At 34.2% G+C, this 57,671-nt stretch carries 52 protein-coding genes and 3 tRNA genes (2 of these 55 only partly in view); 26 read left to right on the plus strand and 29 right to left on the minus strand.

Features of this window, described 5'->3' with window-relative positions:
* From KF896_02470 to KF896_02505, 8 genes are all read left to right on the plus strand, one after another.
* Positions 1–587, plus strand: partial view of a DUF3108 domain-containing protein gene (locus KF896_02470; GenBank protein MBX3042558.1) — the 3' portion only. Its footprint begins 184 nt before the window's first position; only the last 587 of its 771 coding nucleotides appear in the window; the start codon falls outside the window, past its left edge; the stop codon is at positions 585–587.
* Positions 584–1,375 carry a glycosyltransferase gene (locus KF896_02475; GenBank protein ID MBX3042559.1) on the plus strand — a complete coding sequence of 264 codons (792 nt, stop codon included), beginning with the start codon at positions 584–586 and terminating at the stop codon, positions 1,373–1,375. Before KF896_02470 ends, KF896_02475 begins: the two co-directional genes overlap by 4 nt.
* A gap of 4 nt (positions 1,376–1,379) precedes the next feature.
* The gene (locus KF896_02480) at positions 1,380–2,429 is read left to right on the plus strand and encodes a glycosyltransferase (protein MBX3042560.1); all 1,050 of its coding nucleotides are present in this window, start codon (positions 1,380–1,382) and stop codon (positions 2,427–2,429) included.
* A 3-nt stretch (positions 2,430–2,432) separates the two neighbouring features.
* The gene (gene yihA / locus KF896_02485; GenBank protein MBX3042561.1) at positions 2,433–3,020 is read left to right on the plus strand and encodes a ribosome biogenesis GTP-binding protein YihA/YsxC; all 588 of its coding nucleotides are present in this window, start codon (positions 2,433–2,435) and stop codon (positions 3,018–3,020) included.
* A gap of 11 nt (positions 3,021–3,031) precedes the next feature.
* Positions 3,032–3,625, plus strand: a complete 594-nt coding sequence (locus tag KF896_02490; GenBank protein MBX3042562.1) for an SIS domain-containing protein — start codon at positions 3,032–3,034, stop codon at positions 3,623–3,625.
* 72 nt (positions 3,626–3,697) lie between these two features.
* Positions 3,698–3,770: transfer RNA gene (locus KF896_02495), tRNA-Thr, on the plus strand.
* A gap of 84 nt (positions 3,771–3,854) precedes the next feature.
* Positions 3,855–5,534, plus strand: coding sequence for a DEAD/DEAH box helicase (locus KF896_02500; protein ID MBX3042563.1), 1,680 nt, complete (start codon positions 3,855–3,857; stop codon positions 5,532–5,534).
* A gap of 84 nt (positions 5,535–5,618) precedes the next feature.
* A complete protein-coding gene (locus KF896_02505; GenBank protein MBX3042564.1) occupies positions 5,619–6,755 on the plus strand; it encodes a hypothetical protein in 1,137 nt (378 codons plus the stop codon).
* A gap of 65 nt (positions 6,756–6,820) precedes the next feature.
* Here KF896_02505 and gcvH read toward each other — a convergent pair whose 3' ends face one another.
* From gcvH to accB, 3 genes are all read right to left on the minus strand, one after another.
* Entirely contained in the window at positions 6,821–7,201 is a 381-nt protein-coding gene (gene gcvH / locus KF896_02510) for a glycine cleavage system protein GcvH (GenBank protein ID MBX3042565.1), read from the minus strand.
* A 62-nt stretch (positions 7,202–7,263) separates the two neighbouring features.
* Positions 7,264–8,607: an acetyl-CoA carboxylase biotin carboxylase subunit gene (gene accC / locus KF896_02515; GenBank protein ID MBX3042566.1), complete on the minus strand. Its 1,344-nt coding sequence runs from the start codon at positions 8,605–8,607 to the stop codon at positions 7,264–7,266.
* 8 nt (positions 8,608–8,615) lie between these two features.
* Positions 8,616–9,095 (minus strand): acetyl-CoA carboxylase biotin carboxyl carrier protein, encoded by a 480-nt coding sequence (accB, locus tag KF896_02520; GenBank protein MBX3042567.1) that lies wholly within the window; start codon positions 9,093–9,095, stop codon positions 8,616–8,618.
* Between the two features lie 356 nt (positions 9,096–9,451).
* On the opposite strand from accB, the gene KF896_02525 reads away from it, so the two are divergent.
* Positions 9,452–9,524, plus strand: a tRNA-His gene (locus KF896_02525).
* Positions 9,525–9,556: 32 nt separating this feature from the next.
* On the opposite strand, the gene KF896_02530 is transcribed toward KF896_02525, so the two are convergent.
* A complete protein-coding gene (locus KF896_02530) occupies positions 9,557–10,372 on the minus strand; it encodes a purine-nucleoside phosphorylase (GenBank protein ID MBX3042568.1) in 816 nt (271 codons plus the stop codon).
* 192 nt (positions 10,373–10,564) lie between these two features.
* Between KF896_02530 and KF896_02535 the strand changes: the two genes are divergently transcribed.
* On the plus strand, positions 10,565–13,783 hold the full coding sequence (locus KF896_02535) for a T9SS type A sorting domain-containing protein (protein MBX3042569.1): 3,219 nt from the start codon (positions 10,565–10,567) through the stop codon (positions 13,781–13,783).
* 44 nt (positions 13,784–13,827) lie between these two features.
* Entirely contained in the window at positions 13,828–14,709 is an 882-nt protein-coding gene (locus KF896_02540; protein MBX3042570.1) for a 3-hydroxybutyryl-CoA dehydrogenase, read from the plus strand.
* A 124-nt stretch (positions 14,710–14,833) separates the two neighbouring features.
* On the opposite strand, the gene KF896_02545 is transcribed toward KF896_02540, so the two are convergent.
* The 4 genes from KF896_02545 to KF896_02560 are packed head-to-tail and all read right to left on the minus strand — an operon-like array spanning position 14,834 to position 17,513.
* Positions 14,834–15,577: a hypothetical protein gene (locus KF896_02545; protein ID MBX3042571.1), complete on the minus strand. Its 744-nt coding sequence runs from the start codon at positions 15,575–15,577 to the stop codon at positions 14,834–14,836.
* 27 nt (positions 15,578–15,604) lie between these two features.
* The gene (locus KF896_02550; protein ID MBX3042572.1) at positions 15,605–16,345 is read right to left on the minus strand and encodes a hypothetical protein; all 741 of its coding nucleotides are present in this window, start codon (positions 16,343–16,345) and stop codon (positions 15,605–15,607) included.
* A gap of 49 nt (positions 16,346–16,394) precedes the next feature.
* Positions 16,395–17,228 (minus strand): FAD-dependent thymidylate synthase, encoded by an 834-nt coding sequence (locus KF896_02555; GenBank protein ID MBX3042573.1) that lies wholly within the window; start codon positions 17,226–17,228, stop codon positions 16,395–16,397.
* Positions 17,229–17,231: 3 nt separating this feature from the next.
* Positions 17,232–17,513, minus strand: coding sequence for a hypothetical protein (locus tag KF896_02560; GenBank protein ID MBX3042574.1), 282 nt, complete (start codon positions 17,511–17,513; stop codon positions 17,232–17,234).
* An 89-nt stretch (positions 17,514–17,602) separates the two neighbouring features.
* Between KF896_02560 and KF896_02565 the strand changes: the two genes are divergently transcribed.
* On the plus strand, positions 17,603–17,947 hold the full coding sequence (locus KF896_02565; protein MBX3042575.1) for a divalent-cation tolerance protein CutA: 345 nt from the start codon (positions 17,603–17,605) through the stop codon (positions 17,945–17,947).
* Positions 17,948–17,961: 14 nt separating this feature from the next.
* The gene (radC, locus tag KF896_02570; protein MBX3042576.1) at positions 17,962–18,636 is read left to right on the plus strand and encodes a DNA repair protein RadC; all 675 of its coding nucleotides are present in this window, start codon (positions 17,962–17,964) and stop codon (positions 18,634–18,636) included.
* Between the two features lie 98 nt (positions 18,637–18,734).
* On the opposite strand, the gene KF896_02575 is transcribed toward radC, so the two are convergent.
* Positions 18,735–20,753, minus strand: a complete 2,019-nt coding sequence (locus KF896_02575; protein MBX3042577.1) for a T9SS type A sorting domain-containing protein — start codon at positions 20,751–20,753, stop codon at positions 18,735–18,737.
* A gap of 222 nt (positions 20,754–20,975) precedes the next feature.
* On the opposite strand from KF896_02575, the gene KF896_02580 reads away from it, so the two are divergent.
* Both KF896_02580 and KF896_02585 read left to right on the plus strand, forming a co-directional pair.
* On the plus strand, positions 20,976–21,815 hold the full coding sequence (locus KF896_02580) for a glycosyltransferase (protein MBX3042578.1): 840 nt from the start codon (positions 20,976–20,978) through the stop codon (positions 21,813–21,815).
* 66 nt (positions 21,816–21,881) lie between these two features.
* Positions 21,882–21,952, plus strand: a tRNA-Cys gene (locus KF896_02585).
* Between the two features lie 56 nt (positions 21,953–22,008).
* Here KF896_02585 and KF896_02590 read toward each other — a convergent pair.
* On the minus strand, positions 22,009–25,572 hold the full coding sequence (locus tag KF896_02590) for a hypothetical protein (protein MBX3042579.1): 3,564 nt from the start codon (positions 25,570–25,572) through the stop codon (positions 22,009–22,011).
* Positions 25,573–25,792: 220 nt separating this feature from the next.
* Between KF896_02590 and KF896_02595 the strand changes: the two genes are divergently transcribed.
* Together KF896_02595 and KF896_02600 are read left to right on the plus strand one after the other, a co-directional pair.
* Positions 25,793–26,692, plus strand: coding sequence for a DMT family transporter (locus KF896_02595; protein ID MBX3042580.1), 900 nt, complete (start codon positions 25,793–25,795; stop codon positions 26,690–26,692).
* 62 nt (positions 26,693–26,754) lie between these two features.
* Positions 26,755–27,918, plus strand: coding sequence for a 5-(carboxyamino)imidazole ribonucleotide synthase (locus tag KF896_02600; protein ID MBX3042581.1), 1,164 nt, complete (start codon positions 26,755–26,757; stop codon positions 27,916–27,918).
* Positions 27,919–27,979: 61 nt separating this feature from the next.
* On the opposite strand, the gene sucB is transcribed toward KF896_02600, so the two are convergent.
* The 4 genes from sucB to KF896_02620 form a co-directional block, all read right to left on the minus strand.
* Positions 27,980–29,701: a 2-oxoglutarate dehydrogenase, E2 component, dihydrolipoamide succinyltransferase gene (gene sucB, locus KF896_02605; GenBank protein ID MBX3042582.1), complete on the minus strand. Its 1,722-nt coding sequence runs from the start codon at positions 29,699–29,701 to the stop codon at positions 27,980–27,982.
* Between the two features lie 124 nt (positions 29,702–29,825).
* Entirely contained in the window at positions 29,826–30,680 is an 855-nt protein-coding gene (locus KF896_02610; GenBank protein MBX3042583.1) for a hydroxymethylglutaryl-CoA lyase, read from the minus strand.
* Positions 30,681–30,701: 21 nt separating this feature from the next.
* A complete protein-coding gene (locus tag KF896_02615; protein ID MBX3042584.1) occupies positions 30,702–31,853 on the minus strand; it encodes an acyl-CoA dehydrogenase family protein in 1,152 nt (383 codons plus the stop codon).
* Between the two features lie 96 nt (positions 31,854–31,949).
* A complete protein-coding gene (locus KF896_02620) occupies positions 31,950–32,846 on the minus strand; it encodes a DMT family transporter (protein MBX3042585.1) in 897 nt (298 codons plus the stop codon).
* 40 nt (positions 32,847–32,886) lie between these two features.
* Here KF896_02620 and KF896_02625 point away from each other — a divergent pair, with 40 nt between their 5' ends.
* The 6 genes from KF896_02625 (at position 32,887) to alr (ending at position 40,296) form a co-directional block, all read left to right on the plus strand.
* Entirely contained in the window at positions 32,887–34,077 is a 1,191-nt protein-coding gene (locus tag KF896_02625) for an exodeoxyribonuclease VII large subunit (GenBank protein ID MBX3042586.1), read from the plus strand.
* A gap of 4 nt (positions 34,078–34,081) precedes the next feature.
* Positions 34,082–34,288, plus strand: coding sequence for an exodeoxyribonuclease VII small subunit (gene xseB, locus KF896_02630; GenBank protein ID MBX3042587.1), 207 nt, complete (start codon positions 34,082–34,084; stop codon positions 34,286–34,288).
* 93 nt (positions 34,289–34,381) lie between these two features.
* On the plus strand, positions 34,382–36,313 hold the full coding sequence (locus KF896_02635; GenBank protein ID MBX3042588.1) for a VWA domain-containing protein: 1,932 nt from the start codon (positions 34,382–34,384) through the stop codon (positions 36,311–36,313).
* A 133-nt stretch (positions 36,314–36,446) separates the two neighbouring features.
* The gene (locus KF896_02640; protein MBX3042589.1) at positions 36,447–37,436 is read left to right on the plus strand and encodes a hypothetical protein; all 990 of its coding nucleotides are present in this window, start codon (positions 36,447–36,449) and stop codon (positions 37,434–37,436) included.
* A 576-nt stretch (positions 37,437–38,012) separates the two neighbouring features.
* Positions 38,013–39,155, plus strand: coding sequence for an amidohydrolase (locus KF896_02645; protein ID MBX3042590.1), 1,143 nt, complete (start codon positions 38,013–38,015; stop codon positions 39,153–39,155).
* Positions 39,148–40,296, plus strand: coding sequence for an alanine racemase (gene alr, locus KF896_02650; GenBank protein MBX3042591.1), 1,149 nt, complete (start codon positions 39,148–39,150; stop codon positions 40,294–40,296). Before KF896_02645 ends, alr begins: the two co-directional genes overlap by 8 nt.
* Positions 40,297–40,534: 238 nt before the next feature.
* On the opposite strand, the gene KF896_02655 is transcribed toward alr, so the two are convergent.
* The 3 genes from KF896_02655 to KF896_02665 all read right to left on the minus strand — a co-directional run bounded on the left by KF896_02655 (position 40,535) and on the right by KF896_02665 (position 42,865).
* Entirely contained in the window at positions 40,535–40,702 is a 168-nt protein-coding gene (locus KF896_02655; GenBank protein MBX3042592.1) for a hypothetical protein, read from the minus strand.
* 201 nt (positions 40,703–40,903) lie between these two features.
* Entirely contained in the window at positions 40,904–41,392 is a 489-nt protein-coding gene (locus tag KF896_02660) for an NUDIX domain-containing protein (protein MBX3042593.1), read from the minus strand.
* Positions 41,393–41,395: 3 nt separating this feature from the next.
* A complete protein-coding gene (locus KF896_02665; protein ID MBX3042594.1) occupies positions 41,396–42,865 on the minus strand; it encodes a glycogen synthase in 1,470 nt (489 codons plus the stop codon).
* Positions 42,866–42,993: 128 nt separating this feature from the next.
* On the opposite strand from KF896_02665, the gene KF896_02670 reads away from it, so the two are divergent.
* Together KF896_02670 and KF896_02675 are read left to right on the plus strand one after the other, a co-directional pair.
* Positions 42,994–44,139 carry an ABC transporter permease gene (locus KF896_02670; protein ID MBX3042595.1) on the plus strand — a complete coding sequence of 382 codons (1,146 nt, stop codon included), beginning with the start codon at positions 42,994–42,996 and terminating at the stop codon, positions 44,137–44,139.
* Positions 44,136–44,891: an ATP-binding cassette domain-containing protein gene (locus KF896_02675; GenBank protein MBX3042596.1), complete on the plus strand. Its 756-nt coding sequence runs from the start codon at positions 44,136–44,138 to the stop codon at positions 44,889–44,891. The genes KF896_02670 and KF896_02675 overlap by 4 nt, the downstream gene beginning before the upstream one ends.
* Positions 44,892–45,036: 145 nt before the next feature.
* On the opposite strand, the gene KF896_02680 is transcribed toward KF896_02675, so the two are convergent.
* The 6 genes from KF896_02680 to KF896_02705 form a co-directional block, all read right to left on the minus strand.
* On the minus strand, positions 45,037–45,936 hold the full coding sequence (locus tag KF896_02680) for a proline dehydrogenase family protein (protein MBX3042597.1): 900 nt from the start codon (positions 45,934–45,936) through the stop codon (positions 45,037–45,039).
* A gap of 75 nt (positions 45,937–46,011) precedes the next feature.
* Complete coding sequence (tmk, locus tag KF896_02685; protein MBX3042598.1) at positions 46,012–46,608, minus strand: dTMP kinase; 597 nt, start codon at positions 46,606–46,608, stop codon at positions 46,012–46,014.
* Positions 46,609–46,620: 12 nt separating this feature from the next.
* Positions 46,621–47,313, minus strand: a complete 693-nt coding sequence (gene rsmI, locus KF896_02690) for a 16S rRNA (cytidine(1402)-2'-O)-methyltransferase (protein ID MBX3042599.1) — start codon at positions 47,311–47,313, stop codon at positions 46,621–46,623.
* 1 nt (position 47,314) lies between these two features.
* Positions 47,315–47,752 carry a tRNA adenosine(34) deaminase TadA gene (gene tadA, locus KF896_02695; GenBank protein MBX3042600.1) on the minus strand — a complete coding sequence of 146 codons (438 nt, stop codon included), beginning with the start codon at positions 47,750–47,752 and terminating at the stop codon, positions 47,315–47,317.
* Positions 47,753–47,861: 109 nt separating this feature from the next.
* Positions 47,862–49,598 carry a lysophospholipid acyltransferase family protein gene (locus KF896_02700; protein MBX3042601.1) on the minus strand — a complete coding sequence of 579 codons (1,737 nt, stop codon included), beginning with the start codon at positions 49,596–49,598 and terminating at the stop codon, positions 47,862–47,864.
* 166 nt (positions 49,599–49,764) lie between these two features.
* Complete coding sequence (locus tag KF896_02705; protein ID MBX3042602.1) at positions 49,765–50,985, minus strand: tetratricopeptide repeat protein; 1,221 nt, start codon at positions 50,983–50,985, stop codon at positions 49,765–49,767.
* Positions 50,986–51,194: 209 nt separating this feature from the next.
* Here KF896_02705 and thrS point away from each other — a divergent pair, with 209 nt between their 5' ends.
* On the plus strand, positions 51,195–53,129 hold the full coding sequence (thrS, locus tag KF896_02710) for a threonine--tRNA ligase (protein MBX3042603.1): 1,935 nt from the start codon (positions 51,195–51,197) through the stop codon (positions 53,127–53,129).
* A 173-nt stretch (positions 53,130–53,302) separates the two neighbouring features.
* On the opposite strand, the gene KF896_02715 is transcribed toward thrS, so the two are convergent.
* The 6 genes from KF896_02715 to gltA form a co-directional block, all read right to left on the minus strand.
* A complete protein-coding gene (locus KF896_02715) occupies positions 53,303–54,268 on the minus strand; it encodes an NAD(P)-dependent alcohol dehydrogenase (GenBank protein ID MBX3042604.1) in 966 nt (321 codons plus the stop codon).
* Positions 54,269–54,387: 119 nt separating this feature from the next.
* Positions 54,388–54,798, minus strand: a complete 411-nt coding sequence (locus tag KF896_02720) for a hypothetical protein (protein ID MBX3042605.1) — start codon at positions 54,796–54,798, stop codon at positions 54,388–54,390.
* 157 nt (positions 54,799–54,955) lie between these two features.
* Positions 54,956–56,005 (minus strand): PorV/PorQ family protein, encoded by a 1,050-nt coding sequence (locus tag KF896_02725; protein MBX3042606.1) that lies wholly within the window; start codon positions 56,003–56,005, stop codon positions 54,956–54,958.
* Between the two features lie 2 nt (positions 56,006–56,007).
* Positions 56,008–56,427 (minus strand): T9SS type A sorting domain-containing protein, encoded by a 420-nt coding sequence (locus KF896_02730; protein MBX3042607.1) that lies wholly within the window; start codon positions 56,425–56,427, stop codon positions 56,008–56,010.
* 76 nt (positions 56,428–56,503) lie between these two features.
* Positions 56,504–57,640: a DUF1624 domain-containing protein gene (locus tag KF896_02735; protein ID MBX3042608.1), complete on the minus strand. Its 1,137-nt coding sequence runs from the start codon at positions 57,638–57,640 to the stop codon at positions 56,504–56,506.
* Between the two features lie 2 nt (positions 57,641–57,642).
* A protein-coding gene (gltA, locus tag KF896_02740) for an NADPH-dependent glutamate synthase (GenBank protein MBX3042609.1) crosses the window boundary here: on the minus strand, positions 57,643–57,671 show its 3' end. Its footprint extends 1,396 nt past the window's final position; the window shows 29 of its 1,425 coding nt (coding positions 1,397–1,425); its start codon lies beyond the right edge, outside the window; the stop codon is at positions 57,643–57,645.

Consider the following 57,671-nt stretch of genomic DNA (forward strand, 5'->3'; position numbering starts at 1 on the left):
CGAACATATTTACTTACAGTCATATCCCAATGATTAATGCAAAAGTCAGGATGGAAAGCCTGATAGATAGAGGAGGGATTTATTCACATGAATATGTCCGCAATATTTCGCTTAGAAACAACCCTTGGGAGTATCAAAAAATTGAGTTCAATTATTCGCAAAATTTGTTAAAAAATAATAAATGGATTAATAACAAGAAGACTTCATCCATAAATTTGGAATTTGAGCCAACCTATAGAATTCATGATGCCCTCGGTCTTTTTTTCAAAGCAAGATTTGCCGCCACTCCCGGTAATTCAAGCAAAATTTTAACTTATCTTGATGAATCACCATTTTATACAAACATAAATTTTAGTTCAAAAAAAGAGTTGATATATGTCGGAGGAGTAAGCGGAAAAGTTCGTTCTGTATATGGCAAAGGAAATGCTGATTGGCAAAAGCAGTTTGGCATCACGGGCGAGTTTGAAGGCTGGTTTAGTGATGATTCTGCACGCATACCACTTAAGGGCAAACTTGATTTCATTGTTGGTAAATTATCAATTGAACTTGTAAAATATCAACGTGACGGCTGGCAGGTACCCAGATGAAGTTATCTGTCGTAACTATTTGTTTTAACGAAGTTAGCACTATACAAAAAACTATTGAAAGTGTCATAAAACAGAATTATACTGATTTTGAGTATATAATTATTGACGGTGGCTCGACTGATGGTACCATGAATATTGTTAATCAGTATAAAAATGTTGTAAGTAGAATAATTTCTGAAAAAGATGAGGGGATTTTTTTTGCTATGAATAAATCTCTTGATTTAGCAATCGGTGAATTTATTTATTTTCTAAATGCCGGAGACTTCCTTGTAAACAATTATATTTTCAGTGAAATATTCGAAATTGTTAAAAGTGAAGATTTGATTTATGGCGATGTAATTTTTGTGTATGAAAGTGGACTGAAATTCAGGAGACGTTCACCTAAAACATTAAAGCCTGAGTATTTTTTTATTGATAGTATTAATCATCAGACAACTTTTATTAAGCTGGATTTGATTAAGAAAGCAGGCGGTTTTGATACAAGTTTCAAAATCGCGGGGGATTATGATTTAATTCTCAAGCTTGTTTATCAGGAAAAATGCAAAACAAAATATATTGAAATGCCTGTTTCATATTTTAATTTATCAGGCATTAGTTCAAATTCCGGGTTTAATGAATTGCAAAATGAAGAACGAGCAATATGTTTAAAAAGATACTTTGATGCTGATACACTAGAAAAATTGAGAAAAAAGAAATTTATATCAGATATAATAAATAAAAAAATCAAGTACTCATATTCATTGATTTTAAGTAATTTATCGAATAATTTTTTATTCGGAAAGAAATAATATCATGATTAAAGAATTTCCTAAAATATCAATTATTATAGCTTGCCTGAATGAAGAAAATTATATTTCTGAATGTTTGGAATCCTTGTTGATGCAGGATTATGATGGTGACTTTGATATAATTGTTTCAGATGGAGGCTCAAAAGATAAGACTATAGAAATCATACAAATATTGCAAATCAATAACTCTAAAATAAAGCTAATAAATAATCCGAATAAGATACAATCAGCCGGTAGAAATATTGCAATTGAGTCTTCTGATGCAGAATATATAGCTTATATTGATGCTCACAGATTAGCTGAAAAATCGTGGCTTAGTAATTTGTGGGAAGTATATGAAACGAAGACCCAAGCTGATTTGAAAATTGTAGGCGTTGGCTCAGTTCATTACGATGCTTCCAAAACAAATTTTTCGAAAGCTCAGGAGATTGCATTTCAGAGTTTAATGAGTGGCGCCGGCTCCGGAAACTTTCTGAATAAAAAAACAGTAGAAAAAGTAGACCATGCTTGTATGTGCCTTTACAACAAAAAAATTATAACTGATGTCGGTCTTTATGACGAAAGTCTGCCCGTAGGAGAAGATATTGAATTAAATCACAGATTGACCATTTTAAATGATTATAACTTATATCTGAATCCAGGGGCGATAAACTATTATCATCCCAGAAAAGATTTCTCGTCGCTCTTAATGCAACAGTTCAATTATGGCTACTGGCGGCAGATTGTAATTGCTAAACTGAGATCAGCTAATAAGCTTAACTCATTGCAAATGAAAAAGATTGAAGGTATGCAATTGAAAACTTATATACCGGCATTATTTGTTTTGTTTATTGTTTTACTTTTCATAATGTCATTTTTTATTGATTATGCATTTTATTCATATTGGATAATCGTGTTAATATACTTGTTTATATTAGCTTTAGCATCAGTATTTTATTGGATTATTAACAAGGTTTCTCCTGTAAATTTAATAATTGTTTTCGTTGCGATACATTTTGGCTATGGGTCAGGCGTCTTAACATATCTTTTTAACTTAAAAAAAATCAGAAGGTAGCTTATGCAACCGATGAATGCTGAATTCATATTAGGGAGTGCCGAAATATCGCAGTTCCCTGAAATAAATCTTCCTGAAATTGCTTTTAGCGGCAGGTCGAATGTTGGTAAATCATCATTATTAAATAGTATTGTACTTAGAAAAAATCTTGCTTATATTAGTTCAGCTCCCGGAAAGACTCAGCAGATAAATTTTTTCAACGTTGAAGGTCGTTGGGTTTTTGCAGACTTACCCGGATTTGGCTATGCAACTACGGGCAAAGAAAACAGAGAAAAGTGGAAAAAATTAAATTTTCAATATCTCGAAAGCAGAAAAAACTTGAAATTGGTTGCTGCTTTAATTGACAGTCGCCACGATCCAATGAACACTGACCTTGCTTTAATCGAATGGTATGAGGAGAATCAAAAGGATTTCATTATTATTTTGACCAAATGCGATAAAATTAAACCCGGTGCAATTTCAACAAGACAAAAGCAAATCGAACATCTTGTTTCACAATGTAAACATTGCCGAGAAGTGCTGCCATATTCATCACAAACAAGTCTTGGAAGAAATCAGCTAATCGGAATACTTAAGAAAATCACTTTATAGGATAATAAATTATGTCAAATTTTCAATCAAAAATCAAAGATACGATCAATCTATCTATTAGTACAAAACAAGATTTACTCAATCAATGTTCTGCAGAAATTGAGAATATAGGCTATAAACTTGCCGAATCCATTAAAAACGGCGGAAAAATCATGTTTTGTGGAAACGGTGGCAGTGCTGCAGATTCACAGCACCTGGCGGCTGAACTTGTTGTAAGGCTAAGAAGCCACGTAAATCGTCCTGCTCTTCCCGGAATAGCTCTAACAGTTGACCCCTCAATATTGACAGCAGGAGGTAATGATATTGGATTTGAAAATATTTTTGCAAGAACAGTTGAAGCTTACGGAAAAAGCGGCGATGTACTGATTGGCATTTCAACAAGTGGAAATTCAGGAAATGTAATGAATGCTATGACACAGGCAAAAGAGATGGGAATTTTATGCATTGGGTTACTTGGAGCAGGTGGAGGTAAATTACTCGGAATGTGTGATTACTCGGTTGTTGTTCCAAGCAATGTAACTGCAAGAGTGCAAGAAAGTCATATTTTGATAGGTCATATTTGGTGCGAAATGATTGAAGAAATACTTTTTCCTGAATATTTTTAAAAAAAATTGAAATTATTTATTTTTTTCTTGCACAGAATTAAAAAAAGTATTACTTTTGTATTTCGTATTGACGCCGGATTAGCTCAGCTGGTAGAGCAGCTGACTTGTAATCAGCAGGTCGGGGGTTCAAGTCCGTCATCCGGCTCATATAAAGCAAAGCCCGCCATAGCGGGCTTTAGTTTTTTTAAATAGATTTTTATTTCTCAATTTTATATAAGATGTTTTCTAAATGACATTCCAGGAAGCGGGTATAAATCCCGAACTTATTAGGGCAATATCAGAACTTGACTTCGAAAAAGCAATGCCCGTGCAGGAAAAAGTAATTCCTGCGGTTCTAAATACCGAATCAGATATCATAGCACTTGCACAAACCGGCACCGGTAAAACAGCAGCCTTCGGTCTTCCCCTGATTCAGCTCTCAAATAGTAAATCAAATAAAACTCAAACGCTGATTCTTAGCCCAACTCGCGAGCTTTGTATCCAAATTGCAAATGATTTAATGGATTACGCCAAGTATTTACCTGATATTAAAATAGTACCTGTATATGGTGGTGCAAGTATAGAAACTCAGTTAAGAGCTATGAAAAGCGGAGCGCAGATTGTTGTAGCTACTCCGGGCAGACTTATTGATTTGATGGAAAGAAAAGCCGTTAAATTAAATGATGTCGAATTCGTAGTACTTGATGAAGCTGATGAAATGCTCAATATGGGTTTCACCGAAAGCATCAAATCTATTCTCTCAGCAGTACCTAAGGAAAGACGCACTTTTCTGTTTTCTGCTACAATGCCGCCTGAAATTGCCAACATAGCTAAAAAATATATGAGCAAACCTATGGAAATTACTGTAGGTGCAAAAAACTCCGGCGCTGATAACATCAAGCATATTTGCTATACTGTGCATGCTAAAGATAAATACGAAACCCTAAAACGTGTTGCCGATTATTATCCCGACATCTATGGTATTGTATTTTGCAGAACAAGAATCGAAACTCAGGAAATTGCAGATAAATTGATTTCAGACGGATACAATGCAGAACCGCTTCACGGAGATATGTCACAGCCGATGCGGGACACAGTAATGTCTAAATTCAGGAATAAAACTGTTCAACTTCTGGTCGCAACAGATGTTGCTGCAAGAGGTATTGATGTTGATAACTTGACTCATGTCATCAATTATAATTTACCTGAAGATGTTGACGCCTACAATCACCGTAGTGGTAGAACAGGCAGAGCAGGGAAAGCCGGTATTTCAATTGCTATAACAAACCTGAAGGAAAAGTATAAAGTAAAACAAATCGAAAGTAAAATTGGTAAACAATTTAACCGTGAAAATGTTCCTACAGGCAAAGAAGTTTGCGAGAAGCAGTTATTCCATTTGATTGACAGAATAGAACATATCGAAATTGAACATAGCGGAATTGAACCTTACTTACCAATAATTTATAAAAAATTAGGTTGGCTGGATAAGGAAGATTTAATCAAACGTCTTGTTTCTGTAGAATTCAACAGATTTTTGCAGTATTATAAGGATTCAGGCGACTTGAATGTTCCTGAATATCAGGAACGTGAAAGTAAGGGTGGTAAGAAAAAATCTTCCAGTAAAGATTCTTCCCGTGATATGATGTCATTCACCGATTTGTTTATTAATGTAGGTAAAAGTGAAAACTTTACTCCCGGTAAATTGATTGAACTTTTGAATAAAGCCAACAGAGGCACAAAATTTAAAGTCGGAAGAATTGATATTACAAAAAGCTTCACTGTTTTTGGTGTGGAAACCGATGTAGCTGATGTTATTATTCATTCAATGAATGGAATGAAATACGAAAACCGTAAATTAGTTGTTAAGTTTGACGGTGGTAATAGCAAGTCGAGTGGCAGTTCTGATAAAAAAAGCAGAAGAAAAAAGTAAAATAACAATTTACATGTATAATAATTTCAAATATTTTCGTATATTTGAATAATGATTTATGTTTAAAATACATGTGAGTCAGTCATGAAAAGTACTTTTAAGATTTTGCTTCTAGTGATTCTATCATTAGTTTTTGCAGGTTGTCCGGAAGATGGTGTATCTCCGATTGCAGATGAAATTCTTGCAGAAAAGAGCCTCAGCCCTTCTTCTGAGTTGCAAACTGTAATTTCTACAAACGACATCCAAGTATTGATTCCCGGAGGTTCCCTCGAAACTAATCTGGAGATAACAGTCTCCAAGATCACGAACCCACCCGGCTTCAATATTGATGGTGTTGTCCTTGGTAAAAACATTTATAAAATATCAATGTCCGGCAAATTCCTGTCGAATAAATATTATACTGTAATTATCAAGTATGACAAAAGCAAGGTTAAAGCCGGTCAAAATCCTGCAGATATTGTTCATGGTGCTGTTTTTAACGGCAATTGGATGCAGGGCGATTATACTCTGAATACAAATTCAGGCGAAATCCTTTTTGATTATTATCCAAATGACGACGGAAAATCAACCGGTGACCTACCGAGATTACAAAATGATGATGAAGTTATTTTTGGCGATGCTTATACAACTACAGATACAGGCGATAGCGATGATTTACTCGCATTGCTGAAATATCTTCATGGAAACATTCAGATTTATGATTATGAGGATGATGATATCAGTTTTAATTTTGGTAATTATGTAAGTAAATCTCCACTGATTACCTGGAATAAAAACTCTTTTACTCTAACCTCTAAATTAATTCCAACAGGTTCACACACAGGATATGAAAACAAACTGACAACCACAATATCCGGTGATTTCACTCCGAGTAAATTAGATGCATGGGACTGGAAAGTCAAAAATCTCACTATCCTGGTTGATGGAACAATGGAAAGCAACAACAAAATTGAGTATCACCAATATACTATAAAATTTAATGATTTGTCAGACGGTTGGTATCATAGATTGACAAATGGGGCAATGCTTCAGTACTCATATCAGTTAGGAAAAGTTAAGACCGAAATGATTAATACTTTCGATATTCAAATTGTCTACCATGATTTTACTGATCCTAATAACGAAAAATGGTTTGAGAGGAAACTTTTTAAATCAGATATTAATTTCGGTAGTGATTATAACATATTGACTTTGAATTTTTACGAAAATGCGACACAATAATAAAAAATAGGGGCTTTCAAATTTTGAAAGCCCCACTTATTTCTGAAAGTCGGAAATTAATAAAATTAATGACCGAGCTTTGCTTTGTAAGCGTCAGCATCCATAAGATTATCAAGCTCTGATAAATTGCTCATCTCAATTTTAACAATCCAGCCGGCACCATAAGGGTCTTGGTTAACAGTTTCAGGGGCGTTGTTGAGTGCGTTATTGACATCAACAATTTTACCTGAAACAGGTGCAAACATATCAGCAACAGTTTTAACTGCTTCAATTGTACCGAATGTATCGTTTTGAGATACTTCTGCTTCAGAATCAGGTATATCAATATAAACTATATCGCCTAATTCGCCTTGTGCGTGGTCTGTTACACCAACTTCTGCGATATTGCCATTTACTCTGACCCACTCGTGGTCTTCTGTGTACTTTAGATCATTTGGAAAATTCATTTTCGCTCCTAAAAAAAACTTTTTTAAAAATTGCAAATTACGATAATGTAAAATTACAAAATTTACATTGATTTCCAATCATTTCTTTCCAAATATTTTGTATCAATGTTGCCTGCGATGAAATCTTTATTTAGCATCATACTTTTGTGGAAAGGAATTGTTGTTTTAATACCCTCAATAATGAACTCGTCAAGCGCTCTGTACATCTTTGCTATGGCTTCATTGCGTGTATTCCCGCGAGTTATCAGTTTGGCTATCAGTGAGTCATAATTTGAAGGAATGATATATCCCTGATATGCGTGTGAGTCAACTCTGACTCCGTGACCGCCAGGCATGTGAAATGCTTCAATTTTCCCGGGTGATGGCCTGAAACCATTTTCGGCATCTTCGGCATTTATACGGCATTCAATTGAATGGAATTTAGGTTCAGAGGGTTTCAAGGATAATTTTTCTCCTCCGGCTATGAGAATTTGTTCTTTAATCAGGTCAATTCCCAAGGATTCTTCAGTTACGGGATGCTCAACTTGAATACGTGTATTCATTTCCATAAAATAGAAATTCATATCATTATCAACTAAATATTCGATAGTTCCGGGTCCATAATAATTTACTGCTTTAGCACCTAAAACAGACACTTCGCCCATTTGCTTTCTCAAAGCTGCACTTACAATAGGGGAGGGTGCTTCCTCAATCAATTTTTGATGACGTCTTTGGGTCGAACATTCTCTCTCATTAAGGTGAATCACATTGCCGTATTTATCACCGAAAACCTGAAATTCAATATGTCTCGAGCCCTGAACGAGCTTTTCTATATATAAATCAGGGTTGCTGAAGAATGCTTCTGCTTCATTTTGAGCGAGATTAAAGGCACCTTTCAGCTCAGATTCGGAATTTACCATTCTCATACCTTTACCACCGCCACCTGCTACTGCTTTAAGCATTACCGGATAACCAATATCACCACAGACTTTTACTGCTTCATCAAGTGTTTTGACTACTCCCAAGCTTCCGGGAACAACAGGCACACCGGCATTTCTCATAGTGTCCTTAGCAACAGATTTATTGCCCATACGCCTGATTGCATCTGCTGAAGGACCTATAAATGTAATATCATGGTCATTGCAAATATCAACAAATTTGTCATTCTCAGCCATAAATCCGTAACCGGGATGAATTGCATCGGCATTCGTAATCATTGCTGCTGATATTATTGATGGAATTTTGAGGTAGCTCTCGCGGCTTGGAGGTGCACCAATGCATACAGCTTCGTCTGCAAACCTGACATGAAGTGATTCACGGTCAGCTTCGGAGTAAACAGCAACAGTTAATATTCCAAGCTCTTTGCACGCTCTAATAACACGAAGTGCTATTTCGCTTCTATTAGCAATTAGTATTTTTTTTATCATTATATTGTTTATTCAGGTCGTACAACAAATATTGGCTGATTGAATTCTACAGGTTTAGCGTTTTCTACTAAGATTTTTTCAATAATGCCTGCAACATCACTTTCGATTTCATTCATAAGTTTCATCGCTTCTATTATACATAGTGTATCGCCGGGTTTCACACGTGAACCTACTTCTACAAATGAACCTGCATCCGGGGATGGTGAGCAGTAAAAAGTACCAACGATTGGCGATTTGATTGTGTGAAGATTTGAGTCTACAGCCGGAGAAGATGCTTGTGTTTGCTCGCTTGTCTGAACAGTTGGCGGAGCAATTGATGGAGCAGCGATTTGTGGTGCGGCATAAGATTGTGTTGATGCCACCGTTTGATGAATATCTGGCTGCTCTAAAGCCAGAGAAATTCGAACTCCGTCCTCCTCAATATCCATGTGAGTTGCTTTACTGTCATCAAATATTTTTACAAGTCTGCGTAAATAATTTAAATCCATATTTTCACCGAGATTTTTAGATTATAAAATTTATATTTTTTGTTTGACGTAAAGTCTCTATTAATATTTAACAAATGATTTATCATAGTTAAATTTATAAATATGTATATTTGTATATAGAGATATATCGCTTAACATTATTTATGAAAACCTTAATTCTTATAATTCGAAAGTAATTCTAATAAGATGATGTCAATAGTCTAATATTTTCATTGCCAGAAACCCGCTCTTCTGAACTACATAGAATATTATTCGAAACAATAATAAAAATAAAATTTTGATATTATTATGCCGTCTTCTCAAAAAAGAATTTGACAAATTACAAAAAAAACCTTATTTTTGTATTCTGTAATATGGCGGATGTAGCTCAGTTGGTAGAGTGCCAGATTGTGGCTCTGGTTGTCGCGGGTTCGAGCCCCGTCATTCGCCCTTGAAAAAAAGAAAAAAAAATTAGCAGTTGATTATAAATTAACTGCTTTTTTTATTATAGACTTAATTTTGGTTGCAGAATCTCTTGCTGCAATTATTACTTCATCGTGAGTAACTTCTTGCATTATTTCACTTGCTGTATTTGTGATTAGTGATAAGCCTATTGTTTCAATTCCTAAAATTTTTGCGGCTTTTAATTCCGGCACAGACGACATTCCCACAGCATCAGCTCCCAGCCGTCTGAATGCACGAATCTCTGCTCTTGTTTCGTAATTCGGACCGGTTACTCCAATGTAAACTCCGTTTTGATATGGAATTCCACTTCGAATTAATTCTGCTTCTAATTGTTCTTGATAACTACTGTTATTTCTATTTACAGGGCAACGATAGTCTGTATCTGCCGGAACAAATGATGAATCATAATTTTTAAAAAAGAAAAAGTCAATTGTGTCATTGAATAGCATTATATCACCTACTTGAAATTTAGGATTTAAACCTCCTGCGGCATTTGTGATAATTAATCTTTTAATGCCTAAAATATGAATCAGTGCTACAATAGAGCAAATCTCTGATAGTGTTCTACCTTCGTAGTAGTGAAATCTGCCTGAGAATACTAATGCGTTTTTCCCATCAAAATCATAATGGAGCATTTCTCCGTGGTGACCTTCTACTGAAGTTTTGGGAAAATTTTCAAGGATGTTATAATTTAGAGTTTGTGTATTTTTGTTTTTTTCAAATGATGCAGCTATACCTGAACCGGCAATAATTGCTATATCCGGAATATCGCTAATAATATTCCTGACCTGATTGGCTGCTGATGTAAATTTTTTCAAGTATTTTGAGTTCATATCAAGTTTCATTTAGTTATAGACGCAGATTACTTTCTTTTATGAAATCAACAGATAATCTACCCAAAAAAAATTATGAATAGTTATACAATAAGTTTGAAATATAAACGAAAAATAAATTTAATAAATTCTTGACATAGTTTGACTTTAGAGATGTTTTTAAATGTTTTATTTTTTATAATTATGAATTCTATGAAAAAAATAAGTACTTTATTATTACTGCTAATAATTGGGACAAACGTAAATTTGCTCTCGCAGCCATGGGCTGAGCTGATTGAAGGAGATGAAAATAATTTTATTAATGTTCAAAAAGCTTTTAATAAATTCTGGCAAGACAAAGAGCTGGTAAGGGGAGAAGGTTGGAAACAATTCAAAAGATGGGAATATTTGTGGGAACAGAGAACTTTTCCGAATGGAATTATTCCTAATGCGAGAGTAATTTTTGACTCTTATGAGCAATTTAAATCTTCCAAAGGCGAAAACCCCCTTCTTCTCAGTAATTTTTCTGATTGGAAGGAAGTGGGTCCGATTAAAGTCCCACAGAATAAATTAAATTACAAATCAGGCGGTTTGGGAAGATTAAATGTTGTTAGAATTCATCCTACGAATAATAATATAATTTGGGTTGGTTCAGCTGGTGGAGGTGCCTGGTTTACAACAAATCGAGGACAAACCTGGACTAAAGCCGAGTTTACTGATGTGCTGTCTTTAGGTGTTTCAGATATTGCAATAGCACCGAGCAAACCTGATGTAATATATCTTTCAACAGGTGATAAAAACGGCTTCTTTATGACAAATGAATATTCTGTTGGAATATTAAAATCTACAGATGCCGGTAAATCATGGAATTTTACCTCTGAAAAATATAACCTGAACGATTATCACTTATCTAACAGAATAATTGTACATCCAACAAATCACAATCTTGTTTATGCAGCCACAAATCGTGGCATATTAAAAAGCACTGACGGTGCAGCTACATGGTCAGTATTGAATAATACTGCAATTTTTCGTGATATTGAGTTTAAGCCCGGAAACCCTGAAATTATTTATGCAACTACTTCAGGAATGAATCAGGGAACCACAACAGGCAGAATTTTTAGGAGCAGCGATGCCGGAAATACTTGGACAATTGTAGCTACATTGAATGGTTCATCAAGAATTGATTTGGCTGTTACTCCTGCCAATCCTGATTATGTTTATGCAGTAGCTTCAAGAAATACCGGTGCTTTTTTCGGGCTGTTTCGCTCCACAAATAGCGGTATTAACTGGTTAACACAATCAAATTCGCCAAATATTCTCAGCATTGATGTTAATGGCGGCGGTAATACAGGACAAGGCTTTTATGATTTGGCAATTGCTGTTTCGCCGGCTAACCCTGAATTTGTTTTTGTAGGCGGGATTCATACATGGGGTTCATCGAACGGAGGTAAAAACTGGCAAATTCTGAATCATTGGACGGGCAGTCATAGTCTGCCTTTTGTACATGCTGACCAACATCATTTTGTATATACCAAAGATGCAAGAGAGCTTTATGCCGCTAATGACGGTGGCTTGTATTTTACTTCTAATAATGGTACCACATGGAACGATATTAGTGATGGTCTTGCAATTGCCCAATATTATAAAATTGATGTAAGCCCTGCCTCTACTGATTTAATTGTTGGTGGAACTCAGGACAATGGTTCAAGTTTATTCGATGGAAAAAATTGGGCTCAGGTCAATGGTGGCGATGGGATGGCTTGTGCTATTGACCCTGAAAATCCGTCATTAATTTATACTACTACACAATACGGAAATTTATTCAGATCAACGAATGGTGGTAATAATTTTTCGAGGATTTCAGGACCCGATATATTTCAGGGAGAAATTGCTAATTGGGTTTCGCCATTTGTACTGAATCCTCAAAATCCTTCAAGTATTTACATTGGTTACAGAAATGTTTATAAATCAACCAATTGGGGAAATTCCTGGATTAAAATGACTAATTTTACTAATTCTGCTGCTATCAATCATTTGGCAGTAGCACCATCAGATTCAATGATTATGTATATGGCAGTAAGAAATTATTTGTATAAATCTTTAAATGGTGGTACTACCTGGACAGGAATTTTTAATCGTCAAAATTGGATAAGTGGCATTGCTGTTGACCCTGATAATGCTGATAGAGTATTTATCTCACTAAGTGGATATAGTGTTAGTGACCGTGTATTTGAAATTATCGGTTCGCAAATAAAGAACATCACATATAATTTACCGAATATTCCTGCAAACACCATAGTTTTTCAACATAATACTGCCGGTAGAATTTTCATCGGTTCGGATATTGGTGTATATATGAAAAGCGATGACTTTTCGGAAGAATGGACATTATTCAATACAAATTTACCTCCTGTAGTAATTAGCGATTTAAAAATTAATTATAGTACCGGTAAAATTTATGCAGGTACTTATGGTAGAGGAATATGGGAGTCTCAGCTGTTTGATTGCAATTTAGAAAAACCATTGGTTAAAGTTTCCGGTCAGTTAACTTTCTGCGATGGCGACAGCGTCAAGCTGGAAGCCTTAACAAGTTTCGATAATGTGTTGTGGTCTTCTGGTGAAACAAGTAAATCAATTGTTGTAAAAAGATCTGGAAATTATTTTGTAAGTATAAAAGATGAAGTCGGCTGTACAGAAAAATCTGAACCTGTGAATGTCGAAATGCTGAATGTGCCTGCTTTTAATATTCGTTCAAACAGAGGAATGGCAATATGCGGGGATAATGACACAATTAGTATTTTTGTACCTTTAGGATTGCAAAATTATGTATGGTCAACCGGTGACACGACTTCGCGAATATCTGTGTCTGAGCCGGGATATTATGTTGCTTCAGCAGTCACAGAAAGTGGCTGTCCTTTGATTGATAGTGTTTATATTGCAAAAAGACCTGTGCCTGCAAAGCCTAACATATATTATGAGGATGGAATTTTATTTACAGATACTGCATTTTCTTACAGATGGTACAGAAATAATTCAGCTATACTTGGTGCAAATCAACTTCAATATATTCCTACTGAATCAGGCGATTACTTCGTTGTTGCTTTTGATGAGAATGGTTGTTTCAATAGTTCGGAAAGTATCAGTATTACTACTTCAGTTATGGTTACACATAATTCTTCCGATATGTTTTTAATCAGTCCTAATCCTTTTGAAAATAATATTAGAATTACACCTAATTATAATTTTGATAATATAGAAGTTGGTATTATTGATATTTTGGGTAGAAAATTAGTATCCGATTTTGTAAGTAATTTATCTTCAGGACAGGATTATTTGATAAATCTTGATAATTTCTCAATCGGTACTTACATCCTTCTCATAAAATCTAATAATCAGATTTATTCTTTTAATATACAAAAATTGAATTAAGAAAATTTGTAATAATTTATAAATAATAAAATTGGAAATATTTTATGAAAATTGAAAAAGTTTTGGTTCTTGGTGCAGGTACGATGGGAAATGGTATTGCTCATACCTTTGCACAATCCGGCTACGATGTAGTGTTAAGTGATATTAGCGAGCCTGCTCTTGAAAAAGGATTGGCAACAATCCGCAAGAATATGGAAAGACAACTAAAAAAAGGTGCTATTTTGCAAGAAGCTATGGATCAAGCATTAGCGAAAATTCAGATTAGTACAGATTTAATAGTTGGAGCTGATGCTCAACTTGTTGTTGAAGCTGTATCTGAAAACAAAGATTTGAAGTTTAAAATTTTTAGAAATCTTGATGAAGTGATTAATTCTGAGGCTATTTTAGCAAGTAATACTTCTACAATTTCGATTACAGAAATTGCTGCACAGACCCGCAGACCCGAAAAGGTGGTTGGCATGCACTTCATGAATCCTGTACCAATGATGAAACTTGTAGAGGTTATTAAAGGACTTTCAACTACTGGTGAAGTCTATGATGAAATTATTTCAACTTGCCAAAAATTAGGTAAGACACCTGTTACAGCAAATGATTATCCGGGATTTATATCCAACAGAATACTTCTGCCATTTATAAACGAAGCAATTTTTGCACTTATGGAAAACGTGGGAACTGTAGATGGTATTGATGAAGTGGCTAAGCTTGGATTTGCACATCCAATGGGACCGCTTTTTTTAGCAGATTTAATAGGACTTGATACTTGTCTTGCTATACTTGAAGTTCTTCATAATGACCTTGGTGATTCTAAATACAGACCTTGTCCATTGCTGAAGAAAGTCGTTGCTTCCGGCGCTTATGGTCGTAAAACCGGAAAAGGATTCTATGATTATTCAGGTGAAGCACCGGTTGCGGTCAATTTTCATTAAATCATGGAAGTCTTCGTTATTAGATTACGTTTCATAGAATATCTAATCATTTTATATGATATACTACTAAAAAAAAAGAGTTGCTTAAATAAGCAACTCTTTTTTTAAAAAGCATAGATAAAAATTATTCAGCCTTGAAATCAGAGTCATTGATTTCAGGATTGAATTTCACTTCTGAAATTGCAATTTTTGTCTGAACTTCACTGTTCTGAGCAATCTCAATTCTCTTTGGAATAAATAATCCGTCAACTTTCTGGTATTCGTTAATCTTCATCTCAACGATAAAATCCTCACCATTTGCGTTAACTTTAGATTTGGAGCAATAAATGAGATTAGTAATTGCATCGAAATAAAAATCAGTTTCGTTGTTTTCTTCATCAACTATTTTTACGACATTACATTTCTTCTCATCAATATCTTCTAAACCTGAATAAGATATTTTGTAATTTTTTTCTTTGTAATTCATCAAAGGAGAATCAAGAATGGTTTTCAGACCATCAAGCTGTCCTTTTACCTGAGCTACTGCCATGTCAGGCAGGGCTGTTTTAGTTGTGCTGCCCGGCTGTATAGCCCAGTATTTATCACCGTCAGTTCCGGCTTCAACAGTCATTCCCATAGATGCAATATTCTGAACCAAACGCATTTTATTTGGTTTTTTGAGCCAGAAGTCAATATTAATATCCATATTTTGAGATGGAACATTCATATCTGCAGTTAGCGAGAAAGTTTTGATATTCTCAAATTTTTCTTTGCCACCGGTTGCTTTGATACTTTTTTCAATCAGATCTTCTGCTTTTTTTGCATCAGCAAATGTAAGAATATTCATTGCTAAGAATGCAGTTAGTAAAAAAATTATTTTTGAGTACATTATAATAACTCCAATATATTAAAAAAATTAATTTGGTTTTCCAAAATCAGATTCTGTAAGTCCGATGTTATAATTCACATTTTCAATTTTGAATTTTAATTCTCTGTCACCTGAATAAACTTCAATTTCAGTAGGGAATTTAACACCATTAAAATCATTATATTTATCGTAATAAGCTTCAAAAAGAAGCGGTTCAAGATTCATTTCTTTCATTGTGAGGTATTTAACAAGTCTGAAATCATTTTCAGCAAAGAAAAAATCATGATAAATGCCTTTTTTATCAATTAAAACAAATTTAAAGCAACCAATACCCGAAATTTTTTCGATGCCGGAATAAAACATCGAATCTCTGTCCTGCATTACAAAAATCTTTGGAAAAAATGCAAGTGATACGGATTCCATGTTGTGACGACTGATATCATCAATTGGGATAGTAGGCATACCCGGAAGTTTTGCCCAACCGGCATCATTACTTAGAGTAATATTAATCATAAAATTTCCTAAGTGTAGTCTGAGTCTATGTTTGTCAGGTTTTAGGAAAAAATAATTCAATTCGTTTAAATTACCGTTTTTTTCTATTATTTTGCCATTTACTCCAATATCAGAATATAAATTTAAAAATTCAACACCTCTGAACTTTTTAGCTTTTTCAAAAATCTCGTCTGAATTAATATTGCTATCAGCCTGAGAGCAGAATGTGTTACTAAAAGACAAAATTCCAATCAGAATAATTGCAGATAAAGAATAAATATTTAATTTAATTGCCATATACTTATATAAACGAATTAATTGAAAAAATGTGACAAATTGAATACATTTATTCTAATTTTTTTAAAAATTCAGCAGCCTCACGCTTTGATAATCCCATGCTTACCAATTTTTCGACATCGGGAATATCATTTCCAATTAACTCCTTAATTGCTTTCATTTCAATACTGCTAAACATCTCGGAATTTAGTATATAATCTTCAAAGGCTTCCCATGCCATTGGAACGGCAGCCTTTACAATTTCAGCGATAGCATTACCATAAACCTGAATTTCGTACTGAGCATGAGAATCAATTCTAAGTCTTAGGAAATGAAATAAGTTATGCAGGTCAATTTTCCAGTACCATTCAGTATAATTTGAAAGCGGCAGATTAATTCTTGCAATTTCTCTTGCAAGTCCTAATTCAAGCATTTCAGAATATTCTGAAAATGACTGAGAATTTCGGTTATTCAGAATCTCTAAAATTCTTGAAGTTGATTCTTCAGGGAGACTTTCATCGGCGCGTCCTTGTTTGTTGATTGTGCTTTGAGTCCTGATTTCTGAAATCTCCGGCACATAGAATTCATCTTTCATTTCGCTGTATCTTCCACTATATTCATTTACATTTGCTGTGCGATGTCGAATCCACTGACGTGCAATAAATATTGGAAGTTTGACATGGAATTTAAATTCCACCATCTCGAATGGAGATGTGTGTTTGTGGCGCATTAAGTATCTAATTAATCCCCGGTCTTCATTGACAGATTTTGTTCCCTTACCGTAGGAAACTCTCGCAGACTGGACTATTGCGGCATCATCGCCCATAACATCTATCAATCTTACAAAGCCTTTGTCAAGGCATTTTATTTCTTTTTCGATATATTCTTTGACATTAATATTCATAAATTATAAATTCTTTGCTTTTATGAAAAAAAAGTAGAAAAAAATTATTTCAGGAATTAATAGTAGAACAAGCGACAATGTGTCAGACGAAAAATATATACTGTTCCATGAATCAGGATAGATAAGCCGCGCTAAGGTGCCGGTAAGTGCCCATCCGATAGCAAAAAAAAGTCCTATCATAAGTATCGCCATAAAGCCCTCTTTCAGACTCACATTTTGCCAGCTTTTTGTAAAAGCGTACAATGCGCCGGCTATATGAAGATAAAAAATTAGTATTTCAATCATTATATTCTATTATTCAAAATAATATTTTTTACTTTTGAAAGTTTATAACTTACAAATATAAATATTTTTCGATAAATAATAAGACATTTATGAAGAATGAATCAAATGATTACAAAATTGTCTATGTTACAACAAGTTCGATAGACAGTGCTTCACATATATCAAAAATTTTGGTAAATGAAAATCTAGCAGCGTGCTGCACTGTTTTACCCAATGCTATATCTTATTTCCAGTGGGACAATTCAATTAATGAAAGGCACGAATGTTTGATTATGATTAAAACAACAAATGCTCGTCTTCAATTTTTGATGAACAGGGTAAAAGAGCTTCATCATGATGAAGTTCCTGAGATTATAGCTGTTGAAATTCAGGATGGATTTAAGCCTTATCTTGACTGGATTAGTGATACACTGCCTTCTTCATTCAATAATTAAATGCAGGATAAATAATGCCCATCAAACATTGGCAGGAAGATGACAGACCACGTGAAAGACTGATAAAATTCGGAGCAAAATCTCTTTCGGACTCAGAACTGATTGCGATTCTTATTGGTTTCGGCAAAGCAGGAAAAACTGCAATTGATATTGCCCGTGAGCTTGTTGAGAACTTTGGCAGTATTACAGAGCTCGCCAAAAGTGATGTGGCACAGCTCAAGAAGTTTGAGGGAATAGGTGTAGCAAAAGCCGTAAGCATTGCCGCTGCTTTTGAGATTTCAAGACGTGTTGTAGTGAATCCATTCAATTCAAAGAAAAAGCTTCAAAATTCAGATGATATCGCCGAGTATTATTTCCCGAGACTAAGGGATTTGAGAATTGAAATATTCAGAATTCTGCTGTTGAATTCAAGCAATCAAATAATTAAGGAGGCAATTATCACTGAAGGCATTTTAAATCAGACTCTTGTGCATCCCCGTGAAGTTTTCAGACCTGCAATAATTGAATCAGCTGCTTCTATTGTGCTAATTCACAATCATCCTTCAGGCAATCCCGAACCTTCAGTTGAAGATAAAAGAATTACTGACAGACTTGTTGAAACAGGAAATGTAATCGGCATTAAAGTCCTTGACCATCTCATATTTGGAAGTAATGATTATTACAGCTTTAAAAATGCAGGTTTGATTTAATTGTAAAAAAACCGAATAAATCAAAGTGCAGATTGGTAATCCTTTGCTTGAATTTATTCGGTTTAGTATCTAATTATTTCAGCTGAATTTATAAGAAATTATTGCTTAATTATGCTTTTAATATATTTAACTTTTGAGCCTTCCAAAATAACATAATAAGCACCTGCTGCAAAACCGCTTATGTCAATATTGTTATTATGCTGTCCTGCATTCAATGTCCCTAATGAGCTGTTGTATAAAGTGCTTCCGTCCAATGATACTATTCTCAATCCTACTTTATCCTGAGTTTCAAGAGTAAAACTTATATTTACAGCATCAATTGCAGGATTTGGCAAAAGAGTTAAGTTTGGACTATTAAATTCAGAATCCTTAACTGATGCCGGGTTTTTTGTTGTGAATGTCCAAGGCTCAGCCCAGTCAGATGTATCTGAAAAGTCTCTGTCTGCTCTTACTGACCAAAAATAAGTTGTATTCGGCTGAAGAATATTTTCAGCTTCAAAGAATTTATCTTCTCCAACATAAAGCTCAAGACTCTCCATATCGTTCCAAACCTTAAACTGGAAAATTACTCCAACTTCATCTGATTCCCATACAAATGTTAAAGATTCATACTCTAAATCAACGGCACCATTTTCAGGTGAGAGTAATGTCGGAGTTTCAGGTGTTTCTGTGTTGGAAATAAAATCAAACGATAATACCTCAGACCATGGGCTTGTTAGTTCACCACTTACTGCTTTTACTCTTGCATAATAGGTAAAAGTAGGAAGGTTATAATCAATTTCAAGCGATGTCTGATTTCCAACTTCAACTTCTTCAATGGTTTCCGGATTTGAGAAAGTCGGTTCGATTGATAACTCAACTACATATTCAATATTATCGCTTGTACCTTCAGGCATAATTTGAGATTGGCTCCATTCCAAAACTACTGGTAGTTCAGTTAACTCAGCACCATTTTCAGGGCTTGTAAATTCAGGAGTAGTCAGGTAGTTATCTTGTTCTGTCAATTGAACACTTACAATTTCAGACCAGCCGCTTTGTAAATCACCCGATTTGGCATTGACACGCATATAAAGATAAATTGAATTAATATTTTCATTAAATACAAAACTTGTGCCTGTTGCTACTTCATAATTAAATATCAAATTCTCCGCTGTAAAGTTGGGGTCAGTGGTAACCTGCAAGTCATAGGAAATATTCTGCAGTATTTCATTCCTTATTGAACCTGATTTAATTAATTCAGATTCAGTCCACTCAATTGTTAGAGGAAGTTCCAACCCTTCACTGTTATTTATTGGCTTTGTAATTGACGGAATAGTTAAATAGTCCTGAACTTCAGGCATTTCGTCAAGTATCCAAATATTTTTTGTATTTGTGGTGTTTATTACAGTTCCAAACATAATTTGAGAACTTTTTACATAAGAAATGTTCAAAAGACCAAATTTATATTGATCATTCATCCATAGATAATTAGTAGTCTCGGTTATGTTTATAATTTGAGGTGCTCCTGAAACACTAGGAGGAATTGTATCATAGATAGTTTGGTCAATTCTAACTCTTAATACATTCTGGAAAGTTCCATCCGGTAAAATCAAAGTACCGTAAGAGTCTACATAAGCCTTCGACATTCCACCTCTGTTCACTGTAACATCTATTCCGTCAGCATTTGTTTTGATTTGACCTGAAAATAAATCGTTGAAATCACTTTGAAATGCAAAGGGTAATGAGTAATATATTTCAGTATTATTGAGAACCTCTTGACCTGATTCAAATCCCACTCCTAATCTCTCGATTCTGTTTGAATTCGTTTTGAAATAAGTATCTCCACCTTCACTTCTTAAAGCATAGTCAGCTTCCTGAAAAAACTCAGATTTAATTCCTGACGGAGCTGAAATAATTGAATTATAACTCCTTGCCTCATCACCCGGTAATATCAATATTTTACTGAAATCCCAAACTTTTGAAGCCCCACTTTCACCTTCTGTTATTCCGGTTGTATCACAATCTATAATTGTATATTTTTCACCAACCTGTGGGATGCTGTTTGATGTCAAATCAGGTTGCCCTTTCAACACTGCCAAAAAAGAAAAAAATATCAGCAAGTAAATTGCTTTTTTCATTCCAATCACCTAAAAAGAAAATGTAACATAAAAAAAATAATAGACAAATATTTTAGTAAGATATTGTTAAAATTATCATGAGGAGGCACTAATTGCTAATGTTGCAGCCATAATCAAAAAATTAAAAATTATAATTATTTTGATAAAAGTAAACACTAAATGGGTAAAAATTGAAAAAAAAGTGTTAATTTTGTATTTTGTTAGTTTCACAATCGGTGATTTTTGCATTACATCAATCCCAAAAATAAAATTATTACAGAAAATCAATCATTGAATAATTTGAGTCAGTCATTAGTAATTAAAAAGCGAATAAACAGTAATATTCCTTCTTTTAGCATAATCGTTCCTGTATATCAGGAAGAGAAGCTGATTGAATCACACCTCAAATTATTTTCTTTAGATTTGAGAAAAAAGTATAATTTTGATTTAATCGTTAGCGATGGCGGAAGTACAGACGATACAGTTAAAATTGCTAGTGAGCTGGCTGATATTGTTGTCGTTCATAATTCACCTGAAAGGCAAACTATTGCTGCAGGAAGAAATCGTGGTGCCGATTGCTCAAAAGCAGATATACTTGTATTTTTGAACGTTGATTCTATACCTGAAAATATTGATAAATTCATTCAAATAATTATTGATTTCTCTGATAAAGAAGGTAAATTCAAAAATATTGGTGGTATAGCTTGCAATGTAGGCGGATTTCCAGATGAAGTTCTACTCAAAGACAAAATATTCTATTTTTTGCATAATAATTATGTTCATCTCTTGAATTTATTAGGTCTGGGAATGGGTAGGGGAGAATGTCAAATAGTAAGACGAAGCACGTTCGAAAAGGTCGGTGGATATAATGATTCAATCGTCGCCGGTGAAGATTTCGACTTATACAGACGCATTTCAAAAGTATCGAAAATTAAATTTCTGAGAGAATTGCTTATACTTGAGTCGCCAAGAAGATTCCGAAAATATGGCTATATCAGGACAATCCTTTTTTGGCTAATGAATTCATTATCTGTATGGTGGTTTGGAAAATCTGTATCAAAAGAATGGGAAGCAGTAAGATAGTTTTTCTCAATTATTTTAGAAATAATTTTATTATCTCAAATATTTTTATTACTTTTGTAGTTCTATGGTGACGTGGCCGAGTGGTTAGGCAGCGGTCTGCAAAACCGTGTACGGAGGTTCGACTCCTCTCGTCACCTCATAAATCCCTTGTAAAATTTTATTACAAGGGATTTTTTTTTGTTTATTAAAGCTATTATTTCAAGTCAATTTCAAATTCTTTATCCAAACTGTCTGCTTCGACTTCTATCACTTGGCGTGAATAATTGAGAGAACCGATATTGCGTTCAATTATAACTCTTCCACGGTATTTATTGGTAATTTCTGTATGATGATTCCAAGAGCGAAATCTTAGTTTTAGTTGGTATTTTCCGGGTCTTATTTGTTTTTGAACAAATGAGGATTCTTCAATTGGGTCAGTTAATCTGAAACCACCAAAGTAATTATCATAATACCAATTAGGATTGAATTTATTGGGGTCGAGTACTTCCAATCTTAATCTGTGTAAAAAATCATAGGACTCAGTCCTAATCATCAAGTCAATTTTTTCATCTTCATTTAATTCACCCTTGTTTACTAATGAATGAAGTTTTCTTCTTTCGATATCATTGATAACATAAGAATATTTTAAATAAGAATAGTCTAAAAGTTTTTCATATAGTTTTAAAGCTGAATCAGGCATACCGCAGTCCTCATAAATTCGTGCAAGTTTGAAATCCCGAACAATAGAATCAGGTTCAAAATATTGACTTCTGAGATATGCATCAATAGCAAGCTCTAAATTTTTAACTCTGCAAAAATACGCAGATAATTTATACATATAACTTGCTTTTTCATTGTCTATATCATAAACACCTGAAAGTAAAATTTCAGCCCTTGTTGTATCACCTTCTTTCAGATACTTTTCAGCAAGCTCAAAAATTGAATCAATCTCAGCTTTTAAATTTTCTTGTGAAAAAATATATGAAGTACTATTATCATCATTTCTTCCACCTCTTATGGAAGATTCTGAACTACGAAGCCATAAGAATTCCTCAAAATTATATGAAGAACTAAAAATATGAACTAATCCTAATTTAGTAATTTTGTTTGGTTTAATAACAACATATTTTTGTGCTCTTCTCATATCTCTTATTTTATCTTTTATGAAGCTAACTTCATATTCACCCGGTTCAATACCGTAAATTACAAACCTGCCTGTACTGTCAATGATATACTCTAAACTTTTTTCACCAATTATATATATACCAGCATTAGATAATACATTGCCATATTCATCTTTTACAAAACCGGTGAGTGTTCCTAAACCACTTGAAATGCTGTCAATTACACCATATTCTAAGTAAGATTTTATATCATTTGTATCTAATATTAATTTATTTTCCTGCCCTGCTTTAATATCATAACTTATTGTATTAAATTCTTTTTCATTGTCAAATAAATAAAATTTATTCTCACCCCTTAATAAATCTTTAATCTGATTATTTTGCTTTATTAAGGTTTCAGTAAATTCGCCATTTATAGAAACGTAAACAGTATCCAAGTACTTATCTGATGAATCTTTTGCATAAATTGATATATCACCAAAACCGATACCTTTATTTCTAAATTCATTTATTAAGTCCAAATCAACAACATTTAACTTACCCTTTTCCAATTTGTAACGAAATGTTATGCTGTCATTGTTGATTAATTTGATACGAATAGAATCAAATTCGTGAACAATTTTTGGTTTAAAAAAGGAATCAGAACTGTCAATTACTAAACCTTTATTTAAGAAAGTAAGACTTTTTAGAATTTTGAATTTATATTTTTCATAGAAAAATGGTTTTGGCAAAATAAAACCTGTTTGTTCTTTTTCAGTAAGTTGGGTTGATAGAGAATAATCAAAATAAATATTTTCTTCAATTTGATTATTCTTGAAGTATTCAAATAAATCTTTGTAATAATCATAATAATTAAACTTTAATTTATCCAATTCCATCTTGCCTTTTTCAAGTAACAATTTTTTTCCTTTCTCATTTTCAATAAGCATTTCCCTATCATATCTTGCTTCTTCTTCCTCTAATTTAGCTTTTTGCTTATCAAATTCTTGTTTCAAATCCGGTGGTGGGTCAATACCTGATGATAAGTATTGCCAAATTGTTTCCAGCACAATAAACGAGCTGAATTTTGTAGCAAAGCTATGTTTCTTGCTTAGGCGGACAATTTCAGCAGTGTCAATTTTTGATTCGAGCATAAGAGAATTTACCTTATCGGAAGCCCATAATCTTGGCACGGAGCTATATGAATCAGTTGTTGATTCCGATAATGAAATTTCGGTGGCAGTTCCGTCCGAAAATTTTAAATTAATTTTGTCATCTTTGGATTTGAATTTTCCGGTAATTCTGAAAATGTCCGGATTTTCAAGATGTTTTGAAATATTTAAATCTGAAACATTACTTCCGGAATCAATCCATGCAATTGAATTTGACAACTCAAACATTGACATTACAGCACTGTAGAGATTATCATTATTATAGAGATTGATAAATTTTCCACCACTTTTTTCGCTTATATGACGGCAATAAGATTCATCGAAATCCGGGTTTGAATTAATGATATATACCGGCTTATTAATGCTGAAAAAATCACAGTCGCCAAGATTTTTCACACCGTTTGAGAGCATCATAATTATATCAGAATTTAGATTTGCTAAATCTATTGAACCATAATTTGTTGCTCCAATATACTCAATATTATTAAGATATTCGATAATTTCATCCGAATTTCCTGATTCCACCTTGAATTTAACCCGAGCCAATTCGTAAAGCGAAAATGCAATAAGTTCAATATCAACATTTTCTAATCGTTTGAGATATTCCCTAATAAAATATTGTTCGGCTCTGAAATTGTTGTTTTTTTGGGATAATGAGGCATCAACAAACATCGTAATTGAGTTTGCTTTTTTACTTTCCAAATTAGAAAGTGGCGACTTTACCAATGCTGAAAAATATTTCTCATTTTCAAATTTTGACAAAGAAACAATTGGTTTTTCAAATTTATTGCGGTACATAAACTTGAAAAAATTACTCCCTTTAAAATCTTTGAGTTTTAAATTTGATTTACCTGATTGATTTATTTTTAACTCATTGATATTGGATTCAATAAATAATTGCGAATTAACATTTGAAGCATCAAGTTCGATATTAAAATACTCAAGATTATCCATAAAGTCGAATGGATAATCAAGTTTAAAGATTTGATTTTCTTCGTCATAATCAAAATCACAATCATAACTTATTCTAACTCTTTTATTTTCCTTTTCCATAATCGGGAAAACACGTAATTTTATAGAGTTTCCTTTCACAATTTCAAGCAGTCCCGGGTCGTTGTTTCGTGCTACAATTCTTTCGTAAGTTGATTTAGCAAGCATTTTTTCGGCAATCATTCCCTTTCGCAGGACATCGCCAACATTCATATCAAAAGCAGTTATAAGCTGGTTATTAAGCATTGGCATACTTAGTTCGCCTTCAATCCATTCATCAAGAGGATTATTGTAAGTCAGCAGCCAATCAAAGGAAATACGCTGTTCATTGCAGGTGATTTTCAGGTCGGCAGATACCAATCTCATTTTAAATATAGTATCTTTGGTTTTGCCAAGCAGGATTGGAGTAAACTGGGTTGCAATTAAGGATTCAGTGTTGATAAAAATAATATAAATATATAGAAATAGCACTTTGATGCTAATATTTTTAAAGCCCGATACTATTTTTTTCATAGATATTATCCTGTAATATATTTTTTCTGCTTTGCCAACATTGATATAGACAAAAATAATAATAAAAAAGTTACAAATGATGATTAAATACATATTCAAAACTTATAATTAAGATAATTAATAAATTGAAATATTAATATTATCCTTTCATTCAGTAATTTTCATTCAATTATTTGTATTTTTGCATTTTAAAATTTCACAAAAATGATCCGGAGAAATATTGAAACCCTGGAAGGCAGAATTAGCTCTTCTATCAGTTACCTTTTTGTGGGGAGGAACATTCCTTTTCACAAAAATCGGATTGGATGATTGTACACCTTCCACATTTATAATTCTTCGTTTTATGTTAGCACTTAGTCTTTCATTGATTTTCTTTGGAAAAAGTCTCACATCAATCAGCCCGGAAACCATTAAGCAGGGTATAATTTTAGGGCTATTATTTGGTGGCGGCTTCATTCTTCAGACTTACGGATTGAAATACACTACAGTATCAAAGTCTGCATTCATAACTGGTATGACGGTACCAATAACGCCTTTTGTGTTCAAATTAATCCAGAAAACAAGCATAAATTTCTGGTCAAAAGTCGGAGTGGTAGTCGCAACTATGGGTTTGTACATTTTCACAAGGCCTGATTTTGATAACATCAATCCCGGAGACTTGCTTACTCTGATGTCCACATTTTTCTGGGCTTTTTATATCACATATATGGATAAATTCACAAAAGGAAGCACAGAAAAAAATAAAACTCACCAACTTGTATTTTTGCAGTTTTTGGCGGCTTTACCGCCCGCAATCATAACTTTACTTGCTATTGAACTGCCGACCTTTTCGTTTAATCTTACTCCGAGTTTGATCACAGCACTTGCTTATAATGGGATTCTGGCTTCATTTTTAGTGACGATAATTCATACATCTGTACAACGATATACAACACCTGTTAAAGCGGCGCTGATATTTTCGTTAGAGCCGATTGTTGCTAATGTTTTAGCTATTATAGTAATTAACGAGATTTTAAACAGCAGGGAATATTCCGGGGCAGCAATTTTATTTTCCGGTCTATTGATATCGGAATTGGGTCCATATTTGCAGAAGTTGATAAAAAAACGCCGATTTAGATAATTTACTTTGATAATACTTATTATTTCATTATTTTTGTTTTATTTATAATTTAGAATATCGAAATGCTGAAATCAAAATACAATCCTGATAAAACCTTTACAATTGGAATTCTTGGTGGTGGACAACTTGCAAAAATGATTGCTTCTGCTGCATACAGACTTGGAATTAATGTTGCTGTGATTGAGTCACATTCTGATTCTCCAGCCGGTGATATGACAAAGAGTGACTTCACAAAGGGCTGGCTCGAGACAAACGAGCTGGACAAATTTATCGAAAAATCAGACGTTATAACACTTGAGAATGAATTTATTGACCCTGAAATTTTGGATTATATTTCCCAAAAGCGAACAGTATATCCAAGTCCGCAAACTATGCGTCTTGTGCAGGATAAATTTATTCAGAAAGAAACTTTTAAGAATGCAGAGCTGGAAGTTCCTTATTTTGAAGAAATCAATTCAGTTGATGATGTTTTTAAATTTGGAGAAAAAAAAGGATACCCTTTCGTAATCAAAGCAAGAAAATACGGCTATGACGGCTATGGGAATGCTACTGTTTTCAATAAGGAAAGTGCTGAAGAGGCTTGGAATAAATTTAAAACAAACGGTAAAAATCGCGATTTGATGGCTGAGGAATTTGTTGAATTCTCAAAAGAGCTTGCTGTAATTGTAGCAAGAAATTCAAATGATGAAATAGAAGTGTATCCTTGTGTTGAGACTGTCCAATACCGTCATATTTGCCACGAGGTTATCGCACCTGCCGAAATTAGCGAAGATTTACAGAATAAAGCCCGTAACTTAGCGCTCAAAGCTGTAAAATCAATTAATGGTATCGGCGTTTTCGGAGTAGAAATGTTTCTGACCAAAACCGGTGATGTTTTAATTAATGAGATAGCACCGCGTCCTCATAATTCGGGTCATTACACAATAGAAAGTTGTTATACATCACAGTTTGAAAATGCTATCCGTGCTGTGTGCGGTTTGCCTCTTGGCTCATCAAAAATGATAACACCTGCATCAGTGATGATAAATCTTCTCGGTGTAAGAGATGGCATTGGCGTACCAACAGATGTTTCCGAACTTCTCAGACACAAAAAAGTATTTCTACATTTGTATAATAAGAAGCAATCTCGCACAGGCAGAAAAATGGGACATATTACATCTTTAGGTATGTCTCAAACCGAAGCCAGAGCTATTGCAAGAAGCGCCGCAGATTCAATTGTTTGGTAATAAAAACGCAGAAACTCTAATTAAGCTTCTGCGTATTTGACTAATTATTTTCTAAATATTATTACAAAGTAATAGTATTTTCGTTCATATTTTCAAGTGCTTTTACGAATGCCGCAAGTGTCTGACCTGCTAACATACCGTCAATTACTCTGTGATCATAAGTAATTGAGCAGTACATCATGTGGCGAACCAAGATTAAATCATTGCCTTCGACTTCTTTCACTACTGCACGTTTCTTTATAGCTCCGACACCAAAAATGCCGCACTGTGGCTGGTTGATTACAGGTGTTCCGAATAAAGTACCGAATGTGCCAACATTAGTCAAAGTGAAAGTACCACCCTGAATTTCATCAGGAACAAGTTTCTTGTTTCTTGCACGGGTAGCCAAATCATATACAGAGCGAGCAAGACCGGTAATATTAAGCACTTCTGCATTCTTAATTACAGGTACTATTAGGTTTCCATCAGGCAAAGCAGTTGCTACACCTAAGTTGATTCTTTTATGACGTATGATATTCTTGCCATCAACACTGACATTAACCATAGGGAACTGACGAATTGCATCAACAGCAGCCTGTACAAAGAATGGAGTATAAGTGAGTTTGAAACCTTCCTGCTTTTCAAATTTATCTTTATATTTATTTCTGAAATTAACAAGGTTTGTAACATCAACTTCCGCAACACTTGTAACGTGTGCTGAAGTATGCTTGGAATAAACCATGTGGTCAGAAATTAGCTGGCGAATTCTATCCATCGGAATGATTTCAACATCATCACCAGAAGGCAGATTAATCACAGGTGCTTTTGGTGCAGCAGGAACACTTGCTGTCGAAGTCGCAGGTTTAACTGTAGCTGATGCTTGTGCTGTTGCAGGAGTTGCTTGTGATTTTGCTGTTCCGCGATTAGCAATATATTTATTTAAATCTTCTTTTGTTACTCTGCCCTGAATGCCGGTGCCTTGTATTTGCTGTAATTCTTCGAGTGTTACACCGCTGTCTTTCGCCATAGCACGTACAAGAGGAGAATAGAAATTATCGCCCATTCTACTTGGTATTTCTGTTGTACCGCCACTTACAGGAATAACAACTTCAGGTGCAGATGTTTTAGCAGAAGGTGAAGGTTCAGGCTTTGTTTCAGCTTTGGGTGCTTCTTCTTTAGTAGATGGTGTCGCGACTGAGGAAGCACCTGTTGAAATACGAGCAATTACAACGCCGACCTCGACAGTATCACCTTCGTTTGCTAATATTTCCACAATTGTTCCGGAGACAGGAGAAGGTACTTCTGTGTCAACTTTATCTGTAGAAATTTCAAGTATCATTTCGTCACGTTCAACAACTTCACCAACTTTTTTTAGCCATTTGATAACAGTTCCTTCCTGAAGAGACTCGCCCATTTTAGGCATAACCACATCAATTGTATTGCCACTTGCAGGTGCAGTTTGTGGCGCTTCAGGAACTACTTCAGGTGTTGGTTGTGGAGTTGGCTCAGGTGCTTTTACTTCCTGAGGTTTTGGTGGCTCCGAATTCGTTTCAGCAACTGCTGAAGCATCAGTCTCAATTATAGCTATGGGTGTACCAACTTCGACAGTTTCTTGTTCTTGAACTAAAATTTTTGATAAAACCCCCGCGTTTGGTGATGGAACTTCTGTATCAACTTTATCTGTTGATATTTCGAGAATCATCTCGTCGCGTTCTACAATTTCGCCTTCTTTTTTTAGCCATTTGGTTATAGTACCTTCTTGAAGAGACTCGCCCATTTTAGGCATTACTACTTCAATTTTCATCTTAAATCTCCAGTATATTTAATTTTTAACGTGTATTCTTCAAAATCAAAATAAATTACAATTATTATAAAACATAAAAATCATCAAAATATTGTAGTATGATGTCTGTTTTGTTTCAATAATCTTAATAATGACCAAAAATTCTTGCGGCAATTTTTTTAGCATATTCAAGTGCATCTAAATCAAGTCCACAATCTTCATTCATATTCCCCAAAAAATCTATCAGAGTTTCAGTGGCAATATTTCCGGTTAGTGAATCCTCAGCCATCGGACAGCCTCCAAATCCCATCATCGCTGAATCAAATCTTCTGCATCCGGCTTCATAGGCTGCTTTGATTATCCCTTGTGAATTTGAAGGGTTTGAATGCAAATGAGCGCCAAATTCAACAAAATCAAACTCGAGTATAAGTGTTGTGAATAATCTCGAAATTGATTCAGGAGTTGATACTCCAACTGTATCGGATAGGGCAATAGTATGAATACCGACATCAGCAAGCTTTTCAGCCCACCCGGCAACTATTTCCTCATTCCAGGGATCTCCGTAAGGATTACCAAATGCCATAGACAGATAAACCACAAGTTCCCGATTATTCTGAACACAAAGGTTATTTATCTCTTCGACCCTGAGCAGGGACTGCTCAATAGAAGAATTTGCATTTCGTTGCTGAAATGTTTCTGAAACTGAAAACGGAAAACCTATGTAATCAATTTCATCAAAAAATATAGCCTGCTCAGCTCCTCTTAAGTTGGCAACAATAGCCAAAAGTGCAGAATATGAGTCATTCAAATCAAGATTCTTAATGACATCAATAGTATCATGCATTTGAGGAACAGCTTTTGTAGATACGAAAGAACCAAAATCAATTGTATCAAAGCCTACCTTAAGTAGAGCATTGATATATTGTATCTTAAGTTCTGTAGGGACAATTTTGGTAAGCCCTTGCATAGCGTCCCGAGGACATTCAATAAGTTTCAACATTACTTTTTTGAACCGTAGAATTTAATCATAACAACCAATTAATCGTGAAATAACCAATCTTTGAATTTCGGAAGTACCCTCACCAATCTCAAGTAGCTTCTGGTCGCGGTAAAATCTCTCAGCGCCGTATTCTTTCATAAGTCCGTAACCTCCAAGAATTTGCACACAGTGATTAGCAGCCATATGAGCAAGCTCTGAGCAATATAATTTTGCTATAGCACCTTCTTTGGTGATTTTCTCACCTTTATCAAGCATACGACATACATCATAAAGGTAAGTTCGTGCTAATTCCAATCCCATTTCAATATCAGCCAATTTGAAAGCATTTGCCTGATATGTGGATATAGCTCTTCCGAATGTTTTTCTTTCTTTTGAATATTTCAGGGCAAGTTCATATGCACCCTGAGCAAGACCAAGTCCCATAGCGGCAATAGAAAGTCTGCCGTTGTCGAGAGTTGAGAGCATTTGCTTAAAGCCATCACCTTTTTTCCCCAGAGTATTACTCGCAGGCACGCGGCAATCCTGAAAATACAGCTCACTTGTATTTGATGCACGCCACATCATTTTACCTTTCATAGTTCGTGCTTCAAAACCCGGTGTATCATTTTCAATTATTATACATGTAAACTCTTTTCTTCCATCAGGTTGCTGACCTGAAACTGCGAGTACAGTAGAGCCCAAAGTAACATCTGTAGCGCCATTGGTTATAAATATTTTTGAGCCGTTTACTATCCAATCGCCATCATCTTCGTATGCCCGGGTTTGAGTATTTCCTGCATCTGAACCAGCTTCGGGCTCTGTAAGACCGAATCCCCACAGATTTCCCCCGGCAAGTAAGGGAAGATATTTTTCTTTTTGCTCTTTACTACCAAAATAATAAAGTGGACCTGTTCCAAGCGAATTATGTGCTGCTATCGTTGCAGCATGTGAACCATCTACACGGGCAAGTTCTTCAACCATAATTATATAAGATACATAATCCAAGGAACTTCCTCCGTATTCTTCAGGAAGGAATGCACCTAAAAATCCCATTTCAGCCATCTGTTGGGTGATGTCATAAGAGAATTCTTCTTTTTCATCATATTCACCTGCTACAGGCTTAATTACATCCTCTGAAAATTTCCTGACAGTATTTCTTAATAATATCTGGTCTTCAGTTAAATTCCGATTGATTGACATCTTATAATCCTAGTTTTATTTGCCCGCTTCATAAAATTGTTAAAACGAAATATTTTTTTAATTATTTGTCAAAATTATGAAATAAATGTGTTAATTATTTGATTTCCTAATAAAAACTTCCTTAACTTTAGGTAGAAGAATACCTGAAATTATCAAAATCAATCCTATAATCGAAATTAAAGCAATTGGTTCACCTAAAACAATAGAAATAAAAATCAAGGATATGAATGGGGACAGATAAATAATACTCCCTGTCTTGGCAGTGCTTTCGGCGTACTTAAGGGCTTTGAACCAGACATAGAACGTTACGCCCATTTCAAATAATCCTATATAAATTCCTGCAAATAGAACATTAATATTGAACTCAAAATTTTGTGTAAGCATAATGTAAATTAAAATATATAAAGTTCCAAAAGCAAAATTTAGCATCATCTTTTCAATATCGTTTCGTGTGTCTTTAAGATTTAATAGCCAGTAAACTCCCCAAAAAATAGAGCTGGACAGAGCTAAAAATATTCCAAAAAGACTAATGTCACCAAGTCCGGGGATACTTCCCTGTGATGATAAAACCACAACTCCTGCAAAACTGATTTTCAAGCCGACAATTGATATTAATTTTTGTCTTTGTTTTAAAAATACTGATGTTAATAATGTTACTACAATAACCCATGTATAGTTTAGGGGTTGGGCAATCTGTGCCGGTAGTAGCTTATATGCTTCGAACAGTATCAGGTAGTAAAGGAAAGGATTTAAAAATCCAAATAATGAAGAATTTAATAATCCCTTTAATTTTACAGAATCGCTAAATTTATTTTTGGAATAAAACAAAGCAGAAAAGAAAATTAATGATGTAAGTGAAGATATGAATAGCAAATTTGCAGGATTAGTATAAAACAATCCAATTTTGAAAGCAGTAGCCACGGTTGACCACATCAAAACAGTCAAACCGGCAAATAAATATGATTTCCTTGAATTTTTATCAGTCATATACGTTAATATGATTTTTTAATATTTGATTTTCTACAAAATGCAATATAATACAAATGTGGCAATTTCAGTATCAGCTCTGACAAACAAAATTAAATCACTGCTTGAGAGCAGTTTTACAGGTGTCTTTGTTCAGGGCGAAATTTCTAATTATAAGCTTCATTCTTCAGGTCACAGATATTTCACACTTAAAGATAACAAATCTCAATTGAAAGCTGTAATGTGGCGTATGAGAAAATTGGATTTCGAGCCACGGGACGGTATGAAAGTAATTGCTATGGGTAATCTGAACGTTTATCCTCCGCAAGGAAGTTATCAGCTTGACTGTCTTGAAATGAGACCTATGGGGCAAGGAGATTTATATTTAGCATTTGAAGAACTTAAAAGCAAATTAAGTCAAAAAGGCTATTTCGATGCAGAACGCAAAAGATTACTTCCTAAACTACCTTTTGCAATAGGCATTTCAACATCTCCGACAGGTGCGGCATTACAGGATATGATTTCAACCTTTCGAAGAAGACTGCCTTTCACAACCATTTATTTTCGTCCGACTTTAGTTCAGGGTGATGGCTCTTCACAGGACATTGTAAAAGCTATTTCTGAGCTTGAAAATACTCCTTCGGAAATAATAATCATTGGTCGTGGCGGGGGTTCGATAGAGGATTTATGGTCGTATAATACCGAAATTGTTGCAGATGCAATTTACAATTGTAAAAAGCCGGTAATTTCAGCTGTGGGTCACGAAACTGATTTTACGATTGCTGATTTTACTGCTGACCTGAGGGCTCCGACACCAACCGGCGCCGCTGAGCTATGCTCTCCGATTACAGTTGATGAATTAAATGATTTTTTTGAAGATATGAGCTCAAGACTTTTAAAAATTGCTCTAAACAAAACAAATAGTCTCAGTACAGGAGTTCTTGAGAATTTTATGAGATTTGCTCCAAGAAGACTTAAAGATAATATTAATAAATATATCCAACTTATTGATTCACAGGAAATTCAACTTGAAAATGTGATGAAAAGTAATATTAAAAATGCTTTAAACTCTCTGACACGTCTTGATTCGCACTTAAACTCATTAAATCCTCTGTCACCACTGAATAAGGGATTTGCCGCATTGAAAGCAGGGGAGAACTATATTAATAAAAATGAACCGCTGAGAAATTTTGATAAAATTGAAATAATTAGAAAAAATGATTCTACAAATGTAATTATTATAAAGGATTAAATAAATGAAAAACAGTAAAGATTTTGAAGGAAAAATTCGCAGAATTGAAGAGATAATTGATGCACTCGATGAGGGAGAGGTTCCAATTGAAGAAATGTTGAAAATCTATGAGGAAGGCATGAAACTCACAAGCGAGTGCAAAGATTTCCTAAGTAAAGCTGAATTGAAAATTATTGATATTTCGAAGGTTAATAATGCACAATCTGAATAATTCAAAATTAATTTTTGCTTAAATTGTAACTTTTTTGAATTTAATACATCTTAGTATAAGTTAAGTATTTCAAAACTTTTTTGGAATGAAATCATGAAAACGAGCATTATCATTTTAATATTTGTCCTTTTTGCCGGACAAATATTTGCACAATCAGCAGCAAAAGTATCAGGTACGATTAGCTCATCTGAAAATGGTGAAGCAATTGGAAATGCAACTGTAATTCTCAAAGGCAGTATTCATTTTACTCACTCAGATGCTAAATCAGGTAAGTTTATGTTGAACATTGATAAGCCTAAGGGAGAAATCGTAATTCATGCAAAAGGTTTTGAATCTGTATCAATTCCATTTACAAAAGACTCAATGAATCTAATTGTTTCAATGACAAAATTACCTCCCGAAAGTGATATGGTGGATAATTTAAGAAGTAGTCAAATTGAAAAACTTAGAAGTGATGCTAAAAAAACGATGCCTATAGAAAGCAGAAAAGGAGGTCACGTTGAAAGTAGCCCGCTTATACCCACTTATTCAGATGGTGCTGAGGTGATGTTAAGAGGCTCTGCAAGTAGTAGTGTTGAAATGGATGGCTCACCACCTGCTTCCATTGATGGAGGTTTTGCTCATTCTATGGAACTTGAACCAAGATTTCCCGGCAGCAATGAGCAAGCCGAATCAGGACTTCTTACAGCTGGAGAAGTCAATGATTTTTCAAAATGGGTCATGTGGAATGACATAGCTGACACAGATTTGTCCGATTTCAAAGAATTATGGAAGCTAAATCCAAAAGACAGATTTACTGTATTGATCGAAAATGAATATCGTACACCGGTTTATGGCGCAACAGTTAATTTATTGAATAATGGTTATGTGGTTTGGTCGTCACGCTCTGATAATACTGGAAAAGCTGAGCTATGGCTAAATCCATTCACAGATCGTGTTTCAAATAATGACCAAATTTCAATAGAAATTGAATATTCAGGTTTATTTTATCAAATTAATAATGCCAAGAAATTTTCAGATGGAATTAATTTCTTTAAAATCAAGACTGAATGCCTTAAACCAAAATCTGTTGATATAGTATTTCTTGTTGATGCCACCGGCTCAATGGGTGATGAAATAAATTACCTGAAAATGGATTTAAAAGCACTGATGCAAGACATTCAGGATACCATCCCTGATATGATATTTAATTTGGGTTCTGTATTCTACAGAGACACAAGCGATGCTTATATTACCAGATACTCTGATTTCAGTTCGGACATAAGTGTTACAACTGAATTTATAAATGAACAGGGAGCTGCAGGCGGTGGTGATTTTCCGGAAGCAGTCCATAGAGGATTGGACATAGCCATAAATCAGCTTAGCTGGACAGACGAATCTATGACAAAAATTATTTTTCTGGTACTTGATGCACCTCCACACTCAAGACCAGATGTTATTCTTGAACTTCAGTCTTTGATTCTGAAAGCATCGGAAAAAGGCATAAGAGTTATTCCTGTAGCTTGCAGTGGTGTGGATAAAAGCACTGAATATTTTCTAAGAGCTACTGCTTTGCTGACAAATGGTACATACACATTCCTTACAGATGATAGTGGAATTGGTAATCCTCACATTAAGCCTACTACAGATAAATTTGATGTTGAAACTTTACGTCAGCTTCTGATACGTCTGGTTTATCAATATACTTATTATCCTGACTGCGATATTGATAAAAATGAAATTATTAGCGAAACCATTTCTATTGATTTGCCTGTGACAGGTGGAGATATTGAAGAAGCCAAGGCTATGGCTGGATTTAAGTATTATCCAAATCCTACTTATGGTGATCTGAATATTGAGTTTTCCGATTTGATTGAGGAATTATTTATCGCCGATGTTACCGGAAAAATTATTTTCAGATTAGAAAAGAAAAGTAGTAATAAGCTATTTATTGATATATCAAAATATCCGACCGGGATGTATTATATAATGTATCAATACAAACCTGATAAATGGTTAAAAGGTAAAATAATGCTAATGCATTAGGAAATTCTTTAAATTATTTTGTGTTAAATTATAGTTTTGAAATTATTTTTAAATAATTAACAATAAAATCATCATATACTTAGTTTATAGTATTAAATTTGAATTCAAATTAAATACAAAAAGGTAATATGTTATGAAAAGAATTGGAGTGCTTGCCGGAGCAGATATTACATTTGCACAGAATGTAATTGAAGCAATTAATTCTTCCAAGAAAAGAATTAAGGCTGAATTAGTTAATATTGATGCTTTAAAATTGAATGATAAAAATGCTTACTCAGTCTTGTTTGACAGAATTTCTTTTAAAGTGCCATATTACAGAAATTATCTCAAACAAGCGGCTTTGAATGAAACTATAGTGCTTAATAACCCATTTATTTGCCAGGATGACAGCAGTTTTATATTCAGCATACTTGCATCCAAACTTGGAATTTCAACTCCAAAAACAGTTTTACTCCCAAGTAAGCAACTTCCTGAGAATACACATCCTGAGTCATTTGTGAATTTGAATTATCCAATTGACTGGGATTCTGTTTTTGAATATATTGGATTTCCGGCAATTTTAAAGTCTATTAATAGTTTCAATTTTGTAAATGCATATAAGGTTTATAATCAGTCAGAGTTCTTCTCTGCTTATGATTTAACAGGTAGAGCTTGTATGACGCTTGTTGAAAATATTGAATATGATAATTATATAAAAGCATTTATCTTTGGAGATAATATTTTGATATTGAATTATGACCCGCAAAAACCTCTTCATTTAAGATATTCCAAAGATATTGTTGATAATTGTATTGATCAGAAAATCACCGAAGATATAAAATCATTATCTTCAAAAATTTCTAAAATATTAGGGCTTTCAATTAATTCAATGGAATTTGGTATAAAAGATGGAACTATTTATTTAACAAGTTTTTATGACCCTGCTCCGGTTTTGGAAACAGAATATTTTGGAGTAAAAACTTACACAGATTTGGTTGTGGGTACTGCTGAGTATTTATTAGAAGTTGCATCAGGAACAAGTAATTATGAGCAAATTATCCCTTTTGAATGTCACAATAATTCAAGAAAACCTGTTGTCAAAAGAGGCAGAAAGCCAAAAGCAACAACTGTTATAAAATCCTGAATTCAATCAATTAAACAGCTATCTTAGATAAGAATTTCTTTAAAAGCGTAGAGTTTTTGACTCTACGCTATTTTTGTTATTAGTGAATATGTTGCTAAGGCAACAATTTAATATCTGATAATTGGAAGTTGTTTAATTACAACTCCATCTATGGTATGTACCAACGTTCAGCAAATGCCCCACGATTAGGAACTCTGTCAAAGAATGAGCAGCCATATTTAACAAACCGATTGCCATTATTAAATACAGCATTGTTTAAATCCGGTAATTTTAATATTTGAATCGAGAAATCTTACTTCTTGGATGAGTTGTTAAGTTTATCTAAAGTTTGGGTCAGGAGTTAAAAATTTTATGAATATTTATCAATAATATGTTGTAATAAATAATATTTATATAAGTATATTCGTTATAATGTATAATATAATATTAATAAATTTCAATTTATTATTAAAGCAAAATTTTCTTTCGCTTATATTTATGAACAAATTTTGTATATTTTTAATAATATTATTTTAAAAATTATCAGTTCAAAATGATGGATAAATCTATTGCATAATTAATAACAACTATAAAAAAATGGCTTATATGAATAAAATCGTAGAACTTCGTAGAAAACTACATCAAAATCCCGAGTTATCAAACAAGGAAAATGAAACTTCAAAAATAATTGAAGAGTATATGCTGAAATTATCTCCTGACTTACTATTAAATATGAGTAAAACCGGCAAAGCTTATGTGTTTGATAGTAATAAACGCGGGTATAATATAATGTTCAGAGCTGAGTTGGATGCCCTGCCAATTCAGGAGGCAAGCAATTTGCCACATTCATCTTCTAATGACGGTGTTGCTCATTTGTGTGGTCATGATGGGCATCTTGCTATATTAGTCGGCTTGGCTGAACGCATATCACTGAACAGACCGAAACAAGGTAAAATTATATTTCTCACTCAGCCGGCAGAAGAAGTTGAGCAGGGAGCTTATGACGTTATAAATGACCCAAATTTTTTGCAAATTGAACCTGATTTTATTTTTGCATTGCACAATGTTCCCGGATTTAAAACAAATTCGATTATTATCAAAGAAGGTAGTTTTGCAGCAGCTTCGAAGGGAATGACAATTAAATTCTTTGGAAAAACTTCACATGCAGCAGAGCCGGAAAATGGTATCAGTCCAGCAATTGCAATTTCTAAAATTATTCTTGAAGCTGATGCAATTAGAAATAATGTAGCATTGTTTTCTGATTTTACAATAGTTACTGTAATACATTCAAGGGTGGGGGAGATTTCTTTCGGTACATCTCCGGGCTATGGTGAACTAATGATGACACTCAGAGCTTACGAGGATGTTGATATGAATTTGCTTACCACAATGCTTGAGGATTATATTGATAAAACGGCAAATGAGTATAATTTGAAATATGAGATTGAATATTCAGAAATTTTTCCCGCCACATTCAATGATAAAAAATGTGTCGAACATATATCAGAAGCAGCTAAGAAACTGAATCTGGTTATAATTCATAAATCAAAGCCATTCAGTTGGTCTGAAGATTTCGGATATTATACTCAAAAGTATAATGGTGGATTCTTTGGTCTTGGTGCAGGTATGCAGCATCCTCCACTTCATAATCCGAATTACGACTTTCCTGATGAGATTATCGAAACAGGAATTAATGTATTTTTCCAAATTTATAAACAAATTTATTTTGATAATGAATAACAGCTCAATAATTACAATTAAAAAAGATTCTGTAAGAAATAATATTTCTTTTCTAAAGAAGAAAATCGGCAAAGATGTAAAAATTTCATCCGTTGTTAAAGCCAATGCTTACGGGCATGGAATTGAAATTATGATTCCTCTTTTTATGGAAAATGGAATTGACCATTTTTCGGTATTTGATTTTAATGAAGCTCTCAGAGTACGTAATAGCATGATTGATGCCGGCTCAATTATGATTATGGGTTGGATTTCCGATACTGATGTATTTCAGGCAATTGATTATGGTTTTGAATTTTATATTTTCAATATTGAAAGGTTGGATTTAGCCAAAAAATATGCTCTGGATTTGAACAAACCAGCAAAAATTCACTTGGAAGTGGAAACAGGAATGAATCGTTCAGGGCTAAATATTTCCGAACTCAATAAAGCAATATCAATTATCAATTCCAATCCGGAAATATTCGACATTAGAGGGTTTTGTACACATTTAGCCGGTGCGGAAAGTATAGCAAACCACTTGCGTATTCAGAACCAAATCAAACTATATCACAAATTACTTTCTTTTGCCCAATCGAAATCAATTTTTCCTGCTTACAGACACATCGCAAATTCGGCGGCAACATTTGTTTATCCTAAAACACGTCTCGATTTAGTACGTATCGGGATTATGCAATATGGTTTCTGGTCCACTACTGAAACATATATTCATTACATCAGAAACCGAATGATAAAAAATGATCCGCTAAAGCGAATTTTAGGATGGAAAAGTTATGTAATGACATTAAATCACGTAAAAGTTGGCGAATTTATCGGTTATGGTACTTCATATCTTGCACAGATTGATATGGTAACAGCGGTTATACCTGTTGGATATGCAGGTGGTTTCAATCGTTCACTCAGCAACAAAGGCAGGGTAATAATTCATGGTCAAAGGTGTGGTATAATCGGCTTGGTAAATATGAATATGATTATTGCTGATGTTAGTAACATTCATGATGTTTGTGTTGGTGATGAAGTTGTTATAATCGGACAACAGGGTGATTTAGAAATCAAAGTAACATCATTCAGTGATATTAGTGACCAGCTTAATTATGAAGTATTATCAAGTCTTCCTGAGAAAATTGAGCGAATTGTGATTTAGAATGATAAATATTATTATAATTTTTTTGTTAAAAAACAAAAACTATTTTAGGGACCGGGTGCTTGGGGTTAGGGTTCGGGTTTCGGAAAGGCAACTCGGACACGATGGCAAACTATATGCAATGAAATACATGGGTTTATGGAGAACAAAAAAAAGTCATTAGTTCGGTAGAAGAAGAAAGCATACCACAGATTTCATACGGTAAATATTTTAATATTTATCCTAATCCGGCGAGTGATTATATTACAATTTCTATCCCTGAAATCAACCCTACGGTTAACCGCAGGGTTGATGGGTTTGCAGCAGAAAAAGTACAGATATTCGATATGCTTGGCTTGGAAGTCATTTCCACCCCGTCTGCTTCGCATCCACCCACGGGAGATGGGAATTTTGAACACAATAACATTATAACACAAATCCATCCACCCCGTCAGCCTCGCAGCCACCCCTCAAAGAGGGGAATTTATAAATTCAACTGATTTTCTATTTATGGTCCGCTACAACGTAGCTTTTTCACTAAACAAAAAAAACTTCCCCAAGATATTCTCTTAAGGAAGGTTTTTTTCAAATTCACCGGATTTCGGGTTTCATATTCAATGATAAATGATTAAATTAGCAATTTATCAGTTAGATTTATCTCAAATAATGATTTATCTTTGGCATTTATAATGAATTCATTGAAAATATTAGTAGCGTCTCTGTGAGATGGTAGCAGAAGTTTTTCAATTGCCATATCAAGATGCAGCCATTCGTACTTTTCGTGCTCATCGGAGAGTTTAATTTGTTGGCGGGAGTCAATAATCATTCCAAAAACAGGGGATGCCTGAATAGTATCATTTTTTGGATTGAAAAATCGGGTAATGTATGGAATAGTCCACATTCTGATTGGTTTGCACCCTATCTCTTCCATAGTTTCACGCAAAGCAGTACTGAGAGCTGTTTCATCACCCTCAATAGTTCCCGTAATAACCTGCCATATACCAGGGTAAACTTTTACGTTTTGACTTCTTTTTAGCACAAGATATTTAGTAGCCTGAATTTCCTCAAAATAGGATGCTACATGAACCTGAACTGTCTCAGAAACAAACTTTATCATTGTTTACCTCACTTTTTCAATCGCCCATTTAAACACTTTAAGATATTCCAGTGCAGATTTACCTGAAGAAAAATTATTAGACATTGCGTTCTGTCGTATAATGTCCCAATGTGGATAATTGTTATAAACCGACAGCCCACGGCGTATAGAATAAGCAAAATCATCCGCATTGTATTGCCAGAACAAAAATCCTGATCCTTCTCCTGAGTCCCGACTGTATTCTTTGATTGTATCAGCAAGACCACCTGTGATTCTTGCAATCGGAATTGTACCGTATTTCATAGCATACATTTGAGTCAGCCCGCAGGGTTCGAATCTTGATGGCATCAGGAAGAAGTCAGCCGCTGCGAACATTCTGTGGGAAAGAGTATTGTTATAACCAATATTTATAATCGCAAGTTTCGGAAATTTCCATTTTATGTAGTTGAAAAAATCAGTATATCGTCTTTCACCAGTACCAAGAAGTGCAATTCTGAACATACTGTTTTCAAGATAATATTCGAGTTTGGCAATCAGCAAGTCAATTCCTTTTTGCTCTGTCAGTCTTGAAACCATTCCAATTAGTGGCAAATCAAGATTGTCTTCATCTGTGAGGCCATGCTCATATAGAAATTTGATTTTATTAGATTTTTTAGGTTCAATATTATCTTTTGAATATTTATCATAAATATTGGGGTCAGTTTCCGGATTCCAGTCGTCATAATATACACCATTCAGAACACCTATTAAATCAGCTCCTCTTTGATTCAGCTCATCCTGCAGCCCTTCACTGTAATAAGGGTAACGGATTTCTTTGGCATAAGTTTGGCTGACAGTAGTAATCTTATCAGCGAACATTATACCGGCTTTCATAGCATTGACCGAGCCATTTTTTTCGAACCATGAGCCCGGAAAGAAGTTATGCATCCCAAATCCTGAATAGAGCATCGCATTTTCAGGATTGAATTTTCCCTGATATGCAAGATTATGAATTGTATAAACTCCGGCAGTGCCACTGAAATGCGGGTCATGTAAATAATATGATTTTAAAAATGCCATAGCAAAAGCTGTATGAAAATCGTGGGCATGAATAATGTCAGGTTTAAAATTAAGTGCTTTGGCTGTTTCGAATATTGCTCGGCTAAAAAAAATGAAGCGTCTGTCATTATCGCCGTACTCGTTTGGGTCGCCATAGATACCATTTCTATCGAAGTAATGATTATGCTCAATCATATAAATCGGTACATTGCTGTTCGGCATAAATCCATGCCAAAGTCTGGCATATTCAGTCCAGTATCCCATTGGGACTATCAAAGTGAGATTTGTCGGCTCAATTCCATACTTGTAAGTGTCAATAAAACCATACTTGGGCATAACAACTATTGGTGTCTGTCCATATTTTGACCATTCAAGCGGAAGCGATGCCGCAATGTCAGCTAAACCGCCCGCTTTAGCATAAGGGTCAACTTCAGAAGATGCTAATAATATGTTCATTCAAATATTTTTTTTTAAAAATGTCAATACTAAAAATATAAAGATAAACATATAGTTGCTAATATGAAATTAAAATTTGTTATTTTGTATCTTTAAAAGTGTATTATTTTAAAAATGTTTTCAAATAAGTGAAAAAATCAAAGCCGGATACAGATTACTATAAGCTTCAAATTGAGGATGGAGTCCTTCATTTGAATGTTTTAATGCCTCTTATTTACTCAAATTCCGAATATTTTCGTAGTGTATTGAGTGAAATAGGAAAAATAAAAGATATTTCAAAAATTGAAATTGATTTTTCTCTTCAAGATAATTTCGACACATATTTGATTATATTTTCTCAGTCTGTAGAAAAATATTGTATCGAACAGAATATCAGATTTGAGATTATAAATTCGAATCCTGATATAAACTCAGTAGTTATACTTTTGAAATCTCCTCCTGCTGAAATTTTAGAACCAAAACCCAAAAAGTCTTATCTTTACCGTCATTTTGAGGAAATTGGCTATATTGTCATCAAGATAGTAAAGGATACTTACAACTTTATTTCATTCTTCGGTGAACTTTTTATAAGATTTCTGACATTAATATTCAAGCCAAGCAGGTTGCGTTGGGAGGATATGCCTCTACACTTCACACAATCCGGTGTAATGGCACTTCCAATAACCCTTGTGATAGTTTTCCTTCTTGGTATGATTACCGGCTATCAGGGTGCTTTGCAGCTCAAACAATTTGGTGCTGATATGTTTATAGCTGACTTAGTAGGAATCTCACTAACTCGTGAGCTATCCCCTCTAATGGTTGCCATTCTTGTAGCCGGTCGTTCGGGTTCGGCATTTGCTGCAGAACTCGGCACCATGAAAGTTTCTGAAGAAATTGATGCCTTAACCACAATGGGCTTTGACAAATTTGAATTTCTTGTATTGCCAAGAGTTATGTCAGTAACACTTGCGATGCCTTTTTTAGTCATTATATGTAATATTGTCGGTATATTAGGTGGTCTGATCGCCGCTACTTCGACTCTGGATATAACTTTTTCAGGTTACATTGGCAGGATGCAAATGGCTCTCTCGCTTTGGGATATCGGATCAGGACTAATTAAGAGTATAGTTTTTGGATTTCTGATTTCAGCACTCGGCTGCTATAAGGGGTTGAATGTGCAGGGTGGAGCTGATGCTGTAGGGCGGTACACAACATCTTCGGTTGTAGCAGGTGTATTTCTGATTATTTTGGCTGATGCATTATTTACATTTATTTTTCAGGCGCTTGGAGTATGACAGATAATAAAGCAATTATTGAAGTCAGAAATCTGACCGTTCAGTATGGAGAGCTTGAGGTTCTAAAAAATGTTTCATTTAATATAGAAAAAGGTGAGATTTTTGTCATAGTCGGAGGAAGCGGTTGTGGAAAAAGTACACTTCTCAGGCAGATGATAGGTCTTGAAACACCAACAGACGGCGAAATTTTTATTGATGGAAAGAATTTTATTGAATCAACAAAAAATGAAAGAAAAGAAATACTTAAAAAATTTGGTGTGATGTTTCAATCAAGTGGATTATTCGCTTCAATGACACTTGCCGAGAACATTAAACTTGTTTTGGATGAATATACTGAATTAAATGATGATGAAATGGATGATGTTGTGGATATAAAGCTGTCATCTGTTGGTTTAAGCGGATTTAGGGATTATTATCCTGCTGAAATCAGTGGAGGGATGAAAAAGCGTGCTGCACTGGCAAGAGCAATGGCTTTGGACCCTTACATACTATTCTTTGATGAACCTTCATCTGGTTTAGATCCACTGACATCTGCATCATTAGATAAATTAATAATCGAAATTAACCGAATATTTAAAACAACAATGATAATTGTAACACACGACCTTGCAAGCGTTTTGTCAATTTCTCAAAGAATTATTATGCTTGACAAGTCGGTAAAAGGCATACTTGCTGAAGGTACTCTGGAGCAACTGGTTAGTATGAATGATAACGAAATGGTATATAATTTTTTTAATCGTTTGTCCAAGTAAACTTCTTTAATTATTAGAAAAAATTATCAAAACAAATATCGCCTATCAAAATGGGCGATATTTGTTTAAAAACCCGAGGTAAAGTCAGATCATATTCTTGTGTGGGCTCTTAATAAGAATAATCGTAAAGACTATATCTTATGCATTACTTTTCCAATCCGAGAATTGATTTGACAATATGACCTACCATAGCAGGATTTTCTTTTAATCTGCGAGTGGAATATCCATACCAGTCTTCACCGAAAGGGACATAGACTCTGAGGTTATGACCCATCTGAAGTATCTCATCACGTCTTTTCTCCCTAACGCCAAGTAACATCTGAAATTCGTAATCTTCTTTTTTAAGATTACGTTTTTTTACTGCTTCAAGTCCATACTCAATAAGCGGCTCGTCATGAGTAGCAATACCCACATAAAGCCCGTTATCGAGCATTAAATCAAGTAAATCTCTGAAGTTTTGACGTACTTCTTCGTACCCTTTATAAGCAATTTTTTCGCTTTCTACATAAATGCCTTTACATAGTCGTATATTCGGTTTGTAGTCAATAAGTGCTCTGACGTCATCCATACTGCGACGCATATAAGACTGAATGACTATTCCTACATTATCAAAACCGGCATCACGTAATTTTTTATAAAGATCGAGTGTCATCGTCGTATATGGAGAATTTTCCATATCAAGCCGAACAAAAATTCCGAGGGACTTTGCTTTAGCGACAAGTTTACTGATATTTTCATAACCGAAATCAAAATCAATTCCTAAACCAAGAGAAGTTGGTTTAATGGAGGAATAAGTACTTAACTTATGTTCGGAAATAGCATCAAGAACTTCCATACACATATCAGTTTCATGGACAGCCCGCTCACGAGTAGTAACAAATTCTCCAAGTACATCAATAGTACTCGAACCACCAATTTCCATAAGTTTTTTTGTTTCATTAATTGCATTTTCAAGCTTAAGACCTGCAATATATTTTTTAGCAAACAAAAATACAATTGACTTCGGTACTATCGGTAGTGTCTTTAAAACTATTTGATTTAACATATTTTTAATATCCGTAATAAATTTGCTGATTTTATAAAATGCAAAATTAACTAAAAGTAATCAAATAAACGAATTTTAAATTGAAATATGCTTAAAAATCTCAATTTTAGTTTCATCTATTCCACCTGAGGCATCAATAATTTTCACTCTTTCCGGTTCATTTGCAGCAATCTCGTCAAAACCTTTAATGACTCTAAGGAAAAAATTATCACCTGCTTTTTCGATTCTGTCTTTCTCACGGCTTCCTGCACGCTTTTTCGATTCCTGAAGTGATAATCTCAAATAAAATGTAAGATTTGGTTTCAAACCACCTGTTGCAATTTCATTGCAATTTTGAATTACATTCAAGTCTATTTGTCTGCCATAGCCCTGATATGCGGTTGTAGAGTCAAAAAATCTATCACATAGCACGTAATCACCTTTAGCAAGAGCAGGTTTAATTATGCTTTCAACAAGATTCGACCTTGCTGATTCAAATAAAAGCAATTCAGTAATATCGTTTAACTTACTTTTTGAAGAAAGCAATATTTCACGTATAGCCTCAGAAACATCTGTGCCACCCGGCTCTCGCAGACTGTGGACTTTGAATCCACGGCTTTCAAGCATCTCAGCCACCAGCTTTAACTGAGTAGTCTTACCGCAACCATCTATACCTTCAAATGTAATAAGCATAATAAATCCAATTTAGTTCTTTCCATCAATTATAACGACGATTTCACCCTTCAATCCATTTTTATTCCTAACGATTTCTATCAACTCCGCAATTGTTCCACGCAGAAATTCTTCATGAATCTTAGTAATTTCTCGTGCTATACATAGCTTTCTTTCTCCGCCTGCAATTTCAAAAAGTTCAATGAGGAGTTTCTCAATTCGGTGAGTTGATTCAAAAAGTATAACAGTATTGTCAATTTCACTTATTTTTTTTAAAAAAGTTTGTCGTCCTTTTTTCTGTGGAGCAAATCCTGCAAAAGTAAATCTGTGAACACTCATACCTGAAGCCGATAATGCTGCAACAAATGAAGTTGCACCCGGAACGGGAACAATCATAATTCCTTCATCAGCAGCTAAAGCAACTATTCTGAAGCCCGGATCTGAAATAAGAGGAGTTCCGGCATCCGAAATCAATGCAATTGATGAGCCGGATTTTATTAATTCCACTAATTTTTTGCTTTGTTCTGATTCATTATGCTCATGATAGCTGATTAATTTTTTGTGTTCAATTTCCAGTTTCTTGAGTAGAATGCCAGAATGGCGGGTATCCTCACAAGCTATAATATCTGCATTACGCAAAATGCGTAAAGCTCTTAATGTAATATCCTCAAGATTACCAATTGGAGTTGAAACAAGATATAAAGCCGGTTTTAAAGCATAATCCATATTATTTATTTCTCCGTAAATCTTTAAAAAAGTGAGTAATCATTGAGCTGCATCTTTCTTCGAGAAATCCTCCGTAAACTTCGCATCTGTGATTTAATTGTGCATTATTTAGCAGATTAAGAATGCTTCCGCCTGCTCCTGCTTTAGGGTCATAAGCTCCAAATATAACTGTTTTTAATCTAGATAGCACGATTGCTCCTGCACACATTGGGCAAGGCTCCAAAGTTACATATAGTGTGCAATCAATCAAATGCTTATAACCTGTAGTTTTAATTGCCTCGTTGATTGCAATAATTTCTGCGTGTTTAGTAGCATTTGCATTTTTTTCGACTTTATTATAACCTTTACCGATTATATCATAACCCCGCACTATAACTGCACCGATAGGAACATCTCCATTCTTTAAGGATTTCTCGGCAAGCCCCAGAGCTATGTCCATATAATAATTATGACTGTATTTAGGATAATTAAGTATCAATTTTTTCAGGTCAATTTAGTTAAGAATACTATAATATATTTCAGAAACATACTAGAAATGGATTCATTAATCAAACTAAAAAACTTTTTTGCGAGTAATATCTTTCCTTCATTTCATCTTTTATCATTGATAAGTCAACCAAAATCAAAGCTCCAATACAATTATTTAAATTATGGTCAACTCCCCATGAAATAAATTGCGTTCCACCTTGGGTAGTGAGCTCACTGTAGCGTCTGAATAAGACCGGTATACTAAGTCCCAGACTTTTTAAAGCAATTTTTAAATTTATAAAGTCTTTATTTAGATCATCAGCATAAATAATTTTGTCAACATCAGCCAGCACCTTGTTACTGAATTTATTAACCATCAGCGGTTTAGCAAGTGTAGAATCACCCGGATACCATTTTGAATAATATTTCACAATCAATGCTTTAGCAATTTCAGGATATGAATCACTAAGTGAAACATTACCCCATAAATACTTGATATCAGGATAATTCGATAAATAAGCCCCAATTCCCTGCCAGATATAGTCCAATGCATTACTTCGCCAATATTTTTGTTGAATAAAACTCCTGCCAACCTCAAGTGATGAATCAACCATATCTAAATAGACGTTAGAAAGTTCAAAAAGAGAAGAATTATAAAGTCCTTTCGGACCATATTTATCTAAAATATCGTGGGTATCACCAAGCCTGTAAGCACCAACAATTTCGTTGTTATTATCATCCCACAATACAATATGCTTATAGTATAAATCATGTATATCCATGTCAAATGTTTTTCCGCTTCCTTCTCCAACTTTGCGAAATGTTAATTCCCTAAGCCTCGATATTTCCTTAATGATGTTTGGTGCTACGTCATGCTCGACTACATAAATCTTCATATCATCATTAGTATTGCTAAGTAACCTTGAATTACCTAAATCTTCAACAAGGTTTTTTTTTTCAACAGGATGAATAATTGTTTGCTCGGTTTTGAAAAGTCCGGGCTCATTATCTCTTACTTTATAAATATGCTTGTAAAGCAGCTTAGTTTGAACGCTAATCTTCAGTTGACTGTTTTTGAAAGTTGTAGCAGGAATCAAATCTCCGATTTTAATCTTAATACTTCCATTTCTTTTTCTAAAGAGTTCTCTTGGTAACATCAACATACCAATATTAATATTTATCAAAGAGCTTAAATAGAATGTCAGTGAATTTCTGCCTTCTATGAATATTGGAAGTACCGGAGCTTCAGTTTTACCGCTAAAACGAATAGCTCCATTCTGCCACTTTAAATCACGAATTCCGGAAGCACGTAACCTTGAAACTTTTCCGGCAGGAAAAATTATTATCGCTTGCTCATCTTTAAGTGCTGCTTCAATATTTAATATCTGGGATTTTTGTTTAGTCATTGAATAAACATCAAGCGGAATAAATAGTTCGGACAAACTTTCCAAATTTTGCAATATGTCATTTGCCACGACTCTAACATCTTTTCTAACCTCGCTTATTGCTTTTAGCATAGCAAGACCATCAAGCCCGCCAAGCGGATGATTAGATACAATTATAAGCCGTCCTTCAGAAGGTATTTTTTCCTTATCTGACTGAGACATTATATACTTAAAATTTAACTCATTAAAAGTGGATTCGATAAAATCCAAGCCCCTTTTTTCACCCGCAATTTCCAAAAAGCGATTTACTTCGTCAACTTTTACAAACCATTTCATAAAATTAACAATTAGATTGCCAATAAAATCAGGATATTTGTGAAACAAACCCGGTATTTTAGCATGAAGAATTTTTCGTATATCTACTTTTTGCATTTGATAAAAGTTTAATGAATTTAAATCTATTTAATTTTAAACATGAAGAAGACTTACAAATATATCAATATAATCATAAATTGCAAAAAAGAATCAAAAATATAATTTTTTCATACTACTTGCATGGGTTGACAATGCAATAATACTATAATGATCCAATTTGTTATCACTTGCAAACTTTTTCAATAAGTTCCTGAGCTTCTTGAAGCCCTAAACCAAGAGCTTTGTTGAAATCATCACAAGCACTTTGATTATTGCCGGTTTCAGCATAAGCAATTCCACGGTTAATATATGGCTGAGGTGAATTAGGGTCTAATTCAATTACTTTATTGAAATCTCGAATAGAGCCTTCATTATCTCCTAATTCTGATGTCAAATATCCACGCAAATAATACGCTTGATGATTTTTGTTATTAAGACCGATTTCGCGAGTGCAGTCTGCAATAGCACCATCTTTATCGTCAAGTTCGTGTTTTACTAAAGCTCTGTGATAGTATGCTGCAGGAAAATCTGAGGCAACATTTACAAGTGTACTAAAATCGTCCAAAGCTTCCTGAAATCTACCGCTTGAATAATTTAAAATCCCACGATTATAATATGCCTGAGGGAAATCAGGGTTAACTAAAATAGCAAAATCATAATCTTCGAGTGCTCCAAGTTTGTCACCCAAATCATCTTTAATATTTGCACGGTTGTAATATGCTAAATAATAAGCAGGGTCAATTTCGATACATTTGTTGTATTGAGTAATCGCATCTTCAGGCTTGCCCATAGCTGCATAAGCATTTCCAAGATTTTGATAAGCAGAAAGGTTTCCTTCGTCATATTTCAAAGCAAGCTTATAATCGGCAGCTGCACCAATATTATCGCCTGAATTTGCTTTGACAAGACCTCTGTTGTTATAAGCTGCTGAGAATTCCGGCGTAATTTCCAAACATTTATCAAAGTCTTCAACTGATTTTTTAAAATTACCTTTGCTGCCATGACTCATTGCTCTGCTGTAATAATAATTGGAGTTTTTGTCATTAACGGCTATGGCATAGTCCAAATATTTGATTGATTCGTCATAGTTACCCAGATAAAAATGTAAATCACCAAGTTCTTTGTAAACATTTAAATTATTAATATCTTTTTCAAGAGCTTTTTTGTAATAAGTTAAAGCAGTTTCGGAGTCCTGTATCGAAAGATAATATCCGGCTTTATATCTTAGAAGTTCAGATGATTCAGGAAGTAATTTTAAGCCGTCGTCAATTGCTTTATTAGCTTTATCAAAATCACCATCCTGAATAATCAAATCTATGTTTTCAATAATTTCTTTTTCAGTCTGAGAAAATACCGTAAAAATTGGTATAATATAGAGCATGAAAATTAGTAATAGAAATCTCATGAGGAATTTCTCCTATGTAAAAATTAGAAGTTTTGGAAATTATTGATTTAGACGCAAATACATTTCAATTATTAAATTATTTGCAAAAAACAATGATCATAGCACAAATATTAAAAGATTATCAATGATTTTTACAATTTTACTGCAAAAATTACTTCTTTATAAAATTAAATATGTCTAAAATTCTATAATTATTTAATATTAAAATTATGATACAGATTAAATTTCCAGATGGTTCGGTCAGAGAATTCAATAGTGGTGTAACTCCATTCGAAGTAGCAAGTACAATATCAGAAGGATTAGCAAGAAATGCTTTAGGAGCAGTTGTAAACGGTGATTATTTTGAGATTAATCATCCTATCAGGGAGAATGCCGATGTGAAAATCGCAACGTTTAATGATGATGACGGCAAGCAAATGTTCTGGCACTCATCTGCCCACTTAATGGCAGAAGCATTGCAGCAACTTTATCCGGGCACAAAGTTTGGTATAGGTCCTTCAATTGAAAATGGATTTTATTACGATGTTGACCTTCCCGAAGGAACAAAAATCACAACTGAAGATTTACCTGAAATAGAAAAGAAAATGAAAGAACTTGCCAAAATGAATTCAACATACAATATGTCTGAATCTACTTGGGAAGACGCAATGCAATATTATACAGAAATTGGAAATGAATATAAGATTGAACTCATCGAAGGTCTTAAAGGCGAGCAGATTACTTTCTGTAAGCACGGCAGTTTTACTGACTTATGTCGAGGTGGTCATATACCGAATACCGGCTTAATCAAAGCTGTAAAATTACTTTCGGTTGCAGGAGCATATTGGAGAGGAAATTCTGATAACAAAATGATGACTCGTATTTACGGCATAACATTTCCAAAGCAAAAACTTCTTGATGAGTACATGGTTTTGCGTGAAGAAGCTGAAAGACGCGATCACAGAAAGCTTGGTAAAGAGTTGGAATTATATATGATTACTCCAACTATTGGCGGTGGGCTTCCGGTTTGGTTGCCGAAGGGTACAATTATTCGCCGAATCCTCGAAGATTTTCTCAAGAAAGAGCTGATCAAACGAGGTTATCAAGAGGTAATAACTCCTCATATTGGAAATTTGAATTTATATAAAACATCAGGTCACTATCCCTATTATTCTGACTCCCAGTTCTCACCTATTAAGGTAGAAGAAGAAGAATATATGCTTAAGCCAATGAACTGCCCGCATCATCATCAGATCTATGCTTCAAAGCCACGTAGTTACAGAGATTTACCCCTTAGACTTGCTGAATTTGGTACAGTTTACCGCTATGAGCAGTCAGGTGAACTAAGCGGCTTGTCACGCGTAAGAGGATTTACCCAAGATGACGCTCATATTTATTGTACTCACGAACAGTTAAAAAGCGAGCTAATTAATGCTGTTGAGCTTACACAGCTTGTGTTCAATACATTTGGTATGCAGGTTACAACAAGACTTTCATTCAGGGATGACGAGAGTAATAAGTTTGCCGGAGACCCCGCATATTGGGAACAAGCTGAGAGAGAAATCAAGGAAGTAGCTGATTCAATGGGACTTGATTACTTCATCGGGTTAGGAGAAGCATCCTTCTACGGACCAAAAATTGACTTTATTGTTCGAGATGCTATTGGAAGGAAATGGCAGTTAGGAACAGTACAGGTGGATTATGTAATGCCCGAACGTTTTGGGCTTGAATATATGGGTAATGATAATCAAAAACATCGCCCTGTAATTATTCACCGCGCCCCATTTGGTTCTATGGAAAGATTTATTTCAATTTTGATTGAGCATTATGCTGGAAATTTCCCATTCTGGATTGCTCCTGTACAAATTTCGATTTTACCGATTGGTGAAAATCAGAACGAATATTGCGAAAATCTTTATAAAAAATTAAAAGAAATGGGATATCGTGTAGAAATTGATACCCGTAGTGAAAAAGTTAACCGTAAAATTGCAGAATCCGAACAAATGAAAGTACCTTTTGCTATCATTGCCGGTCAAAAGGAAGTTGATAGTAATACTGTTTCATTACGTCAGCATGGAAAAGGTGATTTAGGTTCAAAATCAATTCATGAAGTTCTTGCGATTTTCGCAGAGCTGAATCAGCCTACGAAAAGTATAATTGAGTAAGTAATTTTTGATGATTATGAGTCAATTTCGAGATAAATCGGGGTTGACTCATTTTCACGAATTGTTTAGATTTAATCTGAATATCGGATTTCCGAGAATTATGATTGAGGTATTAAGATTGAACTATTCATCTCACAAATTAAGCCAATTAGAATGATTATGTTAGTTTCAAGTCATCCAACAATTTTTAATATCACGTTTCCCGTCTTTTGGCCGGTTTCAACATATTCATAAGCCGTCCTGATTTCCTCTAATCTGTATTTTCTATCTATGACAGGTTTAAATTTTCCTTTTTCCACTAAACCTTTTAAGAATTGCAAGTCTTCCTTATTAATAGTTGGTATCGGAAAAAGTAGTTTTTTCCCTTTTGAAAATTTTGAAGTTATAGCTAATAGTATGTTTACCCCATTTTTACCAAGTTCTGTAGAAATGTAAATCCCGCTATCACTTAAAAGTGGTTTACACTGTTTGTACGAACTTTTGCCTACTGCATCGAATATAAAATCAAATTTCTTGTCAGTCTTTGTAAAATCTTCAGTTTGATAATCAATCACAAAATCTGCACCAAGAGATTTTACAAGTTCTATATTTTTGGTATTACATACTGCAGAAACTACGGCACCATAATGTTTTAAAAGCTGAACCGCAGCAGAGCCAATAGCACCTGTGGCGCCATATACCAAAACATTGTCATTAGGTTTGACCTTTGCTGCTCTTATGTCCACAAGGGCATAATGACCACCTTCTGAGATAGCTGCTGCTTCATCAAAATCAAAATTTTCAGGTATATGAACCACTGCATCGTTTTCTGATATTGTTAAAAATTCAGCGTGACCACCAAAAGTAACATCGTTAAAACCAAAGACTGAATCACCAATTTTAAATTTAGTAACATCCTTTCCAATATCTTCAATAACTCCGGAGAAATCACAACCTAATATTTGGTATTTCGGTCTGAATAATCCGCTCCAAAATCTTGAAACAAAATACTCTGCACTTCGAAAGCCGGCGTCTGTACGGTTTACAGTAGATGAATATACTTTAACTAAAATTTCGTTGTCCTTTGGTACTGGCTTACTGACTTCCATCAATTCTGCTACTTCGGGCGGACCATATTTCTTATAGACAATTGCTTTCATAATATTTATTTTATTGATATTTAGATTTATAAATAAGTTGAATCAGTAGGTCTGAATTTGAAATATTTCGTAATAAATTTATAATATCATCACAATCTTTAGGTTCGATTCTGAAAGATTTAATCTGTATGCCTTTCTGAAACCTTAATTTTATCTGAAATTGGCAGAAAAATTGTTTTCACAGCTTCGTCATATTTTCCATTCGGCTCGAATATTGTTCTTGCATATTCTTCGCGAGTTTCCCTGAGAGTTTCAATTTCTTTCTTTATGCTCTGAACTTCAGTATCATTCCAAATCAAATGATTTTTTTTAAGTTGTGATTCGAGACTATCTGCTTTTTGTTTTATTGAATCAAGTTCTTGTTTCCATCCCTCAACCAAACATTGAATCTGCTTTTGTGCGAGTATTACATCGGGAAATTTTTCCAGAATTGTATCAGAATCAAGGAAATCAACTTTTTGAGAATTTGATATGCTTGTAAATAAAAACAATATTACAATACAACTTGGTATATATCCGTATATTTTCAATGTAAATACTCCATAATAATAATATAAAATTGCAAATTATTATACAATAAACCATCTATTAATTATTATTACGATAGCATAATAGGATTGTTGCATATTATTTTTAGGGAAAAATGATAATAAGTAATTCCAAAATAAAAATTGAACTCTCCTAAACCTACAACTCAAATATCAGCGATACATGATGAGCTATTCTGTCATTTGTCATAAATTCGTTTGAAATTGAGTAGTCAATATGAATATTGAAGTCCATATCAAGAGGAGGTCTGAAAGATAATCCTCCGCCCCAGTAATTCATAGGCAAGAATTTTGCATCACCCATGTCACTCCCATAAACAGCTATTCCACCTCTAATAGCTATAAATTCATGAGGAACTATTTCAGCACCAATAATAAATGATGGAGTTGCATCAAACTGATTCATTACCGCATCAAGACCAAGAAGAATATATCTGGTAGGGGGTAGTGTTACTAATTCTTCTTCTCCTGTGATTGATGTTCTTGACATTATTGTTTCTTCATTAAGTCCAAATTCAGCCGCTACGCCTGTGCGAATTGTAAAAGGAATCTCTTCTGTTGGCGATGAAGCTGTGTTCCAGTTCATCGAGCCGAACAAATTATTCATAGCAAGACCGAAACTGAATAAATCAAGTACATTCAATTTTACTCCAAGGTCCATAGCAAAACCGTTTGCCGATATGTTTGCACCATTAAGCGAGTTGTTGATATACTTAACTGAAGCACCCATACTGAAGTATTCTAATCTGTATGCACCGCTCACCATTGCCGAAATGTGGTTATTATTTAAATCTCTTGTGGGTGTTCCTTGCACATTACGACCAGTGAAAGAGCCGGAATATAGATTATTTACCCCTGCACCAACTCCGAAATGAGGTAGAATTTCCTGAGCCCATGCAAGGCTGGCGTGAGTTCTGCCTAATCCAATTGAACTGACTGATGTATTGAAAGTAGGTGCATTTGGCATAAATGCTGTACCTGCTGGGTTATAAAATATTCCTGATGGCTCATTTACTATAGCTGAATAAACTCCGCCCATAGCGATTGGACGGGCTCCGATATTTCTCGATAGCCATACTTCTGAAAATCCACCGTCGGACATTTGCGCATATAATAGAGTTGTGCTAATATTCGCCAATAATGTAATTGACAATGCACAGTATAATACTGTTTTGTATAGATTTTTCAAAGCTACCTCGATATTATGAATTTCTCGGAATCACGAAAAGTATTGCCTTGCAAAACGCAAATATATATTCCGTTCGGCAAATTGAATGTTGCAGAGTATACCTCTTCAGTTCTTGTCGAGGAGATACCTTTGAACACTTCCAACACTTCTTTTCCTAACATATTGTAAACCGTAATAGTTATATTCTGTTGCTTCTGAACCTGATACACTTCGACATTTAATTCCGCCTGAGTGTACCAGACCTTAGTAATTTTTGTTGAAGTTATTGTATCCTGATTAGTTACAAAATACTTCGAATTAAAACTTACAAAATCTGTGCCATTTAAGGTGTTGGAAATAATTATATCGGAATGATTGAATCCGCAAAGGAATAACCATAATAATAATACGATTTTTATAATATGTTTTGTGAAGAAATTCATATAACAAAAGTAGTAAATAAAATCAGACTAACAATAGAAAATTATTAGATTATTATGAAAATTTGCCAACAAAATATCAATTCATTATAAAAATCAGAGAATATGCAACTAAAATGGTTAAAAACAAAATTTTAGTAATCTTAAAGGGTAAAATTTTGTCAATTAGTATTGTGAATAAAACTGACAATATCATTATAAGAAAACTCATCATCATTGCTCCAAACGGCTCAAACATCTTTCCATAAAAGTATTTAAATCCAGCAAGAGGTCCAATTCCGTAAATCATAAATAAATGAATAACATATATATAAATTGCTCTTTTGGATAATTTGCTGATAAATTGAATAATTTTTATGTTTGTAATTTTGATTTGTCTTGAAATGGAAATTAATAAAATTATTATTCCTATGTTCCGAATCACTACACCTGAATCAATTCTCAAATCAAATCGTAAACCGTTGTAAATTAATAATTTTGTAATTGCAATTCCCGATAATATTGAAAATAGTCCTATAGTGAACATTAGAAGTCCCGTTCGCAGTTGGAGTGTATTGTTTGAAAGTTTACGACTTCTGAGCCAAATTCCAAATACTGTGCCCAAAAACATATATGCTGAGTAGGGGAGCATTGTAAATAATGAGCCACCTTTGAAATTCAAATAATTTGAAATAAATTTTGGAATTGAGTTAAGTTCTGAAATTCCAATTACAGGAGTAATTAATATTACAAATATTCCTAAAATCAAATTGATGATAAGCACTTTTTTTATACTTCCTGCGAATCTATAAATGAGTGCAAGAATGAAAAGTCCTACTCCGAATACATGCAAAATATTAACTTGCAAAAATCTTTCAAGTCTATGCGACTGTATAGAATATAATTCGGACAAACTATTAATAGGCGAGTTCAGAGTATATCCTATTACAAGAAGTACTATTGCCATCAAAATGCGACGCTTGAAAGTATCTTTTGATATTTGCTCAATTCCGGATTTGAAATTTGCAAATACGTGAACAGCACCTGAAAGGAAAAGAAACATAGGTGCAGTTTTTCCGCGAGCGAAATTCCACCAATCCCATGGAAAAACTTTTAGGTTATAAAATTCAGGGTTTGCTAATTCAAAAAAGGAGTGACCTGCTACCATCATTATCATGGCAAAAAATTTCGCGAGGTCAAGATAGACCTCGCGATTGGAATTTATAGGGCTGTTCAATATTACCAGCTTTCTGGATTTTTCAAATAAT

Source organism: Ignavibacteriota bacterium (assembly GCA_019637995.1).
Taxonomy (GTDB): Bacteria; Bacteroidota; Ignavibacteria; order Kapaibacteriales; family UBA2268; genus JANJTB01.

Bases quoted from the DNA above. Each gene is read 5' to 3' on its own strand.
- KF896_02730 (MBX3042607.1), bottom strand. From the start codon at position 56,427: ATGAATTTCTTCACAAAACATATTATAAAAATCGTATTATTATTATGG.
- gcvH (MBX3042565.1), bottom strand. From the start codon at position 7,201: ATGAATTTTCCAAATGATCTAAAGTACACAGAAGACCACGAGTGGGTC.
- accB (MBX3042567.1), bottom strand. From the start codon at position 9,095: ATGGATTTAAATTATTTACGCAGACTTGTAAAAATATTTGATGACAGT.
- accC (MBX3042566.1), bottom strand. From the start codon at position 8,607: ATGATAAAAAAAATACTAATTGCTAATAGAAGCGAAATAGCACTTCGT.
- KF896_02600 (MBX3042581.1), top strand. From the start codon at position 26,755: ATGCTGAAATCAAAATACAATCCTGATAAAACCTTTACAATTGGAATT.
- KF896_02665 (MBX3042594.1), bottom strand. From the start codon at position 42,865: ATGAACATATTATTAGCATCTTCTGAAGTTGACCCTTATGCTAAAGCG.
- KF896_02700 (MBX3042601.1), bottom strand. From the start codon at position 49,598: ATGCAAAAAGTAGATATACGAAAAATTCTTCATGCTAAAATACCGGGT.
- KF896_02590 (MBX3042579.1), bottom strand. From the start codon at position 25,572: ATGAAAAAAATAGTATCGGGCTTTAAAAATATTAGCATCAAAGTGCTA.
- rsmI (MBX3042599.1), bottom strand. From the start codon at position 47,313: ATGGATTATGCTTTAAAACCGGCTTTATATCTTGTTTCAACTCCAATT.
- KF896_02645 (MBX3042590.1), top strand. From the start codon at position 38,013: ATGGCTTATATGAATAAAATCGTAGAACTTCGTAGAAAACTACATCAA.
- KF896_02560 (MBX3042574.1), bottom strand. From the start codon at position 17,513: ATGATTGAAATACTAATTTTTTATCTTCATATAGCCGGCGCATTGTAC.
- KF896_02575 (MBX3042577.1), bottom strand. From the start codon at position 20,753: ATGAAAAAAGCAATTTACTTGCTGATATTTTTTTCTTTTTTGGCAGTG.
- KF896_02610 (MBX3042583.1), bottom strand. From the start codon at position 30,680: ATGTTGAAACTTATTGAATGTCCTCGGGACGCTATGCAAGGGCTTACC.
- KF896_02535 (MBX3042569.1), top strand. From the start codon at position 10,565: ATGAAAAAAATAAGTACTTTATTATTACTGCTAATAATTGGGACAAAC.
- thrS (MBX3042603.1), top strand. From the start codon at position 51,195: ATGATACAGATTAAATTTCCAGATGGTTCGGTCAGAGAATTCAATAGT.
- KF896_02715 (MBX3042604.1), bottom strand. From the start codon at position 54,268: ATGAAAGCAATTGTCTATAAGAAATATGGTCCGCCCGAAGTAGCAGAA.
- KF896_02635 (MBX3042588.1), top strand. From the start codon at position 34,382: ATGAAAACGAGCATTATCATTTTAATATTTGTCCTTTTTGCCGGACAA.
- KF896_02625 (MBX3042586.1), top strand. From the start codon at position 32,887: ATGCAATATAATACAAATGTGGCAATTTCAGTATCAGCTCTGACAAAC.
- alr (MBX3042591.1), top strand. From the start codon at position 39,148: ATGAATAACAGCTCAATAATTACAATTAAAAAAGATTCTGTAAGAAAT.
- tadA (MBX3042600.1), bottom strand. From the start codon at position 47,752: ATGGACATAGCTCTGGGGCTTGCCGAGAAATCCTTAAAGAATGGAGAT.
- sucB (MBX3042582.1), bottom strand. From the start codon at position 29,701: ATGAAAATTGAAGTAGTAATGCCTAAAATGGGCGAGTCTCTTCAAGAA.
- KF896_02475 (MBX3042559.1), top strand. From the start codon at position 584: ATGAAGTTATCTGTCGTAACTATTTGTTTTAACGAAGTTAGCACTATA.
- KF896_02675 (MBX3042596.1), top strand. From the start codon at position 44,136: ATGACAGATAATAAAGCAATTATTGAAGTCAGAAATCTGACCGTTCAG.
- KF896_02545 (MBX3042571.1), bottom strand. From the start codon at position 15,577: ATGTACTCAAAAATAATTTTTTTACTAACTGCATTCTTAGCAATGAAT.
- KF896_02655 (MBX3042592.1), bottom strand. From the start codon at position 40,702: ATGTTATTGTGTTCAAAATTCCCATCTCCCGTGGGTGGATGCGAAGCA.
- KF896_02550 (MBX3042572.1), bottom strand. From the start codon at position 16,345: ATGGCAATTAAATTAAATATTTATTCTTTATCTGCAATTATTCTGATT.
- KF896_02640 (MBX3042589.1), top strand. From the start codon at position 36,447: ATGAAAAGAATTGGAGTGCTTGCCGGAGCAGATATTACATTTGCACAG.
- KF896_02530 (MBX3042568.1), bottom strand. From the start codon at position 10,372: ATGAACTCAAAATACTTGAAAAAATTTACATCAGCAGCCAATCAGGTC.
- tmk (MBX3042598.1), bottom strand. From the start codon at position 46,608: ATGCTTATTACATTTGAAGGTATAGATGGTTGCGGTAAGACTACTCAG.
- KF896_02540 (MBX3042570.1), top strand. From the start codon at position 13,828: ATGAAAATTGAAAAAGTTTTGGTTCTTGGTGCAGGTACGATGGGAAAT.
- KF896_02705 (MBX3042602.1), bottom strand. From the start codon at position 50,985: ATGAGATTTCTATTACTAATTTTCATGCTCTATATTATACCAATTTTT.
- KF896_02480 (MBX3042560.1), top strand. From the start codon at position 1,380: ATGATTAAAGAATTTCCTAAAATATCAATTATTATAGCTTGCCTGAAT.
- radC (MBX3042576.1), top strand. From the start codon at position 17,962: ATGCCCATCAAACATTGGCAGGAAGATGACAGACCACGTGAAAGACTG.
- KF896_02565 (MBX3042575.1), top strand. From the start codon at position 17,603: ATGAAGAATGAATCAAATGATTACAAAATTGTCTATGTTACAACAAGT.
- KF896_02680 (MBX3042597.1), bottom strand. From the start codon at position 45,936: ATGTTAAATCAAATAGTTTTAAAGACACTACCGATAGTACCGAAGTCA.
- KF896_02505 (MBX3042564.1), top strand. From the start codon at position 5,619: ATGAAAAGTACTTTTAAGATTTTGCTTCTAGTGATTCTATCATTAGTT.
- KF896_02620 (MBX3042585.1), bottom strand. From the start codon at position 32,846: ATGACTGATAAAAATTCAAGGAAATCATATTTATTTGCCGGTTTGACT.
- yihA (MBX3042561.1), top strand. From the start codon at position 2,433: ATGCAACCGATGAATGCTGAATTCATATTAGGGAGTGCCGAAATATCG.
- KF896_02500 (MBX3042563.1), top strand. From the start codon at position 3,855: ATGACATTCCAGGAAGCGGGTATAAATCCCGAACTTATTAGGGCAATA.
- KF896_02490 (MBX3042562.1), top strand. From the start codon at position 3,032: ATGTCAAATTTTCAATCAAAAATCAAAGATACGATCAATCTATCTATT.
- KF896_02555 (MBX3042573.1), bottom strand. From the start codon at position 17,228: ATGAATATTAATGTCAAAGAATATATCGAAAAAGAAATAAAATGCCTT.
- KF896_02660 (MBX3042593.1), bottom strand. From the start codon at position 41,392: ATGATAAAGTTTGTTTCTGAGACAGTTCAGGTTCATGTAGCATCCTAT.
- xseB (MBX3042587.1), top strand. From the start codon at position 34,082: ATGAAAAACAGTAAAGATTTTGAAGGAAAAATTCGCAGAATTGAAGAG.